Here is a 57671-nt window from a genome sequence, read left to right as displayed (position 1 = left end):
GTTTGCAGCTACCTGCGGCGTTGAGGGGCATCTGATACGCTTTTTTATTCAGTATCTGCCCCTGTATCGAAACACCCTCAGCCCTGACAATACTTCCACTCCCGACACGCCCGTGGAGCCCGACAGGAACCGTCCTGGCGGCCCGTTCATTTCGGAGGCCTCATGGCTAAGATGGCATTTTTCCTGTTCGGCTTTCTTGCGCTGACTATTGCGATTGGTCTGCTTGCCACCATCTCGCCGGTGTAGGGCTCACGCGCCAGCGTGTTAACGAAACGTGACCATCTCAAAGTCCGCCGAGGTACCCGCCGCCTGCCTTGCCAATTCACTGATGGCTATCGTGCGTACCTGCGCCCCTTCGTTCCAGGGGTTGGTGTAGCTCAACAGGCCCGTCGCCGGGTTGATCTGGATAATCGCGAAGGCGTGCCCGTCCCCCCTGGACCAATCCCCATTGCGCGCCGGCTTGCCGCCAAACACCACAGCCGCCTGGCTGCCCACGGCGCTGGCATTTTTCAGCAGGAAGTCGGTGATGCCCTGAGGTGTGTTTTCGGCATCGGCCAGCCGCAGGTGGTCACCGTATTGGCCTGCCAGCAATTCCATGACTTTATTGGTGGGCAATGAGCCTTTGGCCGGGTCAAGCTTGAAGTACTGGAACATCGCCCCGACCACGGCAGCGGCAGGTGGATCGCCCTTGCCGTATTGATCCAGGTCGCCAGCCTGCAGGTGGTAGACCGTCACCGGGTCGCCCGGCAGGCTGACATTGAAACTGCCATCGGCATTGGCCGTCACGCCCCTGCGCAATATCTCGGCGCCCGTACGCGTATTGGCGAACGCCCTGACCACCGAGATACCGACACAATCACCTTCGCTGGTCTGGTTCAGATGGGTGCCGAGCGGTTGCCCGATCGGGGTCCCGGCCAGCGAAGGCTTCCACGCCCCCGCATCAATGACACTGCCCTTGGCGTCACGGCGCAACGCATTGATGCTGCCTTCGGCGCTGTAGCTGCCGTCATTCAGGGATGCGACGATGTTCCTCACATCGGTGCTCAGGTTCGCCCGCGCGCCGCCGTCGCGCTTCAGTGCCTCCTGGAAGGCCTGTGCTGCAGCGGTAATGCGTTGGCGCACGGCATCGTCCGGGCGGGTGCCGCGACTTTGGTCAAGCGCCTGGAGCAATTGATGGTACGTACTTTCGATGGCGCGAATGCCGACCTGGGGAGCAGCAAAGGCTGGACCGACAGACGCCATGGCGAGGACAGACGTGATCAGTGTAAACCGCAGGTACTTGTGCAGACGCCCAGAGGTTTGGAGGGTCACGGGGGCTTCTCGGATAAGGAAGTGTGAAAGCGATACGTCGAACCACCATCCCGTTCAATCGCTTCGTGCCGCAACGTCCCGTAGCAGGCCTGGAAACAGCGGCGAGCATGCACAGGCCGGCAAAAAGCGTCAATAGCGGCCTGTGGCTATGCACGAAGCTGGTTCAGCCGGCAAAAAGCATGGGATACAACGACAGCACCAGCAGCCCTGCCATCGACCAGTTGAACACCCGCAACCAGCGCGGCTCACGCAGCACGTTACGCAAACCGCTGCCACAACCGGCCCATACGCAAACGCTGGGCAGGTTCACCAGGGCGAACACCGCGGCAATCAACAGCACATTGGTGACATAACCTTCCGCTGGCGTGTAGGTGGTGATCGCGCCCAATGCCATCACCCAGGCCTTGGGGTTGACCCACTGGAAGGCTGCCGCCCCAAGAAACGTCATGGGTTTGCGCTGGGCATCGGGCTCATCGGAGATCGCGCCGGCGTTGGCGATCTTCCAGGCCAGGTACAACAAATAGGCCGCCCCCACATAACGCAACACGGTGTACGCCCACGGTAACGCCTTGAAGACTTCACCCAATCCCAAGCCGACGGCGATCACCAACAGCATGAAGCCAATGCTGATACCCAGCGCATGAGGAATCGAGCGACGAAACCCGAAGTTCACCCCGGACGCGAGCAACATGGTGTTGTTGGGGCCAGGAGTGATTGAAGAAACAAAGGCAAACAGCGCAAACGCTGACAACAGGCTTGAAGACATGAACATGGGACGGCATCCGAACGAAGAACAGTGCCCACGACAGTAGAGCGTTGTGCCCGCCTGCGCCCCGTACAGCTGCGAGCGGATGCGGGCATACACTTCGTCAGCCCAGCGAGGCCAGGAACGCCCGATAACGCGCCGCCGTTTGCTCGGGCCGCTCGACCATTGGCAGGTGCCCTACGGCATCCCAGCATTCAAGTTGCGCGTGCGCGATGCCGCCGGTCCATGTAGTTGCACTGGCAATTGGCACCATCCGGTCTTCCCGCCCCCACAGCAACAGTGTCGGGACGTGAATGTCCTTGAGCCAGGGTTCCAGCCGCGGGCTGGCGGAGAAATCCGCGAAGATTTCTGCCAGTTCCGAACGCCGGTCGATATAGGCCTGCGCCTCAGCAGCCAGCAGCACCTGGGGTATCCACGGTGGCGAAGCCATGGTCATCGAAAAAAACCGATCGAACTGCGCCCGTGAATGAATCAGGAACGGGTTGTCCCCCTGGTTGACCAGCTCTTCCACTTCATTGGGCTGGGGCAACAGCACGCCGACCGGGCCGATCAGCGCCAGCGACACCACGCGGCCGGGGTAATGCGTGGCCAGCCAGGTCGCGACATAAGCGCCCATCGAACTGCCGACCACGTGCACCGTGTCGATGCCGCAGGCATCCAGCAACTCGATCAAGCGCCCCGCCTGGGCTGCGATGCTGTAGTCGGCGCCCTGCTCGAAGCGGTTCTTACCGTGCCCGGCAAGGTCGGGAATGACGACTCGATAGTCTGCCGTAAAGTGCCGGGCGAAGCCGAACCACACGCCTTTGTCCGCACTGAAGCCGTGAATCAACAACAGCGGCGGCGCGTGGCCGGCCGTGCCGCCTTGATAGGTGGCGAGGGTCATATGCTTGATGGCCACCGGCACCTCCTTCAGGCGAGCGCGCACCGCCTCCACCTTCGCAATGATCGTAAACAGCAGCCCTCCGACACGTGGGTACGTCCACCATACCCAAACAGCAATCACTCCCAGCAAGGCGATTATCACGAGCATCAAGGTTTCTCCGCAGACAAAAACGACGTACTGGATTCTGGATTCGGGGCTAAAGCGGGAACTACAGGTTCCCACGTTATTGAGCCTTGCATCGCCCTGCCTCATTGCTCAGGATAGCGATCTTCATCTCAACACCGGCAAAAGGCTACTGCATGAAGCTGTTGCGTAAATGGCGTGAACATCAAGCGCGCAAGGCATTGCGTGCACTCCCCCAACTTGAGCGTGCTACGCAAAAGTTGCGCAATCGCTACCCCAAGTACACGTTTGGCGTGGGCACATACGGTGACTTGAAGGTTCACGACTGGAACGAAGGCACCACATTGCGCGTAGGCGCTTATACGTCGATCGCCGGCAACGTCGAGGTGTTCCTGGGCGGCCACCACCGTACCGACTGGTTGAGTTGCTACCCCTTCCCCGCCAAGATCGAAGAAGTCGCGCATATTACCGATTTCGGCGGCAGCAAAGGTGACGTGATCATCGGTAATGATTGCTGGATAAGCTCACAGGCGATCATTCTTTCGGGCGTCACCATTGGTGATGGCGCAGTGGTAGCCGCAGGTTCCGTGGTGACCAAGGACGTCGCGCCTTACGCCATTGTGGGCGGCAACCCGGCCAAGCCGATCCGCTGGCGGTTCGACGAGCCTACCCGCTTGATACTTGAGCAGGCGGCCTGGTGGAACTGGCCAGTCGCCGAGGTGCGCCAAGTGGCGCACCTGCTGTGCAGCACGGACATAACGCCCTTTGTCGACTACCTGAAACAGCGTGCCATCGAGGCGCAATAACCATGACGCTCCATGAAGAAAACCCATCGACAGTCAATCTACGTCACCGCCCTGGAGGGTTCTGGCGCTGGCTGCCCATTGGGCTCTTGATGGGATGTATCGTCATAACGTCGTTGATGCTATTGGCAGCCCAGCCGCCCGAATGGATGTTTGTGGCACTCAACGTTGGCTGGGCAATCGTCGCGCTGACACTACTGGTAAAGCTATCGGGTATGTGCCGCGACAATTGAGACAACGGCTCAAAACGTCAGCGTGACAGCAATCGTGTCGGTGTAGGTACCGGCGGGCAACCCTGGCTTACCTGGCGATTTGCCGTAAATATTCACCGCCTGCGCAACCCCGGTACTGGCGGTGAGGTTGATAGTGCCGTTATTGGCCAGAATCTGCGTGTGGGCGGCGTCGGTGTAGATGTCATACGGGGCAAAGTGGCCAGCGCCATCTGCCAGCGCCCGCGTGCCACCGGTGGATTTACCATCATTGACGCCAGACGTGACCGTCAGTATCGGCGAAGTACCCGCCGAACACTGGATAGACAACGGCGCTCCCCCGCCCCCCAGCACCTGTGCGTCAGCCTCCGTGTACAGGGAGTTGGCGGTGCCAAAATTCAACGCGCCAAAATTCAAGCCTGTGGAACCTCCCACACCATTCACCAGGCAACTGTTGGTCAGTATCAGCGAGGCGCTGATTTGGCCAGTGACAGTGGTCGCCGCCTGGGCGCTGCACACCCAAGCCAGTGTGACCAAAGGCACAATGACTTTTGAGATAAGTCCATGCATGACGCGCTCCTTATGACTTGCCAACTGCGTAGAAGGTTAGTCAGTCAGGAGGAAACTGCCAGTCAGGCGAGAAATAGCGGAGGGCTTTCCTTTAAAAAAAGCGGGAGGGACTGAAGTCAGCCGATGCTCGCTTATGCACAAAAAAGGCTTTCAACTTCGCCGGAGTCTTAAGGGCCTGCAAGGCAAATCGATTTGCCTTGGGGGACGCTTCCTAGAGAATCTTTCGGCCTTGCGCCCCGTGACGTTCCCTCGGTACCAGCCCCAACCCCGGCCCCTGCCGAACGAACAAATCTTCCAACAACCCAACACGCCCTCCGTGTCGCTCGGTGATCAGTATCCTTTTCTCCGGTCGAAAAAGAGCCCGCATCTTGGCGGGCTCATCTGATCAAGGGTACTTATCAGCGTCTGAGGCTTCGTACACGCTCGATTAATTTCCAGGCTTTGGAGGAGACGATGCTGTCATAAAGCGAACTCAACTCTGCGAGGTGCACGCGAACATTTTTCAGTTCAGATAGAAGCTGCTCGTTTTTTGCGGTGAGCAATGCTACCGCTTTGTCCTGCGCGGACGTATCTGGCAGTGACAAAACCGGCGCCGAAACAGCGCTAGCCACCTGCTCCAATGGCACGACTGGAGAAGGAAATTCTTTGAAGTGGGCAGATCTGAATGCGAACAGCGGCACCAGGTCGCACCTTATAAAAAAGGCGTTCACATGCGATGAGACGTCGTAGATGTAACCCAACTCGGCAACCTTTGAACGGATCTCATAGAGGTCCAAGTGCCCAACTTCAATACAAAGCACTCCAGGCAGCACCGCGCAACCCTGCATTCCGGCGATTACGGACAGCTCGTGACCTTCTACATCGAGTACCAGCAGGTCAACATGCTCGATTCCGTTCCTGGAAATGAACTCAGGCCACGTCAGCAGGTTGACCTCGACATCAATAAATTTGCAGCCCCCCTCTTCAAGTATTGAGAGATGCTTTTGCGTATGCGCGAGTGATCCATTTGTGCAGTCGACGCCAAAATCAGGATGATCGACAGCATGGAAAGTGGCAGTTCCGACCTTGCTGGAAAGGGCGAAATTCAGATTTGTTGAATCTGGTCGGTTTACCAGCAACTTTTCGTAGACCCAAGGCACAGGCTCAATGTTAAAACCTTTCCAGCCGAGTGTTTCCTCAAAAAATTTGCATGAATTCTCGGTCAATCCGTCGAAAGCACCACACTCTACAAAAATCCCCCTTATTCCTTCATCCCGAAAATACCTTTCGTAAATGAATCGATCAACTTGAGGCTGAAACTGTCCGTAGAATTTGTGCATATCACGACCGCAACCAAGGCTAGAATCGAACCAAGGATACTACTCCTGCGTTGTGCTCACGGTACACCCTCGATCTACAGAAACGCGGTCCGCGGCGAATGGGGCCAGGCCGCTATTTCCGACAGGCAATAAAAAACCCTGCCTGAGCAGGGTTTTCTATTTCAGTTTTAACGGTTGTTTTAACGAAGTGTCATGCGGGGCAGAGTTGGCGAACCATAAAACTTCAGCTCGCCATCTTCCCACCACGTTGCGAAGTTCGCACCGATGTCGCCAGGGACGGGAGCTTGAGTTGTATCGATCGCAAACGGTGCGCCTTGGCTAGAAACTTCGGGAAGCGAAAGGAAGCCGGTAATCACGCAGCCCTTGGGCGCCGCTCCAGGCGCCGCATTGCGGCGCTCAAGAACAACAGAGCCGTAAGCAGTCGAGCCTGTTTGCAGCACAAACACATTTTTTACACGGACGTAATTCACGTCAGTGATCAACACTGCGGCGTCGCCACAATCGCCATAGACGCCGTCAATATCGACGTCATAGCTACCCACGCCGAAAATATCAACGCATTGACCCGTCACGTTGTCTCCAACGTTGTCGACGAACTTATTGTTGCCGTAGGACGTTACCAGCTCATAGCAGTCCTCAGGAGCCCCATCTGTCCAGCACTCTTTCACTAGAAGCCCAGAAGTCTCCCAGAACTCACAGACCTCATTACCTGCCGAGTTAGAGCCATCAATCTTTTGGAAGAAGCACTGCAAAACCGTGATATTGCTGGTCCGGCGCCATTCAAACAGACGCCGATTAGCCACGTTTCCTTCGAACGAGCAGTTCTCAAAAATACAGTTGTCCGCGCCATTGCCGTACGCGGCGGTTTTAGTGACCCCTGGCGTATAGGTAAAGCGCACGTTTTTGAAATGACTATTGCGAATCATATTAGGGAGCTGGCTGCCGATGTTGCCACCAGGCTTCAGGTAATTGAGGTCACCGATCCCAACATTGCACCCACTAATAATCGTATCGCGAACATTCGTGTAATCGATGGTCCAGCCATTGCCAACGTGCCAATGGAAGTGGCTCGACATGAACGAGCAACGATAGATTTCGACTTCGAAAGCGCCTGAACCATAGGCAAAAAACACGCCGTTTGTAGGTGTATTTTTTGCAGTGCCCCGGACGATACAATCAGTAAGCTTGACCTTTTTGGAGAGCTGACCAGCACCAACGAAACAGTAGTTGGAAAGACCTGAAATCTCGGAAGAAACCATTTCCAAGGTACCGGAACTGATGTTGGCCATCACCTCGTCAGCAGTGCCGCTGCCGCCTGCAATTTTGCAGCGTTCATACACAATAGGAGTGCCGAACGCGACAAAATTTATCGCTGCAGAGCCGTTCGTGACACCGGAGGCCTGCACGTTGAAAAAGCGAACGTAATAAGTCGCCGCCGGGTCGTTGAAGACGAAGGCCGGTTTCCCGCTCGCAAACGTAATGGATTTATTCTTGATTACATAAGGGTCGGCCTGGGTGCCGGTCCCGCTTGCCGCCAGAGCCGAGGCGGATGCCTGAGAAGTGATTGAAATAACAGGCGATGGCGTACGAGGATCAGTAGTCACCCCCACCTTTGTCGGATCTGCAGGGCCCAAGGTTACCCAAGGCTGGCAGCCCGCATTTCTACGAATTGATTCGGCTTTAAACATTGCCTGCATGCGCACAAGTTCAGCGAGAGGAGCTGATCCGATGGGTGTACTGATCTGCGTATCAGCGGGTAGCGGATCAACCGAAGATAGTTCCAGGCTAAGAGCTTCGGAGGATTCGGTTTGGGTAGTAGGGATTTCGGTTATGTCGTTCATTTTACTTTCCTTGGTTATGAAAGGTCCGATCACATCGGGCCAGCGGTCTTCCGTGTTTACATATGCAGCGAGACAAACCATACCTCACAACAACTGTATATGCATACAGTTTTTTTTAAAAAGGGTCGCTCTTTCCCATCGGGCAGGGAATGGAGGACCATCGAAAGGTTAATCGCGCCGGGGTTGCCGCGGCGAGCGCCTTGGTGTAGGTACGGGTCAGACCAGCATTTCCGTGTATTGAGTCGCCACGAAAACGAGCCGAGGCCTACCACCTAATACAGCTTCGCCTGACACATGAATCGTAGGGGCTGCGGAAAGAATTTCGAAAGTTGCGGACTCGATCCTCAAATCGCAGGTAATAAAAAACCCCGTAGACGTTAATCTACGGGGTTTCTCGGAGTGGAGGCCGAGGTCGGAATCGAACCGGCGTAGGCGGATTTGCAATCCACGAAAAAAACGCTATAAATCAATAACTTAAAACAAATACTTTTCCGCACTTGTAATGTGTCAAAACGGCTGAAGACCTTTGTTTGCGTAACGTTCATTTTTCATTGCGGAACTGATTTTTGATCCAGCCTTGGTTGGCCAGCATCGTCGCAGTCGTTGCACAAAACTGCCCCCCCCCCCCGCGAAAGACGACAGGCAGCTTTCGGCCAGAAGCAGCCGCTCGCAATCGGTAGTTTCCATACCGCAGCCGTCAGCCGTCGATCAATCTCGTGGAATCTGACCGCTCAAATAGCCAATGCTCGAAAGAAACACGCTGGTATCTCGATTAGAGCGCAGGCGAACGACGCGGCATGTTGATGGCGCTGTCGCCACCAGCTGCTGCATATTCACTCGCGCTGTTTTTTTCGTCCGCCACATAAATCTCAAAAACTCTGGCAGATTCGCCAGCAGTTCGGGGCAGTTGTCCGGCAAATCGGGCCGAGAGCTGCCGCGCTGGAGCAGCGTTCTTAGCAGCACGCGCCAAAATCGAAGCGTCGCCGAACGATCAATCCATATCAAAAGATCTGCGCGCGCTACCCGATTCTCCCAAGTAACGGAATGGCCGCCTTCGAATATCCAGCGGTCACGAGCCTCGACCTCGGAACAAAGGCGCGTTTTCTCGTCTCGGCTTCGTTCAACCCACCCTGGCTGCCAGTGGATAGTGTCTATATGAACGACAGGTAAGCCCGTGCGCAGACCAAGCTCCCGCGCTAAAGTGCTTTTGCCCGACCCAGGTTGACCAATAATCATCACCCGCTGCATCTAAGCTCCTTCTCGCCATACGCGCTATTTTTTGGGGGGCGGCGATTTTACGTCAACCTCCTACGCCGTCAACAGGCAGCAAGCCAAGACTTGATTGTCGCGACGGTCCGCTTTGGGTCGAAAGCAATCTATTATTGTCGCAGCCGCCATCCCCACCGCATCCGATGATGGATTGGACGTAGCCTTCCCCAAACTCCCCGCAGGCTCTACAAACCGCTGGGACGAAGCCAGAGAGAAAGCAGCTATCAAGGTGTGTATTCCAGTGATAGTGACCATCCATTCCAGTGGTTGTGAGCCACCCATTCCAGTGATAGTGAGCCACCGCGCTGGTGATTCTGAGCCACCAGAACTCTGCCTACTTGTAGCGGCTCGCGCTTGAAAATATGCAGCCCGCACTCATCAGACTTTCTGGCACGTTAAGTGCGTCAACGCTGCTTTGTGGCGATTGCATCTGAAGTAGCCTCCATTGTGATCACTCCCTGAAATCTTTTGCATTCTTAGCCTGCCGCCTTTGGGAAATGTCCTATTTACTCTCGAAGTTTATGTGTGCAGCCTTTGGCGCATTATTTTGAGCGTCCGCCCGTGGACGCGGAGCTTTGACTGGACTGATCTGCAAGAATTAACCGGGGAAGTATGGATATGACAACGCCCATTCAATGGCAAGAACAGATCGCGCAAGTCTGCACCCACATTGGTATACAACAGGTTGATCTACTGCTCGACCAAGCAGGATGGGGCAACCGTGCCGTGCCTGCCTTGGAGATATTGACGCCAAAAGTCCCCTGGTTCTCGCTGTTCACCGGCACGCCAGAGCAAAACCTGCTGGATCAGGCCCCTCTATTGATGCGCCTGGACTTGACGCAGTGGCGACATATGGCCTGGCTGGAACAGTTGGTGGAGCACGCCACCGATGGCCGCCTAATGGTGGTGATCTCGTCATTGCCCTTTGAAGTTTTGAGTAAAGCCCTGCAAGGGTTTTCGCAATTGGCCTGGGGTGGACAAACAGGTTTGTTACGGTATTACGACTCACGCATCTTTCCCCTCCTCATGTCCTCGATCCTCACCGATCAGCAGCGCGCAGAGTTTATGCAAGTCGCCAGTTATTGGGGCTGGCTTGATCGGGATAACCAGCCGCAGTGGCTACAGGGCACGGGCCTGACGCATCAGAGCAACATTCAGGTCAGCCCTTTCGTCGAGTTGAACGATCAGCAATTTGACCAGATCGGCTGTATCAGCGATGCGCAGCAACTACTGAGTGATAAAAGCTTTGATTTCTTGGGCAAGAGCCGAGAGCAGCGCTTCGCATTGTTCTACTCACTCGCTGTGCAAGCCAGCCAGGAAAACCACTTCGGTGATTTGGCCAAGTATGTGAAACAGAACTTAAGTGGAACCGTTGAGCCTGTATAGCCACCCTCTATGCGGTCATGACAATCAGCAAGGAAGTTGCTAACGATGCAATCGATAATGAGAAAATCCATACAGCAAGGTTTGTTTATCTTGTTGGGATTAGCGTTGTTCGGATGCTCTTCAGCCAACAACGAAATGGCTGGGGGAAACCTGCAAGCCGTCAATCATACCGTGCACGGTATTAACTGGATGTCGGTCAATGGCTACCGGGCGGACGGTGGTGGTGGTGCGTCATGCTGCATCATCATGCCGACTAAATGGCGTCCTGGCCTGAAGGCCAATATTGAATGGGAGATCGATCCCGAGCCATCTGCAAAAATGCCCTCTGTAACATCAAATGAGTTCAGGGAGGTTTATGCAAGACATGCAGCCAACTACCAGCGCCACAGCACCACCGTGGAGATTCCAGAGTGGCCTGGAACGGAGTCTTGTGACCTAAAAGTTCATTTCTTGACTTGTAATCGGGTCAAGGTTACCACGGCATGTGCAATGCCTGGTCAACCCAATTATCCGATCAATGAACCTGTGCAAATGAAGGAGCCAGCGGTATGTCCGAAGTGAACAGCAACTCAAAAGATAAAGCTTGGGGGCCGCCAGTTTTTCCTGCTGCGGGGCGTTTTCCGACTAAAGCTTCGGATGTGACAGATAACTACAATAAACAAAGCGCTGAACAAAACTCCTTTCAGCAGGAACGTGACGACCAAGGGCGTCGCACGCAGCGTTTTACCTGTTGCCATAGCCTGCATATCAGCCTGTTTTTCGATGGCACCAACAATAACGAGAAGAGCGACACCCAAGACGGTCATCCCACTAATATCGCCAAGCTGTTTCATGCCTCACTACGAGGTACCGAGGCGAATGGGCAGGGTTATTTTTCGTATTACATGCCCGGTGTCGGCACGCCATTCCCCGAAATTGGCGAAATGGATTACAGCGATGGCGGGCTGCAATTTGCTACTGGGGGTGAAGGCCGGATCAACTGGGCGTTGGTTTCGTTGGCCGATGCCTTGCATATGGCCCTGACCCAGCCGAAAACTCCATTGTCTCAGGCACGTCGGGCCGAAGCAGTCGAGGCCATGAGCACCTTAAAGGCCCCGATGATGAGTGCCTTGGGCGAAGGCAATCGACGGCGAATCATGAAAGAGCTGCTGGCCCCCTTACAGGATCGTAAGGACAAGGCCCAGCCTAAAGTGCTGTCGGTCAAACTGTACGTGTACGGCTTCTCTCGTGGAGCGGCAGAGGCTCGCACGTTCGTTACCTGGTTGAGTCAGTTGTTCGACACCCCTGAAGGGGCCGAACTGCCAAAACAAGAACTGCTGGGCTTGCCTGTCAGCGTCGAATTTCTCGGTGTGCTGGACACGGTGGCCTCGGTGGGTATCGCCCATGTGGCCCCGTTCTTTGCAGGGCATATGGACTGGGCCGATGACACCCAGTTGCTACCCGACGCCCGGCGCTTTCCGAACTTGGTCAAGTGTTGCCGGCACTTTGTCGCGGGATTTGAGCAGCGCTCATGCTTTCCGCTGGATTCGATCCGTAACGAGAACGGCCAGTATCCGACCAATACCTATGAGGTGGTGTACCCCGGTGTGCACTCCGATGTGGGCGGCGGCTACCCGCAAAATGACCAGGGCAAGGCCCGTGAAGGTACCCATGAGCTGGTGTCGCAGATTGTCTTGCACGACCTGTATGCCGCTGCTTTTGCGGCGGGTGCACCGCTGCAAGTGCCTGAAGAGGTACTGCCGGACACATTTAATAATAGCTCGGAGAGGTTGTGGCGAAAAATGGGGCCTGGGACTTCCTCGGAGTTTGTGGTCAGTCAGCAACTGATTGAGCGCTTCAACGCCTGGCGCCTTAAAACCCTACCGGGTGTTGCGGCTGACAAATCTGTCGAGAACTCGGCCTATGAGCCGCTACGACTGAACACTACCGTAGAAGACACCTTGGCCGATCAACTCGGCTGGATCACCGGTTGGCGCATTGGTCGTTACGTCAATGACCCTCAAGGTGATAACGACAGCTACAAGCGTCAGCCGTTCTTCACCGGGGCCAACGAAGTCACCGCCTACGACGAGGGTGTACAGCGAAAGGATTATGAGTCCAAACAACAGGAGGCGGTAAAGGATCGGTTGAAGAACCGCGAGGCGGCCATGAACTATCCCGGCCCACGGATCTATGAACCACAAATCGACAAAACCCAACTTAAACAGGCCGCCGAGGAATTCAAGTCCGACTACACCGGCCAGAAGCGCGAGCAGACCAGTTGGCAAGGCACGGTGACCGATGTGGTGTTACGTGACGCGGTCTTCCTGCTTAACGAGAATGACGAGTCCAAGGACCATGACGCCCTCAAGACGGCAGGCGATCAGCGCAGTAAGCAACTGTTTCGTGATGCTCAAGGTACGTCCAGTGCAGACCCTGACATGGCCCTGCTGGTGGCGTTGTTCGATGACCAGATACACGACTCGCGGGCCTGGTTCATGCACGACAAGTTGAAGTCGAGGGAGTTGTGGGCCGGTTATTTCTTTTACCGCATGACCTATTTCGGTAACGACAACAGCCGCGATCTATCTCCGGTTGTAGTCGCCGGTCGCATATTGGGCGTGGCGATGATTGCCGGGGCTACGGTGTATGGCATCAAGCGCCGTGGCGTATTGGGTGGTGTCGGCGGACTGGCTGCGGGCATTGGGGCGGCGACTATCGGCTACCAGGTGATCGATAAAGCCAGTGGCATGGCGCTGCCGTTCCTGCCGGGCGCGGAACAACTCCTGCAACCGACCAGCCATGCTGGCCAAGTCGCGGCGGAGCAGAAGCGTCAGATTGACCAGGATGACTTTGCCCAGCGAATGGAACGAACCACCGCCATGCTTCGTCAGGCCGGCAGCTTGTTCGAGCCGGGGGTGACCGCTTAGGCCGCGAAAATTAAATCACTCTTGTCGATTGCTTTATAACCTCAGTTCCTACTTCAACTGACGGTTTTGGTGATCGACCCGCACCTTCTCGCTTCCCGCCCCATTCCGCCCGCAACTGTTCTCGGCTAGCCAGCCAGCCTTCCGCCCGTATCAGCATTGGCCAGAGCAGTTGAGGGTGTTCCAACAGATGCTGATTGAGCAGACGGCAGACGCTGTAGGCCTTGGGTGGCAAGCCTTCAGGGCTGTGTAGCTGATCAAGTAAAATGCGGATTGCATTGTCATCAGTGACTTCCTGCTGTCGTTCTGCGAGCAGTTGCCAGACCTACGGGCGTCGGTTCGATAACCACTGCGCAATGTTCTGCGCGGGGAGCAATATCGGCGTCGTGAACAAGCTTTCATGGTGCTCAATCGTCTCTGTCGTCAGAAGGCGATTGACCTCAAGATCAAACCGCTTTTTCTGCCGCATGCCAGCTTTATAGCGAGCTGCCGCCCCCTTTGCCCCCTCCCTCCCATCGTCCTGAAAAGGCGAGTTGGGCGCATGGTGGGCACACAGTTTTCGACCGGGTAACGGGTGCCGCCAGCATAACGTGCAGTACTCCATTGGATCGATTTTATGAGCGGACTTGAGTCGTAGCCCCTGCACGGGAATGTCCAAGCGCTGGCATATCGCGAGGAACTCGGTGACCTCAATAACCGTAGGGAACTCGAACTCTCTTGGCTGACGCCTTGTATGCGCGTGGATGAGCTTGACCGCGTACATCACTTCAACCAGAGGATCCTCGTTAGAAGTGACGCAAAAACCCAACGTAACACAGATGAAAAAAATGCCATCCCAGGTTGCCGCACGGTGCACCTTTAACTCCTGCCAATGTTCAGGCGGAATCAGCGGTTGAAGGTACTGATGGATCAGGCGTAGTGCCAGCGCCGGCGTAACGGCCATGTCGGCTGTGTGCAGCTTGATCGCCCAAAGCGCAACCGAAACGTCTTCTCGGGAAAATGCATTGATGTCTTCATCGCTGAGGTAGAGCGGCAAATCAAGTGTCCAATCTGGGCAGTAGTTAAGTTTCCTGCAATTACCTAACATTCGCCATCGGGATATTGGCGCGTAGGCAAGAGGTTAGCAGTGGAAACGATGACGCTCGGTGAGGTGAGTCTTATTCTAAAGATTACAGAACACACGGCACGAAATCGGCTGAGCATGGGATTACCTATGCCTCCGTCATTTCGCGTTGGCCGTCGTCGTTTGTTTCTTACGCAAGAGGTTGAGCGCTGGCTCGCACAGCAAGCGGGTGTCGACCTTCTTATGGACCGCACACGTTAAACCTGCATGCGTAGGCCGCACCCGGCGACATCGATAACGGAGGGTAAATATCGCAGAACGTGCCGATTAAAAAACCAAACACTGGATGCACAAAAGGCCCGGAGCAGCAACTCCGAGCCCTTTGATAGATGAAGCAGGCCATACAGCGCCTACGATTCTCAGCGTCCCTCTATCGGCTGTCAAGGCCGAGGGGCAGGTATTGCCTGCCATTCAGACGTACGACCGGAGTTTTAATGAGAATCAGGATTGAGCCACGCCTGCTGCGGGAAGCTGTGCGTTTGCATTACGGCGCTCACCTTTCAGCACGGGAAATGGCGAGCTGTACCGGGCTTTCACGTAACGGTTTAAACCGCTTGCGTCAGCACTTGGAGAAAGTCGAGTTTGATCTGACCCATCTTGATTCGATGAGTGACGACCAGCTCTATCAGAGCCTGGGGTTGAAATCTTTCAGAGGGTTTCGCCTGAAAGCCAGCCCGGATTGGAACTGGGTGCATGTCGAACTGCGCAACCCCAGCGTTACCTTGGAGCTGCTTTGGCGTGAGTGGCGGGCCACAGAGCCAGACGGCATTGCCTATTCCCAGTTTACCGCAAGCTATCGAGCGTTTTTGCGGCAGCGACCACTGGTGATGCGCCAGTTGCACCTGCCTGGGGACAAGCTGTTCCTCGGCTATGCAGGACAGACAATGCCCATTTTCCTGGCTGATCGAGCCGAAGCGCAGTATGCGCAAATATTTGTCGGTGTCTTGGGCTACTCCGGCTATACATTTGCGTGCGCGGTTTGGAGTCAGCGAGTCAGTGACTGGCTGCAATGCCATGTGGAGGCATTCAATTTTTTCGGCGGTGTATCCCGGTTGCTGGTTCCGGACAACCTAAAGGCCGCGGTTATCAAGCATGGCCGCGATGAGGTGCAGCTTAATCTCACCTATCAGCAGCTTGCCCATCACTATCAGACCACGATCTTGCCAGCGCGCCCACGCAAGCCGAAGGATAAGGCCAAGGCTGAAACAGGGGTGAAACTAATTCAACGCTGGCTGTTGGCAGCGTTACGGCACCGACGGTTTTTCAGCCTGGAAGAACTCAATCAAGCCATTGCCAGCCTGCTCCCGGAGTTCAACCAGCGCCCATTCAAGCGACAGCCCAGCAGTAGTCGGCAGAATCTTTTTGTAGCCACCGAGGCATCAGCACTTCTTCCGCTACCAGTACACCCATACGAACATGCGGATTGGCGCTTCAAAGTGCGGGTACGCAGTGATTACCTGGTCGAATACGACGGTCATCACTACTCCGTCCCCAACCGGTTGGTGCAACAGCACGTGGATCTACGGGCAACTGCGCAGGTGATTGAGGTCTTCCATAACCACCTGCGTGTCAGTAGTCATCCGCGCCAAGCCACTCCCGGCATCAGCGTGCATGCCGAACATCGGCCGCTGAACCACCAGTACTACATCGACAGCGAGCCTGCGGCCCTTCTGCAATGGGGGGAAGGGGTTGGCCCGTCGGTACTTCAACACCTGCGTTATCACCTGACCGAGCGGGCCGATGTTGCTAACGGCCACAAAGCGGCAAGCGCCTTACGACGCGAGGCACGCGTTCATGGTGAAAGCCGCTTGGAGGAAGCCTGTGCGTATGCCTTGAGCATCAAGACCTTTGCCCTGAAAAGCCTGCAATCCATCTTGCGCGAACAACCGGATAAACGCCCCAGCTTGAATGCCCAACCCGCCTCGACGCCCTCCCATGAAAACCTCCGTGGCGCTCAGTATTTTGCCGATGAAAAGGACCGTTCGACATGCTAAACCAACCAACCCTAAACAAACTTCAGCACCTCCAGTTACCCGGCATGGCCAAGGCGTATCGAGAACAACTGGAGCAACCGAGCAAACAGCAACTGTCCTTCGATGACAGGCTAGGATTGATGGTTGATCATGAACTCAATGATCGCGAGAACCGCAAGCTGCAACGGCTGCTAAAGCAGGCAAAACTGCGCTATGCCGCACACCTCGAAGATGTGGACTTGCGCAGCAGTCGAGGGCTGGACGCACAGGTGATCGCGGGGTTGACCAGCTGCGACTGGATATCCCGACAGCAAAACTTGCTGGTGACCGGGGCTACAGGGACAGGCAAGAGCTGGTTGGCTTGCGCCTTTGGAAGTCAGGCGTGCAGACAAGGCTTTTCGGTCATCTACAAAAGCGCCTCGAAGCTCTACGAAGAGTTGCAGACTGCGATAGGCGATGGCTCGTTGCCAAAATATCGCACGATGTTGAGCAAAGCGCGTCTGTTGATTCTCGATGACTTTGGTCTTGCGCCCGTGGAGCCAGTAGTGGGTTACACGCTGCTGGACATTGTCGATAGTCGCATGCAAACCGGCTCATTGATTATCACCAGCCAATTTCCGACAGAACACTGGCACAGCCTATTCGTAGACGCGACATTGGCGGAGGCTATTTTGGATCGGATCGTGCATCGATCGCATCGGATCCTCCTAAAAGGCGAATCGTTGCGTAAACAAGCGATGAAGTAATAACTCACTGGCAGAGGGGGCATTACCCCTTCTGTTTTTTGGGGGCCGCTGGGTCAGTGATCAGCATGTGCTGAGTTGCAGCATTGAGTGGCTCATAACCACCAGCGCGGTGGCTCACAATCGCTGGAATGGGTGGCTCACAACCACTGGAAACAAATGTCACAACCACCAGCGCCCACAATCAAGGCCGGTGCTGACGGCGACTCAAGCCCTAGCAGTTCTGATCCGCCAGTTCCAGTTCAAGGACATCCGACCGAAGGCCGCCAGCGAAATCGCATTGACACACGCCAGCCGCCTGCTTGGCCACAGTACCGAAGAGATGACTAAGAAGGTGTATCGTCGAGTAGGTGAGATAGTCAAGCCAACTAAATAAGAAAATTGTGCCAGGCAACTTGGCAACTACTACAAAAAAACCGGAAGATATCGCGTTAAAACGCACTCAACACAACACCAATAGTTACCTCGATGACGGCAATAAAAAGTCAAACTAACCCGTAGACGTCCGCGACATACTTACCTAAAGCTTCGCGCGAGAGACGCAGAAGTTTCCGCACATCGTAAATAGAGTCTTCAAAATGAAACTCAACCCAATCATAGCTCCTACTTACTACAATTGCGCCTACTGCATCTCTAATAGATGCTGTTGGCATTGAGCTGGTGACAAAAACGGGTGCACCGTTCCCGATGGGTACACCGTTTATTCGGCAGCCATGGAAGGTAACTTCACTATTGCCGTAAATTCGTATTGCATTACCTATCCTGACCGTGCTGGATGGGGAATCCTTCCTTATTTGAGGCTTCAACCTATCGTGCTTATTGAAATTCGTGTAGGAGCACAAATCGGAAAGCCACGTATTATCACAAACATGAGGTTGAATTGAAAGTACAACCGAAAGCAAATCTGGTCTTTGCTCGGCCAAACCAGGCATATTTTTAGCTAAACTCTTAGAAAACTTTTCCTCATCGGCACCGTAAGGGAAATAGGGTGTGTTTTTTTCTTGGTATAGCTTTCCCATATATCCTGTGCCGAATACTCAAGAATACTCCTAAGATGCTCCATGGTCGACTTTACAAGAGGCTTCAGAACATCCTTTTGTAGCTCATCAGAACAGGCAGAGTCATATCTCTCATCTATCCTTTCGAAATTGGAATCACACTCGCTAAATAAAGCTTGAATGTCAGAGTAACGATTCATAAGTAGCTTTTATCCAGTTAGGGAAGGTTAGATACCTCTTGAAAGGTAGCATCATGCCACCTAAGTATTCAACGACGATATCTCGGCAAAAAATTGTGCTCAAGATCCCTCCTGAACGTTTCCGGGCGGGATGAAATCGGCCATCGAATGAGACTGGATTGCGGAAGGCATCCCAAAAGTTGCGGAAGGGATTGAATCGCAGGCAATAAAAAACCCCGTAGATCATTGATCTACGGGGCTTTAAGAGTGGAGGCCGAGGTCGGAATCGAACCGGCGTAGGCGGATTTGCAATCCGCTGCATAACCATTTTGCTACTCGGCCTCAAACGATCAATGCCTTACAACCGACATTCACCGCATATAAACTTGAGTGGGCTCTGTGAAGCTACCTCTACTCTATCTCATTGAAAACATTGAAGTTTTTAATGCTTCAGTGCGTTCGATGGGCGCAATTATGTACTCATTTGCCGGGGCTTGCAACCCCTTGATTTCAAAAAATATTCTCTCAAGGGGCCGGGTTTGCCGGTTGGGTACCCTACCGTCCTGCCTCGTCCTTGTCACGGATAACCTGCAATTGGTACTGCGGGTCGGCCTTGATCTGCTGCTCGGTAAATGGCAACGCGCTGAGTTTTTTCTCGGAGAACGCCTGGGTCTGGTCCTTGAAGTATTTGGAAGCCGGGTCGCTGGATAACGAGAATGCCAGCACGCCCTGGGCATGCGGGCCATTTTCATCGAACGTGACGATTTGCAAGTAGCTGCTGCCGCTGATTACCTCGCGCTTGCCATCGGCCATCGGTACGCTTTGCATGGCGTTGTACACGCCCAACTCTTGGGGCCCGCCGTGGATCGGCGTTTGGCCCGAGACCTGGATATCACCCCAGCGGCTATCGGCCGTCAGGCCGCGCTTGGCCACGTCGGCAGCTGATTCAAGCATCGCTTCATGCAGCGCCTTGGCCACATCTGCCCGTTCAACTGCCAGCCCACTAGGCGTGGTCAGCGGTTGCGACGGGTCGAAAGCCAGCTTCCATGCATCCGGCGCTTGCGCCAGTTGCTGCGCCAAATTGATGAAGTGCAGCAGGCCCACGCCGCTGTCGAGGTTGGCGCGCTGGTCCCAGCTTTTCAGGCTGTCGCACACCGGTTTCACGGCGGCGTCGGCGCCCGCGCAATATTTCAGCAGGTCCGGCATTACTTGGCTGGCGAGGTACACCTGGTTGTCCATGACCATGTCCTGCAAGTCGGCGACGCTGATCGGTTGCTTGTCGAGTTCCTGCAGGCGCTGTAAGGCGAACCGGGCACGCGGGCCCAAACCGATGTTCTCCTGGCTGATCACCGGCGAGAACCCGGTCAGCGGCGCCTTGGGGTTGACCAGCCACGCCGAGTCATTGGAGTGCTGTACGTAATCGGTGCGTTGCAGTTGCGGTAACTGGTCGGCGGGGAAAATCCCGGCCTGGGCGGCACGCGGGTCCACGTCCCAGGCACAGGCGCTGCGGGAGCCGTCGAGCATAATGAACTGCAGGCCCACCCGCGGATCGCTGCACTGCGCGAGTTTTTTCGCGCTGACGTTCGGCACCACCGACAGGTTCATATACAGGCTTTGGCCCTGGTCATCCGCCGCCAGGGTGTTGACCCACGGGATACCTTGCAGGGTGTGCACCGAGGTTTGCAGCTGGTTGAGATCCGCCGCGCGGTTCATCGCATACCACTGTTGCAGCACCCGGTCGTTACCCAGGTTGGCGTCCCGCAGGCTGAAGGCGTATTTGTTGTCCCAGTCCAGCTTGCCCGGCCATTGCACTACGGGCCCGAATTGTGAGCTATAGACCGTACGGGTCTGCTCCTGGAGGCTGTTGCTGGCGGTTTTTACCTGCACTTTGATGCTGGTTTTTTCCATGGCCACGGATTTGCCGTCCAGCATATAGCGGGTCGGGTCCTTCGGGTCGAGTGTCAGGCGGTACAGCGTGAAGTGCTTGGACGTATCAACGGTGTGCGTCCAGGCCACGTGTTGGTTGAAACCGATATTGATCACCGGCAGGCCCGGCAACGCGGCGCCCATTACGTCGAGCTGGCCGGGAATGGTCAGGTGCATTTCGTAGAAACGCATGCCGCCCACCCACGGAAAATGCGGGTTGGCCAACAACATGCCGCGCCCGTTGAATGACCGGTCACGCCCCACCGCCACCGCGTTGCTGCCGCGGTCCAGGGCAAACCGTTGCTGACTGGCAGCGGCGACATCAAACGCCTTGGCATCCACCTGGGCAACAACATTGGGCGGCCTGGCGCCCACCAATGCCTCGGCAAACTGCCCGACGCCACCTTCCACCAACAACCGGCGCGTCAGCTTGACCAAGTCCTCGGCAGTAATCGGCCGTACCCAGGCCGCCTGGCACTGCGCCGGCAAGCCTTGGGCGGTACGCTCCTTGAGGTAGCGATTGTAGCCGGCGACATACCCTTCAATGCGCTGCTGCAGCGGCGCAGGTTGCGCCTTCCAGAACGCTGCCACGGCTTCGGGGGTGTTCAGCCAGGTAAAGAACACATCGTTGGCCAGGTTGTTACGCCCCTCCAGTGTCGCCTGCTCGGGGCCAAAGTATCTGGCGCGCTCGCCATTGACCGTCACCACCTCATTGGCCAGCAGGCACAGGTTGTCCTGGGCGTAGGCGTACCCGATGCCGTAACCCAGCCCGCGTTCATCGCTGGCCCGGATATGCGGGACACCAAAACTGGTACGCCGGATCTCGGCCGTGGCCTGTTGGTCCTGCACCCGCGCCGAGGCCGAAAGACTCAAGCCAAGTAACACCCCGGCCACACACACTCTGGACAACCCGTTGGAAATAATCACGCAGACTCCGCAGCCGAATTAAACACCGTAGCGAGACACAGCTTCGCCAACACCTCAGTTAAGACGTAAAACCGGGGAATAATTTAGCCGCCGCAGACGTTTATTCGGACATGCCGGTATGTCTCCAGGATGTTACCGACAAAATTTCTACATCCCGCACTTCATGATTTCGGCTGCTCGTACGTCTTATTAACCAAGAGCGCCATCATTTTCCTGATCAGGCTCTGATAAGGAGTTTTTGCATGTACAACCCGCAACTGCCCACGGAAGGACACTCATCCATGCATGACGGCGGTTTTACCACCGGCGACCAGGCATTCGGCAAGGTGCCGGAGCATGGCAACCAGCGCATTCGTCATTTGCTCAAGTGTTTTGGCCTGCGCACCAGCCTGATCCGGCTGAAGGTCATTGATGCGCTGCTCACCGCCGCCGACCATCAGCGCACCCTCGGCGTGCGGGGCGTACACAGCCACTTGCTGGAGTTGGGTATCCCGTTGTCGTTTCTCAGCGTGCGCGAAGTGCTCAAGCGCCTCTGCGCCGAAGGCGTTATCACCCTCAATGCCGACAAAAGCTACAGCCTGCACGAGCAGGCTGCCAAAGTCCTCGAAGGCCGGGCCTGACTCAGAGGTTGGGCTTGACCTTGCGACGCATCACACCGTTGATCACCACCACGGTCACTGCCACGGCGATGGCGATGTACTGGAAGGTCTTTTCGCTGATGACCCCATTGTTTTGCAGGTAGGACAGGCCAAACATCGTCCCCAGCACCAACAGGGAGATCAGAATCGAGTATTTCAAGCGTTGCTTTTGAGTCATGACAGATTCCTGAAGCTGAAAATTGTATCCACTTTGTATCGGCTACCACACCAAGCACATACCCATTGACGGGGATGGAATGGGGTCGGCGGGGTCTCATGTTACAGGCGATGAAAAACTTTGGCTTGTCCAACGCCTGATTGAACCTGTGAGTACCCTAGAGGATTTGGAAATGCTTCGTCGAATCACACTGCTGATTCCCTTGCTGATCATGTTGAGCATGAGCGGCTGCATTATTTTCCCCCACGGCGGCGGCGGTTGGCATGACCATCGCTACTACGACGGCGGACCGGGGTATTACCATCGCTGATCACGCTGCATAAACAACAAACCCGACAGCACGTCGGGTTTGTTGTGAAAGGCCAGGCCTAACTGTTGGCGCCGTGCACCCAGCGCTGATGCAACCAGCGTGCGAACGCATCCAGGGCAAAACCCAGCAAGCCGATCAGCAGCACCATCGCCATCAACTCCGAGTAGGCCAGGCGGTCACGGGTGTCGAGGATGTAATAACCCAGCCCTGCACTCACCCCGAGCATCTCGCATGGCACCAGCACGATCCACAGGATCCCGATGGCCAGGCGCACGCCAGTCAGCACGTGCCCCATCACCCCGGGAATGATCACCCGGCGCAAGGTTTCCCAGCGTGTCGCACTCAGGCTCTTGCTCAGTTGCAGCCAGCGCGGGTCGAGCTGACGTACCCCCGCCGCGGTATTCAGCAAAATCGGCCAAACCGCCGCGAACGCCAGCAGGAAGTAGATCGGCTGGTCGCCCACGCCCATCACCATCACCACGATGGGCATCCACGACAGTGGCGAGACCATCCGCAGAAACTGGAACGCCGGCGTGGTCGCCGCCTCCAGCTTGCGTGAGCTGCCCACCAGCAAGCCCAACGGCACGCCAATCAGCAACGCCAGAAACAGGCCCACGAAGATCCGCTTGAGGCTCACGGCGACGTTCAGGTACAGCTCGCTGCGCCCCAGCAACTCCCACAGGCTGGTAAGGGTGGCGGGCAGCGAAAACCGCGCAGACAAGCCGTCCGCACTGCCAAAGACCTTCACCCCCAACCACCAGAGCAACAACAAGCCGGCCAGCCCGCTCAAGCCGAGCATCCAGCCGGGCAACGCCAAGGTTCTGCCGTTGTTCAAACGCCAATCTCCTCGTTTCGCTCGAAGCCTTCCGGCAAGCCGAAGGTCTTCATGCCGCCCACCGCCGCGATCGCGTTGCGCACGAAGCGGTCGTCTACCAGGTCTTTGGCGACGAAGGCGGGGTCCAGCTCGGCGAGGAACTTCTTGTCGCCCTCGATCAGCGTGTCTTTCAGGCGGCGCACCAGCTCTTCGGTGTAGCTGGGGAATGGGTACGGCTGGAAGTCGATGCGGTGTTCGTCCCAGTTGGCGTGCTGGATAGCGCCGTCGGCGAGGTAGGCCGCGCGGTCGCTGGCAGCCGGTGCCAGGACTTTACGCAGCACCGGTTCGGCATGCGGCGTATAGCGGTTCTCGCCGTCCTTGGACAGCAGTTTTACCGCCTCTTCACGGTTGTCGCGGGTCCAGACCTGGGCCTTGACGATCGCATTCACCACCTTCTGCGACCATTCCGGGCGGTTGGTCAGGTCGTGCTCGTGCATGAACACCACACAGCACGCGTGGTTGCGCCACACGTCGCCGGTAAAGCGTTGCACGCGGCCCACGTTGAGGTTTTCGGCCAGGGCGTTGAACGGCTCGGCCACGATGTAGCCGTCAATGCGCTTGCTGGCCAGGGCCGGCGGCATGTCCGAGGGCGGCAGCACGATCAGGTTGACCTCATTGGCAGCAATCGCGCTGCCGGCGGCACGGGCCACTGGCGTCAGGCCGTTGTCGCGGAACAACTGCTGCACCACCACGTTGTGAATCGAGTACCAGAACGGAATCGCCACCGACTTGCCGCCCAATTGCTTCACATCGGTAATGCCCGGCGACACGGTCAAACCCGAGCCGCCCACATGGTTCCAGGCCACGATCTTGGCCGGCACCTGGCTGCCATACCGCGCCCATACGGTCATCGGCGACAGCAGGTGAATCACGTTGACCTGGCCGGAAATAAACGCCTCGATCACCTGCGCCCAACTGCGCAACAGCACCGGGCGCTCGGCCTTGATGCCTTCGGCTTCGAACAGGCCATTGTTGTGGGCTACCAGCAACGGCGTGGCGTCGGTGATCGGCAAGTAGCCGATGCGTACCGGTGCGTCCGGCTCACTGGCCGCCCGGGCCTGCAAGCTGTTGAGCAGTGGCAAGGCCCCGGCGGCACTGAGCACGGCCGAGAGTTTGAGAAAATCACGGCGCGAGTGAGTGAGGTCATCCAGACACATGGCAAGGCTCCAGCAGTTCAGGGGGTTGGGGTTCAGTGCGGCTCGCCCGCCGTAGGGTTTTGAGAATTTCGATGCGCAGGGTGCCGATGGCTTCCACTTGTTCTTCCCGCGGCTGCGGCAGGTCGATCCGCCATTCGCCGAGGGTCCGCGCCGGGCGGTTACCCAGTAGCAGAATCCGGTCAGACAACAACAGCGCTTCGTCGATGTCGTGGGTGATCAACACTGCCGCCGAGCCTTGCTCGCGGTTGACCTTGAGCAGCAGGCGCTGCATGTCGGCACGGGTCACTTCATCCAGGGCGCCGAAGGGTTCGTCCAGCAGCAACACCTGGGGCTGGCGCGCCAGGCATCGGGCCAGTGCGGTGCGCTGGGCCATACCGCCGGAGAGCGCCGCCGGGAATTGCTGGCGAGCGTGTTCCAGGCCGACGGCGTGGATAGCGTGGTCGACCCGCTGGCGGCGTTCTTCAGGGCTGAGGTGCGGTTGACGGGCAAAGTCCAGGCCGAAGGCGACGTTCTTTTCCAGGCTCAACCACGGCAACAGGCTGGGGTCCTGGAAGGCCACCGCCACCCGTGGGTGCGGGCCATTCAACGGCTCGCCGAGCAAGCTGATGCTGCCGCCCTGGGGCGCCTGCAAACCGGCGAGCACCCGCAGCAGGCTGGACTTGCCAACGCCGCTGGGGCCCAGGATAGACACCACTTCGCCGGGTTGCAGTTGCAGGTCAAAACCTTCCAGCACCGAATGGCCCGCGTAGCCCAGGCAAATTCCCTGGGCGTGCAATACCGCCTGGCTCATAGATTGGCCTGACGGTTCAGCTCGGTGCGCAACTGCACCAGGCTCGGCGTGACGATGGGCACAAACGCCGACTCGCGCCAGCGCCGCGCAAAGCCGCTGCCATGGGCGGTCAGGTAAGCCTTGCCGCCGCTCGCTTGCAGTTCAAGCTGCACCGCGCTGGCGGCGATTTCCGCCAGTGCGATGCGCAAGCGAAACAGCGGCACCGGTTCGGTGCCGAAGCGCCCGGACAGCAGGCCTTTCTTGAGGTCGTTCACCGCCTGTTCAAGCGACATACGCAACACTTCCAACTCTTCACGTAACACGGTGCGGCTGGAGCCCAGGTGGTTGGCCACCTCGGCCAGCGAACGCCGGGCGAGGCCGATGGACATGCCGCACTGCAAACCGAGAAACGCCGGACGTACGGCCGGCAGGAACTTGCGTGCATCCTCATGCAGCAGCCAGTCGCGGCTCAGTTCCACCGCTTCAAAGCCCAGGGCCGCGGTGTTGCTCGATTGCAGGCCCAACAGCTCCAGGTCACGGGAGCGTTGCAGGCCGCTCACAGAGTCGGGAATCGCCAAAATAAACGGCGCGTCGCCCGCGACATGCTCGATGGCGGCTGCCACCACAAACCCGTTCTTGCGCAGGTTGGTCACCCAGTGCAGGCGGCCATTGAGGTTCCAGCCGTCATCGGTCGGCTCGGCGCTGATTTGCAGCGACTCGATCCCCGACAAAAACTTCATCGCATTGGACAGCCCAGTCGCTCCGGCCAGCTTGCCACTCAGCAAGTCCGGCAGCAGTTGTTCGCGCAAACGCTGGTTGGGGCTTTGCAACAGGTACTCGATAAACGAACGTTGGCCCCAGCACACAAACGCCGAGGCCAGGGAATGGCTGGCCACGTCAGCGATGGCTTCCACCGCACCGGTCACATCGCCGCCCAGGCCACCGAGGTCCTTGGGCACACCGATACGTAATACATTGGCCTCTGCCAGCCGTGGCAGCACTTCCTGCGGATCGCAACTGCCCACATCCAGGGCCTGCGCTTGAACATCGAGCCAGCGGCTCAAGATTGGGTCAAGCATTCATGTTTCTCCTTGTTACAGCCTGTTGACCATCGCGAACGCTTGCGCGCCTTCAGCTTGCCGGTTTTTCCCAACGGTATTGCGCCAGCTCCGGGTTCAACGGGGTGCGGGCAAACACGTTGGCGAAGTTGCACAGGGTGGCCAGACTCACGCCCAGGATAACCTCCAGCGCGTGACCGTCGGTGTAGCCGGCCTCTCGGAACGCGGTGTAGCCGGCGTCGCTGACATCCCCCCGGGTGGCGATCACTTCGCGCGTGAACGCGGCGAGTGTCTCATACCGCGCGTTGGGCAATTCACCGCGCTGGCGCAGGGCGTCGATTACGTCTTCCGGCAGCTTGGCCTTGTTGCGCGCTACGGCAGTGTGCCCGGCGACGCAGAAATCGCAACCGTGGTTGGTGGCCGCAATCAATTGCACCACTTCGCGGTCGGCCAGGCTCAGGTCAGCCTTGGCGTTCAGGCCAGACACCGTAATGTAGGTTTCCAGTGCCGCCGGAGCATTGGCCAGCACCGCCAACAGGTTGGGGATGAACCCGGAACCTTTCAGGGCATTTTCCAGAAAGGGCTTGGCCGCTTCAGGCGCGGTTTGCAGGGTTAGCATCGGTACGCGGGACATGGAGTGGTCTCCTCATGGATTCGTGTACCCAGTCTGTTGGTTATAAAAAATCCGCTCAATAGTCTAAAGTAGCGATTACTTGCTCTAGAGTCTTTCCGTTAGATGAATTCGTCCAGTTCCCTTGTCGATTGGTTATTAGATAGCCTCGAACTCAACACCAGCCTGTTCCATGTCGGGCGGTATTGTGGCGACTGGCGCGCCAGCACCCACGGGTTGGCCAGCGCGAGTTTCCATCTGGTGGTGCAGGGGCAATGCTGGCTGCACATTGACGACGATCCATCACCCCATGCACTGAACAATGGCGATGCGGTGTTCCTGCTGCGCGACCTGGCCTATCGCCTGTCCGGCGACGCCACCGCCGCCGGCGCCCAGGAATGCCCGCGCAAGCCGATGCTGCCCCTGGACAACCAGGCGAATGACGGCGTGGGCCTGGTGTGCGGGTTCTTTCGTTTCCAGTCCGGGCTGTCGGCGATGATTGTCGACACCCTGCCCGCCTGGATCATTCTGCGGGCCGGCGACCCTTCGCTGAACGCTGCGCGCAACCTGTTCGAATTGATCCTGCAGGAGTGCGAGCGCACACCGGCGCCCTCGCCCGCGCTGCTGGAGCGCCTGTGCCACTTGCTGTTTCTGTATGTGCTGCGCCAGCAGGTGCTGGACAACGCCGACCTCGGCGGCCTCGCAGCGCTGGCTCGGCAACCGGCATTTGCCAAACTGCTGGAACAATTGATCGCACACCCGGCAGATCCCTGGACCCTGCAAAGCATGGCCGCCTGCACCGGCTTGTCGCGTTCGGCGTTCTTCAAGCGCTTTAATGAACTGTGCGGCCAGTCGCCAGGGCAAGTGCTGCTGATGATGCGCGTGCGCCACGCCTGCCAGTTGTTCAAGCAAGACCAGACGGTAGCGGACGTATCCCTCGCCGTGGGGTATCAATCGGTGGCGGCGTTTACCCGGGCGTTCCATAAAGTCACCGGCTTTCAGCCCGGTGCCTATCGCAAGGCTCAAGGCTGACGCTGCAACCCGTTGCCCGGCCGGGCGCAAAGCTCCACCAGCCAATCGACAAATACCCGCACCCGTTGCGACAGCTGGCGGTGTGGCGGGTACAGCGCGGTCAGTGGCAACCCGGGCGGTCGCAGGTCTGCCAGCACCTCCACCAGTGTTCCCGCGTCCAGTTGGCGAACAGCGTGGTAGTAAGGCGTTTGCACCAACCCATAACCCGCTTCACAGGCCGCCAGGTAACCGTCCGCGCTATTGACCGCCACTTGCTTGGGCAGGTCGACCAACCGTATGTCCTTGCCGATCTGGAATTCCAGGCCATACCGTTTACCGCTGGTGCTGGAGAAATATTCGACCACTTGATGGCCGGCCAGGTCATCCAGCGTCGACGGCATGCCGAACTGCTGCAGGTAACCGGGGCTGGCGCAGGTCACCTGATCCATCAACGCCAGCGGCCTGGCCACCAGTGACTCGTCCAGCGCCAGGCCACCGCGCAACACGCAATCCACACCTTCACGGATCAGGTCCACCGGGCGGTCGTTGAGGCCGATTTCCAGGTCGATCTGCGGGTAGCGCGTGGTGAACTCGGGCAGCGCCGGGATCACCAGGAAACGCCCGATGCCCGACGGCATATCAATACGCAACGTGCCGCGCGGGTTGCGTCGGCTGGTGGAGAACACCGCCTCGGTTTCTTCAAGGTCGGCCAACAGGCTCACGCAGCGCTGATAGTAGGCCGAACCGTCCAGGGTCGGGCTGACCTGGCGCGTGGTGCGCTGCAACAACTGCACGCCCAGGTGCGCCTCCAACTGCTTGATCAGGATCGTTACCGAGGCACGCGGCAGTTGCAGGCTGTCGGCCGCTTTGGCAAAACCGCCCAGTTCGACGATCCGCACGAACACACGCATGGCGTTAAAACGGTCCACAGGCCGGCTTCCTTGATGGATTATTTAGAATTTCATAATAGTGATAGTGGTTTTAGCCGGTTTATCCAGGTTTTGTCGAGGATAACAATGGACCTCTTCCCCATACAGGAGCTGGACCCATGCACACACGTCAACTCGGCAAAAACGGCCCCCAGGTTTCCGCCATCGGCCTCGGCTGCATGGGCATGACCGATTTCTACACCACCGGCACCGACACCGCTGAAGCGATCAATACCCTGCACCGTGCCCTGGAGCTGGGGATCAACCTGCTGGACACCGCCGACATGTACGGCCCCCACACCAACGAAGAGCTGATCGGCAAAGCCATCGTTGGCAAGCGCGACCAGGTCTTTCTTGCCAGTAAATTCGGCATCGTGCGTGACCCGTCAAACCCGACGATACGCGGGGTAAATGGCCGGCCGGAGTACATCCGCGCGTCCATCGACGGCACGTTGCAGCGGCTCGGCGTGGAAACTCTGGACCTGTATTACCAGCACCGTATCGACCCTGACGTAGCGATTGAAGAAACCGTTGGCGCCATGGCCGAGTTGGTCAAGCAAGGCAAGGTGCGTTACTTGGGCTTGAGTGAAGCGTCGGCCGCCACGCTGGAGCGCGCGCACAAGGTGCATCCGATCAGCGCCCTGCAAAGCGAGTACTCGCTATGGAGCCGCGACCAGGAAGACAACGGCTGCCTCGCGGCCTGCCAGCGCCTGGGCATTGCATTTGTGCCTTACAGCCCCCTGGGCCGGGGCTTCCTGACCGGCGCACTGAAAAGCCCGGACGATTTCGCGGCGGATGACTACCGCCGGTCCAGCCCGCGCTTTCAGGGTGAGAACTTTGCAAAGAACCTGTTGCTGGTGGAACAGGTGCAGGCACTGGCCGCCGACAAGGGCGTGACGGCTGGGCAGTTGGCGTTGGCGTGGGTGTTGGCGCAAGGCGATTACTTGATCCCGATTCCGGGGACCAAGCAACGCAAGTACCTGGAAGAGAACGTCGCGGCACTCGAGGTCAAGTTAAGCCCGGCCGAGTTGGCGACACTGGAGGCGATCTTCCCGGCCAATGCGACGGCAGGCCTGCGTTATCCGGAAGCTGTTATGCAGATGCTGGATAAATAGGCGCACCCACAACTTCTTGCACCATGGTACCTAAAGCTCGTCCTTCCCAAGCCGATAGCCCGTCGAAGCTCTAACAAAGCCGCGTCGATAATAAACGCTTCGTAAGGACGACCCCATGCCCTCATTGCGCTCTATCCAAGCCCGTTACACCGTGTTTCTGGTGCTGTTCGTCCTGTTGTTATTGGTCTTGACGGTCGTGGGCATCGGACAGTTGGTGGCGCCCACACTGCGCCATACCGAGGAGCAGGTGGTGCTCAATCGCATTGCCGAAGTCGCCGGGCAGATCCAGGGCGAACTGAACAAGGTGCAGGCCCAGCAACGCAGCATCACCCAAACCATTCCCCTGCTCGACAGCGACGCCATCGACAAGGTGCTGCCAGGCCTGGTGGACCAGTACGGCGAACTGAAAGTGTTCGGCGGCGGCATCTGGCCGCTGCCCAACCAGCGCACACCGGGGCGTAACAAGCACAGCACCTTCTGGCACCGTGATGCCTCGGGCAAGCTGGCAGTGAATACCTTCTGGAACAGTGACGCAGCCCCCAACTACTACGACCAGAGCTGGTACAAGGGCGGCCTCGCCTCGCCCCGCGGCCAATGCGCCTGGGCCGCCGCCTACAAGGACGACGCCAGCCAGGAGCCACGCACCAACTGCGCCATGGCGATCCAGCGCGACGGCGCGGCCTACGGCGTCGCCACCATCGACGTGACCCTGGGTTTCTTCAACGACCTGGTGGCCAGCAAGGAAAAAGACCTTGGCGGGCAAATGCTGATCGTCGAAGGCGACGGCAAGATCATCAGCAACAGTACCCGCATCAGCGGCCCGATTGTGTTGAAGAACATCAGCGAGCTGGCCGGCACGTCGGCCTTTGCCGCCCAGGTCAGCGCCGGGCTGGCCCATCGCGACCAAAGCCTGCAACGCAGTGAGTTCGACAACCAGGGCGTGGCCAGCACCTTCTTCATGCGCCCGATCGAAGGCACGCCGTGGTTCCTCGCGACCGCGCTGCCGACCTCGCTGATCACCGCCCAGCGCGATGACGTGCTCGGCACGCTGGCGATGCTGCAAATCCCGATGATTTTGCTGTTGGTGCTGTTGCAGGTGTATGCCATCCGCCAGTTGGTACACCGGATGACCGCGCTGAAGACCAACATCGACGCGCTGTCCAACGGCGACGCCGACCTGACCCGGCGCATCACCATCCGCGCCGAGGATGAGCTGGGCGCGATTGGCCATTCAGTCAACCGCTTTATCGTCTACCTGCAAAACATGATCGGTGAAGTGACCCTGGCCACCGGCGCCATGTCGTCAAGCCTGGCACAGTTGCAGCAGACATCGGCCCAGACCAACCAGATTCTGGTGCGCCACGCCTCGGAAACCGACCAGACCGTAACCGCCATCACCGAGATGAGTTCCACCGCCGACACCGTCGCGGAAAACGCCGCCGAAACCGCCGCGTTCACCCAGCGTGCCAACGAGCACGCTGACCGTTCGCGAGTGGTGGTGGGCGAAGCTTCCCGCAGCGTCAGCGCGTTGATCGGTGAAGTCTCCAGCGCCACCCACACCGTGGAAAACATGCGCCAGGACGCCGAGCGCATCACCGAAACCCTCGGGGTGATCGGTGCCATCGCCGGCCAGACCAACCTGCTGGCGCTCAATGCGGCCATCGAAGCCGCCCGGGCCGGCGAACAGGGACGGGGTTTTGCGGTGGTGGCCGACGAAGTGCGCGCCCTCGCCGCCCGTACTCAGGCCAGCACATCGCAGATCAACGAAATGCTCGCGCGCCTGACCACCGGCGTGAGTTCCTCGGTGACGGCCATGGAAGCCACTCAAGCCAGTTGCCAGTCTGCGGCCGATGCCACGGCCCGGGTGAACACCGGGTTGGACGAAATGGCCGGCTCCGTCAGCCACATCAACAACCTCAGCACCCAGATCGCCACCGCCGCCGAACAGCAAAGCGCAGTGACCGAGGAAATCAACCGCAGCATGGTGCACATCCGTCACATGGTCGAAGAGCTGGTGCAAAGCGGCCACGCCACCGAACACAACACCCAGAGCCTGCTGGATGCGAATGGCCGGGTAATTGCTTTGATGGGCCGCTTCAAGGTGCGTTGAAAAAAATAGCCCGGACGCTCCCGTGCAATGCGCGGGAGCCCGGCTATTCTGACAGTTCGTTGTGCTTAGTCCCGCCACACAGGAGGTGTGTCATGCACGCAGTTGAGCACCCGATCCGCACTCAACACATTTGTCAGGAACGCTATATCCAGGCCTCGATCGAGTCAGTTTACGATTACGTCACCCAACCGGATCGCTGGCATGAATGGCATCCGACATCCCTGGGCGCCGACACCGGCATCACCGGCTCATTACCCAGCGGCCACCGTTTTACCGAAACCATCGATCTGCTGGGTGTGCGTGTTCCCATGAGCTATCGGGTGCAGGTTGCGCTGCGGCCGAGGGAGTTCAAGACCGCGTTCACTTCGCTGGCCGTCGACGGCTGTATCCACTATCTGCTGCAGGCCAAAGGTTCTGGCACCCTGTTCAAACGCATCCTGACCTATGAAACCGAACTGCAACTGACCACCCTGCATGAGCGCATGATCGAGCTGTCCAACCAGGCTCTCGACCAGCTCAAGCAGCGCCTGGAATCCCCGCCTGCCTGACAAAACCGTCATCTGCCCCTCAGTTTTCCGACAGCTCCAGGCCGTTATTCTGGCGCTGTCGGTTTTTCGTAAAACCTCGTAACACTCCCGGGAAACCCTCGTGTAAAAAGCAGGGAGAATGCCCGGCTGTTGCCCTTTATCTGACGAGATGATGATGAAAACCACCCTGCGACTGGCCGCGCTGTCGGCCCTGCTCATGAGCACCCTGGCCCAGGCCGCCGAGCTGATCCCGATTGATGTGCACCGCGATGCCAACTGTGGTTGCTGCAAGAAGTGGATTGCCCACCTGGAAAGCAACGGGTTCAAGGTCAACGACCATGTGGAACCCAACATGAGCGAGGTCAAGCAGCGCCTGGGCGTGGCGCCGCGCCTGGCGTCTTGCCATACCGGCGTGATCGACGGCAAGTTCGTCGAAGGCCATGTACCGGCCGACCAGGTGCTGGCCCTGCGAAAACGCGACGACTTGCTGGGCATTGCGGCGCCGGGCATGCCGCTCGGCTCGCCGGGCATGGAGATGGACGGCAGCAGCGATGCCTATCAGGTGATCGGCCTGACCCGTGAAGGCAAAGAGGTGGTGGTGGCCGACTACCCGGCACGCTGATTGATGCTCGCCGGTTACCTCGGGCTGTTTTTCGCCGCCTTCGGCGCCGCCACGCTGTTGCCGATGCAATCGGAAGCGGTGCTGGTGGGGTTGTTGATCAGCGGGCATTACAGCCTGTGGCTGCTGCTCACGGTTGCAACCGTTGGCAACGTCGTGGGCTCGGTGGTCAACTGGCTACTGGGGCGTTCGGTTGAGCGTTTCAAGGACCGGCGCTGGTTTCCGGTCAGCCAGAAGCATCTGCAGAAGGCCCGCCTCCACTATCAACGCTGGGGGCATTGGTCGCTGTTGCTCAGTTGGGTGCCGATCATTGGTGATCCGCTGACCTTGGTGGCTGGCGTGATGCGCGAGCCTTTCTGGCGCTTTCTGTTGCTGGTGTCCCTGGCCAAAGGTGCGCGCTACGGGGTATTGGTCATGCTTACCCTGCACTGGATTTAATCTCCCGTTAATCCCCTCGCCACAGCATCCGGGCACTGTTCCCGGAGCCTACCCCATGTCCAAAATCCGCTCATTCTGCGTCGCCGGCCTGCTGCTCGGCAGCGCCCTTCCCGCCTTCGCCGCCACTGAGGGCCCGACCTACGGCCCGGAACTGCAAGGTTTCAAATACCCTTACCCGGTGGAGCACTTCACCTTCCAGTCCCAGGGTAAATCCCTGCAAATGGGCTACATGGACGTGCCGCCCAAAGGCAAAGCCAACGGGCGCAGTATTGTGTTGATGCACGGCAAGAACTTCTGCGGCGCCACCTGGGAGGGTTCGATCAAGGCCCTGAGCGACGCTGGCTACCGGGTGATCGCCCCCGACCAGATCGGGTTTTGCACCTCCAGCAAGCCGGACAATTACCAGTACAGTTTCCAGCAACTGGCGATCAATACCCACCAACTGCTGGAAAAACTCGGCATCCAAAAGGCCACCCTCCTCGGCCACTCCACCGGCGGCATGCTTGCCACGCGCTATGCCCTGCTGTATCCCGCGCAGACCGAACAGCTGGCACTGGTGAACCCCATCGGCCTGGAAGACTGGAAGGCCATCGGCGTGCCTTATCGCAGCGTTGACCAATGGTACGAGCGCGAACTGAAACTGACCGCTGAAGGCATCCGCAAGTACGAACTCGACACTTACTACGTTGGCCGCTGGAAGCCTGAGTACGAGCGCTGGGTGGATATGCTCGCCGGTATGAATAAAGGCCCCGGCCACACCCAGGTGGCGTGGAACTCGGCGTTGATTTACGACATGATCTTCACCCAGCCGGTGTACTACGAGTTCAAGGACCTGCAAATGCCCACCCTGCTGCTGATCGGCACGGCCGACACCACCGCAATAGGCAAAGACCTGGCACCGCCTGCGGTCAAGGCGAAAATAGGCAACTACGCGGTGTTGGGCAGGCAAGTGGCCAAGCTGATCCCCCATGCAACCCTGGTGGAATTCCCGGGCCTGGGCCATGCGCCACAAATGGAAGAACCGGCACAGTTTCACAAGGCGCTGTTGCAAGGGCTGAACGCCCTTTAATCCAACCTTTACGAGGCACGCGTGCATGTCGGTACAGATCGCAGTGATTGATGATTGGCAGAATGTGGCCAGTGGCGTGGTGGACTGGTCGGTCCTGGCGTCGGTCGGCCAGGTGCACTTCCTCCACGATTACCCGGCGGACACCGCTACATTGATCCAGCGTTTGCAGGGTTTTGAGGTGATCTGCGTGATGCGCGAGCGCACCCCGTTCGACCAGGCACTGCTGCAAGGCTTGCCCAAGCTCAAGTTGCTGGTGACCGGTGGCATGCGCAACGCCGCCATCGACATTTGCGCGGCCAAGGCGCTGGGCATTCAAGTGTGCGGCACCGACAGTTACAAGCACGCGGCCCCGGAACTGACTTGGGCGCTGATCATGGCCTCTACCCGCAACCTGCTGGCCGAAGCCAATTCCCTGCGCAGCGGTGGTTGGCAGGTGGGCCTGGGCGGCGACCTGCATGGCAAGACCCTGGGGATTCTCGGGCTGGGCAGCATAGGCCAGAAAATCGCCAAATATGGCCAGGTGTTTGGCATGCGCGTGATTGCCTGGAGCGAAAACCTCACGCCGGAACGCGCCGCCGAAACCGGCGTGACCTGGGTCAGCAAGCGCGAGCTGTTTGAGCAGGCGGATGTGCTGTCAATTCACCTGGTACTCAGCGACCGCAGCCGCGGGCTGGTAGACGCCGAGGCGCTGGGCTGGATGAAGCCTACTGCGCACCTGGTGAATACGGCACGTGGGCCGATTGTCGACGAGGCGGCCCTGATTGACGCCTTGGCCAATGGTCGGCTGGCGGGCGCTGCACTGGATGTGTACGCCCAGGAGCCATTGCCTGCCGGGCATGCGTTCCGGCAGTTGCCGAATGTATTGGCCACCCCTCATGTGGGGTACGTCAGCGAGCAGAACTACCGCCAGTTCTACCAGCAAATGATCGAAGATATTCAGTCATGGGCCAAAGGAGCGCCCCTTCGCGCACTAAGCTAGTGCACACATCCCACCTCCCGTAGCAGCTGTCGAGCGCCAGCGAGGCTGCGTAGGGCGCACTGCCGATCTTGAACCGGAGCGCGTCCGACGCAGCCTCGCTGGCGCTCGACAGCTGCTACGGCGCTCATGAAAAAAATTTTGTCCTACAAAAATCTCCTACAGACCGCACAGGCTCTGGGATCTGTCCTAGACTCATGACCGATGGGTCCGATCCAAAACAAAAACCCCGCAAAAAATCGAAACTTTCCAACTCTGCCGTAGGTCAGGTTTAAGGTAAGGCGAGCGCTGACGGTTCACACCGAATGCCCGTCCATCACTCTATTTAAGACTCCAGCACAACTGGCATAAGGCTTGCCAGTCTGTGTAGCGCTTGTGCGCCTGGCCGCAGGATGCGGTCAACCTTTGCTGATTGCCAGATGCCATCAGCCGACCAACACATGGGAGAGAACTATGATCAGTGCCGCTGTAGATACTCAGGGAGAGCGTTTTAGTCAGCCGGTTGGCGGGCCGACCTCACTGGCCGACCTTACCAACACGCTGCGGCCCGTTCAGAGTCAGAATCCCAACCGCAAGAAAGTGCTGTTTGTGACCTCCGAGCTGGCAGACCTGGTGAAAACCGGCGGCCTGGGCGACGTGTCTGCCGCCCTGCCCCGCGCCATGGCGCACCTGCACGATGTGCGCGTGCTGATTCCTGGCTACCCGCAGGTGTTGGAAAGCGACAACCCCATTCATATCATCGGTGAGCTGGGCGGCCATGCTGCGTTGCCACCGTGCAAGATCGGGCGCATGGACCTCAAGGACGGCCTGGTCATCTATGTGCTGATCTGCCCCGAACTGTATGAGCGTGAAGGCACGCCTTACGGCGCCAACAACGGCCGCGACTGGCCCGATAACCATATCCGCTTCGCCCGCCTGGGCCTGGCCGCCGCCGATATTGCCGCCAACCTTGCGCAAATCCACTGGTGCCCGGACCTGGTGCACGCCCATGACTGGCCAGCTGGCCTGGCGCCGGCCTATATGCACTGGCGTGGGTCACGCACCCCGACGCTGTTCACTATTCATAACCTGGCCTATCAGGGCGTGGTCAGCCTGGCCTCGTGCCCGGAACTGGGGATTCCCGAACACGCCTTGCAACAAGAAGGCATGGAGTTCTACGGCAAGCTGTCGTTCCTTAAGGCCGGCATGGCGTATTCCAGCCACATCACCACCGTCAGTGCCACCTACGCCCAGGAAATCACCACCCCCGAATTCGGCTGCGGCCTGGACGGCTTTCTCGCCAGCAAAACCCAGCAAGGCCTACTCAGCGGCATTCCCAATGGCATCGATGAAAGCTGGGAATCGTCCACCGACCCGCACCTGACCCACCCTTTCAACATCGGCGACTGGGAAGGCAAGGCGTTGAACGCCGACCATGTGCGTAACCTGTTCGGCCTGGATGCTTCCACCGGCCCGTTGTTCGCTGTGGTTTCGCGCCTGGTCTACCAAAAAGGCCTGGACCTGACTGAAGCGGTCGCCGGCTTTATTGTCGAAAACGGCGGCCAAATCGCGATCATCGGGCGCGGCGAGCCGGAAGAAGAGCAAGCCATGCGCGCCCTGGCCCTGCGTTTTCCCGGCCAGGTTGGCGTACGCATCGGCTTCAACGAGACCGACGCCCGGCGTATGTTCGCCGGCAGCGACTTCCTGCTGATGCCGTCCCGCTATGAACCCTGCGGCCTGAGCCAGATGTACGCCCAGCGCTTCGGCTCATTGCCGGTTGCGCGCAACACCGGGGGCTTGGCCGACACCATCGAGGATGGCGTCACTGGCTTCCTGTTCAACGAATCCACCGTCGAAAGCTACGAAGCGGCCCTGAGCCGTGCGTTCAAGGTCTTCGCCTTCCCGGGCTTGCTCAACGCCATGCGTTGCCGAGCCATGGCGGCACCGTTCAACTGGTGCAAGGCAGTGGAACCCTATGCCGAACTTTATGAACAGCTGGTAGCGAAATCGCTGGGAAGATCGGGGAAACAGTAAAAAGAGGTCTTCATAGATGCCGTCAAGGACTCTGGAAACCTGGCCCCACGGCGCGATCATGCTGGATGCGGAACACACCCGTTTCGCCTTGTGGGCGCCAGACGCGTTTTATGTCAGCGTTGAATTTGAGGAAGGTAAATCGGTAGCGATGCTGCCCCAGGCCGATGGTTGGTTTGTGGTGCAGTTGCAGTGCCCGCCGGGCACCCGCTACCGCTACAACATCGACGGTGAACAGGACGTTCCCGACCCGGCTTCCCGGGCACAGGCCACGGATGTTCACGGTTTCAGCGTGGTGGTCGACCCGCTGGCCTATCAGTGGCGTCACAGCCACTGGCAAGGCCGGCCTTGGCACGAAGCCGTGATCTACGAGCTGCATGTGGGCGTGCTGGGGGGCTACGCCGAGGTCGAGAAACAACTGCCGCGCCTTGCAGAGCTGGGTGTCACCGCCATTGAGCTGATGCCCATCGCGCAGTTCCCCGGTGAACGCAACTGGGGCTACGACGGGGTTCTGCCCTACGCTCCCCAATCCTCCTACGGTTCGCCCGAGCAGCTTAAACAGCTGATCGACAGCGCGCACCATTATGGCCTCGCGGTGATCCTCGATGTGGTCTACAACCACTTCGGCCCCGACGGCAACTACCTCGGCACCTACGCCAAGGGCTTCTTTCGCGAAGATGTGCACACGCCCTGGGGCGCCGGCATCGACTTCGATCGCCGTGAAGTCCGGGATTTCTTCATCGACAATGCGTTGATGTGGCTGCTGGAATACCGCTTCGACGGCCTGCGCCTGGACGCCGTGCACGCGATCAACGACCCTGGGTTCCTTGAAGAGTTGGCCGCGCGCGTGCGCCAGCAAGTTGACCAGGTGCGCCACGTGTGGCTGGTGCTGGAAAACGAATTCAACCAGGCCAGCCTGCTGGAACGCAGTTTCGATGCACAGTGGAACGATGACGGCCACAACGCCCTGCACGTGCTGCTGACCGGCGAAACCGACGCCTATTACACCGACTTCGCCGAAGACCCCACCGCCAAACTCGCCCGCTGCCTGAGTGAAGGCTTTATCTACCAGGGCCACACCACGCGCCATGGCCACTCGCGCGGCGAGCCCAGCGGCCACTTGCCGCCCAGCGCATTCGTGCTGTTTTTGCAAAACCACGACCAGATCGGCAACCGTGCCCTGGGCGAGCGCCTGCATCAGTTGTGTTCGCCGCAGGCCTTGAGCGCCGCAACGACCCTGTTGTTGATGTCGCCGATGATCCCACTGATATTCATGGGTGACGAAGTCAACGCCGAGGAACCGTTTCTGTTCTTCACCGACCACCACGGTGAACTGGCCGAGGCAGTACGCGAAGGCCGGCGCAACGAGTTTGCCGACTTTGCCGCCTTCAGCGACCCCGAACGCCGCGAGCGCATTCCCGACCCCAACTCGCTGCAAACCTTCCGCCGCTCGGCACCCGCCCTCGCCGACTGTGGCGACTCGCAGCTTTATCGCCACCTGCTGGGCCTGCGCCACCAGCATATCGTGCCGCACCTACCGGGCAGCGTAGCCCTGGGTGCGCAAGTGCTGGCGGCGGGCGCGGTCACGGCGCGCTGGCGCCTGGGCAACGGCAGCCTGTTGCAGATCGACCTCAACCTGAGCGCCGATTCTCTGAACTACCCGGCCGCCGAGCACCTCCTATTTGTGACGCAGGCCAGTGGAGCCGAACAACTCGCTCCGTTCAGCGCCCGCGTCAGCCTGACCTATTCCCCTGTTGGAGAGCACCCTTGAGCGACGCGCAATTGGAAATACTCGCCAGCCGAGCGGGCCTGGCCGTCGATTGGATCGACGCTAACGGCCGCCCGCAACATGTCAAACCCGACGCACTGCGCGCCGTGCTCAAAGGCCTGGGCCACCCGGCCGACACCGATGCCGCCATCGAAGCCAGCCTGCTGGACCTCGAACGCGTGCAGCAAGACAAGCACCTGCCACCGCTGATGACCGTCGACAGCGGCGCCGGCCTGGACCTGGCGCGCTACTTCGCCCCCGGCACGCCGTGCCAGGTTCATCTTGAAGACGCGAGCGTACTGGACCTGAAGCTGGACGATGACGCCGTGTTGGCCGGATCAATCCCGGTCGGCTACCAGCAGGTACACATTGCCGACCAGCATTTTACCCTGGCCGTGGCACCGACCCACTGCTACACCGTCGCTGAGGCGGTTGACACCCAAACCGCCCGCGCCTGGGGCCTCAGCGCCCAACTGTATGCCCTGCGGCGCGACGGCGACGGTGGTTTTGGCGACACCCAGGCCTTGGAACAACTGGCCCGCGCCGCCGCCGAACGCGGCGCCGATGCCCTGGCCATCAGCCCGATGCACGCGATGTTCAGCGCCGACACCGAGCGCTACAGCCCGTATTCGCCGTCCAGCCGCCTGTTCCTCAACAGTTTGTACGCGTCCCCCGGCTGCATCCTCGGCGAACGTGCGGTGCAAAGCGCTATCGAAGCCAGCGGCCTGGCAAACGAACTGAATGACCTTGAACAACAAACCCTGATCGACTGGCCGGCCGCCGCCAAAGCCAAGCAACGCCTGTTGCGTACCCTGTATGAAGACTTCCGCCAGGGCGACCACCCGCAACACGCCGACTTCCTGAGTTTCCGCCAGGCCGGCGGCGAAGCCTTGGAAAACCACTGCCGTTTCGAAGCCGTGCAGGCCGAGCGTGCGGCCAGTGGCGAGAGCCTCGACTGGCGCCACTGGCCCGAGGATTGGCACAGCCCGCAAAGCCCGGCACTCGTGCAATTTGCCGAAGCCAATCGGGAAGAAATCGGCTTCTACGCCTTCAGCCAATGGCTGATCGCCCGTTGCCTGGAACGCGCGCAACAAGCGGCGCGCGGCAGCGGCATGGGCGTTGGCCTGATCGCCGACCTCGCCGTGGGCGCCGACGGCGGCGGCAGCCAGGCCTGGAGCCGCCAGGACGAACTGTTGGCAGAACTCACCGTGGGTGCGCCGCCCGACATTCTCAACCGCGCAGGCCAAGGCTGGGGCATCTCCGCCTTTTCCCCCGAAGGCCTCAAACGCAATGGCTTTCGCGCCTTTATCGAAATGCTGCGGGCCAACTTCGCGCATGCCGGCGGCTTGCGCATCGACCATGTGATGGGCCTGCAACGCCTGTGGGTGATCCCGATGGACGCCTCACCGCGTGAAGGCGCCTACCTGTATTACCCGGTGGATGACCTGCTGCGCCTGCTGGCGCTGGAATCGAGCCGCCACCAGGCGATCGTCCTCGGCGAAGACCTCGGTACCGTGCCCGACGGCCTGCGGGAAAAACTCATCGCCCGCTCGATCCTCGGCATGCGCGTGCTGCTGTTCGAGCAAGACCACGACGGCCAGTTCAAGCCGATCCTGGATTGGCCGGACAACGCGCTGGCCACCACCAGCACCCACGACCTGCCGACCCTCAACGGCTGGTGGCACAGCCGTGACATCGACTGGAATATCCAGCTCGGGCTGATCGATGCGCCCACCGTCGAGCAATGGAGCGAGCACCGCCTGCGGGAACGCCAGGCGCTGCGCCAGGCCTTGAGCCAGGACCCGCAGAACTTCACCGACGAAATCCGCAACGAAACCGACCACGTCATCGATGCCAGCGTGCGCTACCTGGGCCATACCCGTGCGCCATTAGTATTGCTGCCGCTGGAAGATGCGCTGGGCGTTGAAGAACAGGCCAACCTGCCCGGCACTACCGACACCCACCCAAACTGGCGGCGTCGCCTGACGGGCGATGCAACGACCCTGCTCGATGATGAAAACGCCGCCCGTCGCCTTGAGCTGCTGGCCGTGGCGCGCCTCCAGGCTCACGAGCGTGACCGATGAAGGCACTGACCCTGCGCGCCACCCAGCGCCTGCAATTTCACAAAGGCTTTACCCTCGACGACGCGGTGCCGCTGGTGCCGTACTTCGCCGAACTGGGCATCAGCCACCTCTACGCCTCGCCGCTGTTGAGCGCCCGCGCCGGCTCGATGCACGGCTATGACGTGGTCGACCCCACCAGCGTCAACCCCGAGCTGGGGGGCGAGCCTGCCCTGCGCCGGTTGGTCGCGGCCCTGCGCGAACACGAGATGGGGCTGATCCTGGATATCGTCTCCAACCACATGGCCGTTGGCGGTGCCGATAATCCCTGGTGGCTGGACCTGTTGGAGTGGGGCCGGTTGAGTCCCTACAGCGAGTTCTTCGACATTCAATGGCACTCGCCAGACCCGCTGCTCAAGGGCCAGTTGCTGATGCCGTTCCTCGGCAGCGATTACGGCGAAGCCCTGCAATCTGGCGCGCTGGCGCTGCGCTTTGACCCGCAACACGCCAGCTTCTACGTCGAGCATTACGAACATCGCTTCCCGATTTGCCCACGGGAATACGGTGAGCTGGTGCCTATCAAGGCCCTGGCCGACCGTTTCAGCAGCCTGGCCTACCAGCCGGACGCCTACCTCCAGGCCACCATGCTGAAACAGGAGCTGATCGAGGCCGCCCGCGATCCCGAAACCCTCAAGGCCATCGAAGATAACCTGAGCCTCTACGACGCGCGCCAGCCTGAAGGGTTTGCCCGGCTGCACAATCTGCTGGAACAACAAAGCTATCGCCTGGCCAGCTGGCGCACGGCGGCAGACGATATCAACTGGCGGCGGTTCTTCGACGTCAACGAGCTGGGCGGCCTGCGGGTGGAACGCAGCGCGGTGTTCGAGGCCACCCATGGCAAGATCTTCCAGTTGATCAGCGAAGGCCTGATTGACGGCCTGCGCATCGACCATATCGACGGCCTCGCCGACCCGCGCGGTTACTGCCGCAAGTTGCGCCGCCGCGTGGACTCCCTGGCGGGCGGGCGGCACTTGCCGATCTTCGTCGAGAAGATCCTCGGCGAAGGCGAAACCTTGCGCGAAGACTGGCGCGTAGACGGCACCACCGGCTACGAATTCATGAACCAGCTGTCGCTGCTGCAACATGATCCGGCAGGTTTCGAACCGCTGGCCGCGTTATGGAGCCGCCACACCGAGCGCCCGTCTGCGTTTATCGAAGAAGCCTGGCTGGCGCGCCAGCAAATCCTCAACGGCTCCCTGGCCGGCGACTTTGAAAGCGTGGCCCAGGCGCTGCTGCAGGTGGCCCGGGACGATGTAATGAGCCGTGACCTGACCCTGGGCGCCATTCGCCGCGCGTTGCAGGAGCTGATCGTGCACTTCCCGGTATACCGCACCTACATCAGCGCCCGAGGCCGCAGCGAACTGGACGATGTATTTTTCCTGCAAGCCCTGGCTGGTGCCCGCAGCACCTTGAGCGAAGGCGACTGGCCGGTGCTCGACTACCTGGAAAAATGGCTCGGTGGCCAACCCTGGCGCGACCGCCCGTTAGGCCGCAAACGCAAAATGCTCAAGCACGCCTGCGTGCGCTTCCAGCAACTGACTTCACCGGCGGCGGCCAAGGCGGTGGAAGACACCGCGTTCTATCGCTCGGGGGTGTTGCTCTCGCGCAATGACGTAGGCTTCAGCACCGAACAATTCAGTGCGCCGCTGGAGGACTTCCATGCGGTCAACCAGCAGCGCCTGCGCACCTTTCCCGACAACCTGCTGGCCACCGCCACCCACGACCACAAGCGCGGCGAAGACACCCGGGCGCGCCTGGCCGTGCTCAGCGAATGCGCCGACTGGTACGCCGAACAGGTGGAGCAATGGCGCACCCTCGCCGCCCGCCTGCGCAGCGATGCCGACACTCCATCCGCGGGCGACGAGTTGATCCTCTATCAGGTGCTGTTGGGCAGTTGGCCGCTGGACCTGCATCGCGACGATGCCAAGGGCCTGGCGGGCTATCACCAGCGCCTCTGGCAGTGGCAACAAAAAGCCCTGCGCGAAGCCAAGCTGCACAGCAGTTGGAGCGCGCCCAACGAACTGTATGAACAAGGTGTGGAAGCATTCCTGTCACGGCTGCTGCTGGAAGATTCAGGCCAGGCGCTGCGCAACGCCATCGGCGAGGCTGCCCAAGCCATCGCCCCGGCTGGCGCGCTCAATGGGCTGGCGCAATCCTTGCTTCGCCTCACCGTGCCGGGCGTGCCGGACCTGTATCAGGGCGATGAGTTCTGGGACTTCACGCTGGTAGACCCTGATAACCGCCGGCCGGTGGACTTTCACGCCCGCGAACAGGGGCTGCACACGCCGGCGGATATCGGCGAGCTGATGTTCAACTGGCATGACGGGCGCATCAAACAAGCGCTGATCGGCCAGGTGCTGGCGCTGCGCAAACTGCATCCGCACCTGTTTCGCCAAGGCACTTACGAACCTCTGGAGGTGGTGGGTGAACACGCCGGGCGAGTGGTCGCCTTCTACCGCGAACACGAGGGCAAACAGTTGCTGGTGGTGGTGCCGCGCTGGCCTCACCCGTTGCTTGAAAACGGGGTATACCCGCTGATCAACGCGCAGATTTGGGGCGATACGCGGGTCAAATTACCGTTCGCCGCTCCAACCCGAAATTGGAAGGGACTTTTCCGAACAGGCGCAGTCACACCAAACAAGGAGCTCATGATCAGCGCTGCCCTGGGGGATTTCCCGGTCAATGTCTTTATCAATCCTGATGATCAAGAAAGCTGAAATTTTCTGTGAGGAGCATTGCGATGAGTACTGAAGACAAACGCATACGCGAACTGGCGCATCAGATCTGGGAGTCTGAAGGGAAACCCCACGGCGAGGACGCGCGACACTGGGAGATGGCGCGCAAACTGGCGGAAGCCGAGGCGCTGACGCCTTCCAAGCCAAAGGCTGCCGCCAAGCCCAAAGCCGCGCCGAAACCCAAGGGCGCAGCAGCGCCGGCCAAGCCTGTTGCCGACAAAAAACCCAAGGCGCCGCGCAAGCCCGCCAGCTGACAAAGGCCCCTTGTGGGAGCGGGCTTGCCCGCGATGGTGGCGGCACATTCAACATCGATGTCGCCAGGTACTCCGCCATCGCAGGCAAGCCAGCTCCCACAGGGGAAACCGCATCCAATTCAAGATTTTCATCTGGCTTCACGCCGGCATAGCCCCGTTCGGCCCGGAAAAACCCTTTGCAGGAGCACCTCAATGAGCAAACCCAACAAGCCCAAATCGACGCCGGAAAACGAGCCGTCGCGGATTCGTGAAGGTTTGCCCTTCCCCCTCGGCGCGACCTGGGACGGTCTTGGGGTCAACTTTGCGCTGTTCTCGGCCAACGCCACCAAAGTCGAACTATGCATTTTCGACGACAGCGGTGAAGTCGAACTGGAACGTATCGAGCTGCCCGAATACACCGACGAGACCTTTCACGGCTATTTGCCCGACGCCCACCCGGGGCTGATTTACGGCTATCGCGTGTACGGTCCTTATGACCCCGCCAACGGTCATCGCTTCAACCACAACAAATTGCTGATCGACCCCTACGCCAAACAGCTGGTGGGCGAACTCAAATGGTCCGAGGCACTGTTTGGCTACACCATCGGGCACCCCGACGCCGACCTCAGTTTCGACGAACGCGACAGCGCGCCCTTCGTGCCCAAATGCAAGGTCATCGACCCGGCTCACACCTGGGGCAACGACCAGCCGGTGCGCACGCCGTGGGATCGCACAATCATTTATGAAACCCACTTGCGCGGCATCACCATGCGCCACCCTTCGGTGCCGGAAGAAGTGCGGGGCACCTGCGCCGGGCTGATGGTCGACGATGTGCTCAAGCACATTCGCCAACTGGGCGTATCGTCGGTGGAACTGCTGCCGGTACACGCCTTCGTCAACGACCAGCACCTGCTGCAAAAAGGCATGACCAACTACTGGGGCTACAACAGCATCGCCTTCTTTGCCCCCGACCCTCGCTACCTGGCCAGCGGCAAGATCGCCGAGTTCAAGGAGATGGTCGCGCACCTGCATGAAGCCAAGCTGGAAGTGATTCTGGACGTGGTCTACAACCACACCGCCGAAGGCAACGAGCAAGGCCCGACCCTGTCCATGCGCGGCATCGACAACGCCTCGTACTACCGCCTCATGCCCGACGACAAGCGCTTCTACATCAACGATTCCGGCACCGGCAACACCCTCGACCTGAGCCATCCGTGCGTGCTGCAAATGGTCACCGACTCGTTGCGCTACTGGGCCACCGAAATGCACGTCGACGGGTTCCGCTTCGACCTGGCAACCATTCTCGGCCGCTACCGCGACGGTTTCGACGAGCGTCACAGCTTCCTCGTGGCCTGCCGCCAGGACCCGGTACTGCGCCAGGTGAAAATGATTGCCGAGCCCTGGGACTGCGGCCCCGGTGGCTATCAGGTCGGTGGTTTCCCGCCGGGCTGGGTGGAATGGAACGACCGTTTTCGCGACACCGTGCGCTCGTTCTGGAAAGGCGACGACGGCCAGTTGGCGGATTTTGCCGGGCGCATGACCGCCTCCGGCGAGATGTTCAACCAGCGCGGTCGCAGGCCCTACAGCTCGGTGAACTTCATCACCGCCCACGACGGTTTCACCCTGCACGACCTGGTGTCGTACAACGACAAGCACAACGAAGCCAATGACGAGAACAACCAGGACGGCAGCAACAACAACCTGTCCTGGAACCACGGTGTCGAAGGCCCCACCGACGACCCGGAAATCAACGCATTGCGCTTGCGCCAGATGCGCAATTTCTTCGCCACCCTGTTGCTCGCCCAAGGCACCCCGATGCTGGTGGCCGGCGACGAGTTCGCCCGCACCCAGCACGGCAATAACAACGCCTACTGCCAGGACAGCGAGATCGGCTGGATCAACTGGGATCTGGACGAAGACGGCAAGGCCCTGCTCAAGTTCGTCAAGCGCTTGATCAAGCTGCGCCTGGCCTACCCGATCCTGCGGCGCGGACGCTTCCTGGTGGGCGACTACAACGAAGACATCGGCGTCAAGGACGTCACCTGGCTTGCGCCAAGCGGTGATGAAATGACCATCGAGCAATGGCAAGACAGCCACGGGCGCTGCCTGGGCATGTTGATGGATGGCCGCGCCCAGGAAACCGGGATTCGCCGCCCGGGGGCCGATGCCACGTTATTGCTGGTGGTCAACGCTCACCACGACATGGTCAATTTCCGCCTGCCACCAGTGCCGGATGGCGGCTTCTGGACCTGCATGCTCGACACCAACCAGCCGTCGGTGCGAGGCCAGGAGCGCTTCGATTTCGATCACGAGTACGCCGTCACCGGGCGCTCGTTATTGTTGTTTGAATTGCAGCATGAGGACGAGGTGTGAAATGGCTCTGCATGGATTTCTTCGCGGCTACCGGGAATACCCGGACACCCGGGCCCTTGGCGCTGCGCTGAGGGCACTGGTGGAGGAAGGCCTGGACCAACTGCCCCTGCCGGGCAGCGGGCAGACCCTGGAACGCTTCAGCCGGCTGGCACAAGTGGCCGGCCATGATCTGCGGTTGTGCAAGTTATACGAAGGCCACACCGACGCATTGGCGATTATCGCCGAACTCGACAGCCCCTTGCCGCCAGTGGGCAGCACGTGGGGTATGTGGGCGGCCGAGCCGCCAACGGCCAGGGTGCGGATTCGCCGCGACGGCCAGCGCTTGCGGCTGGAGGGTCGCAAGGCCTGGTGCTCGGGCGCCGCGGTGGTCAGCCACGGGTTGCTCACTGCATGGGATGAAGAGGAGCGCCAGCAACTGGTTGCAGTGGCTATGCATCAGCCTGGAGTGACCGTCACCGATGACGGTTGGGCGGCGGTTGGCATGGCGGCCACAGGCAGCGTTGAGGTGCAGTTCAGCGACGCGATTGGCCTGGCCATCGGCGGGCCGGGGGACTACCTGGCACGCCCGGGTTTCTGGCAGGGCGGCATCGGTATCGCAGCGTGCTGGTACGGTGCGGCCCAACGCCTGGCCGAACCCTTGCGCGAGCAGTGCGGCAAACGCCCGGAACCCCACGCACTGGCCCATTTGGGCAGCGTCGACAGCACCTTGCACAGTGCGGCCTGCGTGCTGCGTGACAGCGCCACGCACATCGACCGGCACCCCAAGGCGAATGCCCAATTGCTCGCGCAACAGGTTCGCGCCTGCATCGAGGAAACAGTCGACCAGGTGATCCATCACGTCGGGCGAGCATTAGGCGCGGGCCCGTATTGCAAAGACCCGCACTTTGCGCAGCTGATGGCCGACTTGCCGGTGTACCTGCGGCAAAGTCACGCCGAACGCGACCTGGCCGCCCTCGGTCAACACGTCGCCGATGAGCGCCCAGGGAGGTGGGAACTGTGAAAGCCAATCCGATTGTTGGCCAGGGCACGCCGTTGCACCTGTGGCAAAGCTCGTCGCGACTGGCCGAGTTGCCTTGCGTGAGCATTGCCGAGCTGGTGCCCGAGGGCAGCCGTGCGGTGATCATTGCGCCCCACCCGGACGATGAAGTGCTGGGATGCGGTGGCCTGCTGCAAGGCCTCGCCGCCCTTGACCGCCCAATGTTGCTGATCTCTGTCACCGATGGCAGCGCCAGCCACCCGGGTTCCCGCCGCTGGCCGGTGGAACGCTTGAGCGTCGTGCGCCCGCAGGAATCGGCGCAAGCCCTGCATCGCCTGGGGTTGCCGCTGCACAGCCTTAAATGGCTGAGGGCCGGGTTCCGCGACAGCCAGGTAGCTGCCGGGGAAGAAGAACTGGCTCGGTTCATAGAACGCTACCTCAAGCCAGGTGACGTGGTCTTTACTACGTGGCGCGAAGACGGCCATTGCGACCATGAGGCCGTGGGCCGTGCCAGCGCCAAGGCTGCCCGGGCTGCGGGCGCCACCTTGCTGGAGCTGCCTGTGTGGACCTGGCACTGGGCAACCCCCGAAGACAGCCAGGTGCCTTGGGCGCGTGCGCGCAAAATCCTCCTGTCACCCGAAGTGGTCGCCCGCAAGCGCCACGCCATCCACGCGTTCGCCAGCCAACTGGAAGGCGACCCGCAGATCGGCCTGCCGCCGGTGCTCGCCCCGTATGTGCTGGAGCGCCTGCTGCAACCTTTTGAAGTGGTGTTTGTATGAGCGTCGCCACGCCTTACTTCGACCAGCTGTTTGCGGGTAACGACGACCCCTGGGCCTTTCGCCAACGCTGGTACGAGCAGCGCAAGCGTGCCCTGACCCTGGCGCTGCTGACCCGGCCACGTTACGCATCGATCTTTGAACCCGGCTGCGCCAATGGTGAACTGAGCTTCGAGCTGGCCGCACGCTGCGACCGCCTGCTGTGCTGTGACACGGCGCAGGCGGCGGTTTGCCTGGCGCAGACACGGCTACGCGATTTCAGCCATGCCACGGTGCAGCAGAGCCGCCTGCCGGAGCAGTGGCCCAACGAGAGCTTCGAGCTGATTGTACTCAGCGAGCTGTGCTACTACCTGGACCCGAACGACTTCGACCAACTGATCGATCGCGCCCTCGCCTCCCTGACGCCGGGCGGGCAGCTCCTCGCCTGCCATTGGCGCCCGCCCATCGAAGGCTGCCCGCAAACGGCAGAAATGGTGCACGCACGCCTCGACCAGCGCCTGGGCATGGCGCATCTGGCGCACCACCACGAAAGTGATTTTTTACTGGACCTGTGGAGCCTCGATGGCGCCACGGTCGCGACCCAGGAGGGACTGCGATGATTGGCATCCTGATACCCGTGCATAACGAAGAGTCATTGCTGCCTGACTGCCTGAAAGCGGCGATGGTCGCGGCGAGCCATCCGGGGCTGCTGGGGGAGGAGGTACAGATTCTGACGGTGCTCGACAGTTGCAGTGATCGCAGCGCATTGATCGCCCGGGAGTACCAGGTACACAGCCTGGAAGTGCAGGTGCGCAACGTGGGGCACGTGCGCGGCGTGGGCGCACGGCACTTGCTCAACAATGGCGCCCGCTGGATTTCCTGCACCGACGCCGACAGCCGCGTCGCCCCCGATTGGCTGGTAGCGCAGCTGGCACTGGGGGTGGATGCGGTGTGCGGCACGGTGACGGTCGATGCCTGGAGCGAGGGTTTCGACCCGGCAGCGCAAATCCGCTATCACCAGGCCTACGAGGCGCGGGACGGGCACCGGCATATTCATGGCGCCAACCTGGGTATCAGCGCCAGTGCTTATGTGCGGGCCGGTGGGTTCGAGCCGTTGCCGTGTCATGAGGATGTGGAACTGGTGCGTCAACTGGAACGCTGCGGGGCTTCGATTGCCTGGAGCCATTCGCCCCAAGTGATCACCAGCGCACGTCTGGATTGCCGCGCCCAAGGCGGTTTTGGTGACTATCTGAAGAGCCTGATGCAGGCCTCCTGAAAAAATTGCGACATCCGGCTGTGTAAAAGCGACGATTCGTAACTATCATCAATATTCCTTGCACGGCAATCCAGGGTTGGAATGCCGTTGCGCTGCGAGTGTCCGTACAGGCCGCTCGTGTACCAACAAGAGCCGTCCCGTCAACGGGGTACGGCCTGCATCACCGATGAACAAGGACGTGACACTCATGAAGCCTGCACCGTTAATCGACACCCGCCGGGGCCCCGCGCAAATCTGGAACAGCGCCCCGCAACTCGCGCAAATCCCCGCCATTAATCCCGCAACCCTGGTGCCCGAAGGCAGCCGCGTGGTGATCATCGCCCCGCATCCCGGCGACGAAGTGATCGCCTGTGGCGGGTTGCTGCAATTGTTCAGCACCCTTGAATACTCCCTGCAACTGATCTCCATCACCGACGGCAGCGCCAGCCATCCCGGCTCGACCGTGTGGCCGGCCAAGCGCCTGAGCGTGGTGCGCCCCCAGGAAAGTGTCGAAGCCCTGCGCCGCCTGGGCGTGCCCCTGCACAGCCTGAAATGGATTCGCGGCGGCTTTGCCGACAACGCCCTGGCCGCGCGGGAACAGCAGATGAGCCAGTTCATTGCACGTTACCTGCAACCTGGCGATGTGGTGTTTACCACTTGGCGCAACGACGGCAAGGCCGACCACGACGCCGTGGGCCGCGCCGCCGCCAAAGCCTGCGGGCTCAAAGGCGTGCACCTGCATGAGTTGCCGATCTGGGCGTGGCACTGGCCTGTACGGGAGACCGCCGCAATTCCCTGGCAGCGCGCACGCCGGGTACGGCTCGACACCTGGAGCGTTGCCCGCAAGCTGCATGCAGCGCACGCCTATGCCAGCCAATTGGCGGGCGACCCGGAAATCGGCCTGGCGCCGCTATTGGCGCAGGTACTGCTGGAGCGGATGCGCGAACCCTATGAGATTGTGTTTCTGTAGCGACCTGCCTACTCGTCTGTACCTGTTACTTTTCACAGTAGCGACGCTTTCAACGCGGCGCTAAGGTGAGTGAGTGCGCTTGGCGCAAAGGCGTCCAGCGAGGGCAGATCATGACCGCACGGTTTGCAACCCTGATGCACTTGGGTGTCATATCTTCGGCCTTGCTGGCGGGATGGCCGCTGGTTGCATTCGCTGACTGCGTGCTGACCCCCACCGCCGGCGATGACACGTTCACCTGCGCCAGCGCCAGCAGCCCGGGCGTCGTCGACACTGCCGGCAACAACACACTGCTGTTTCCCTCCCTCGGCACGGGCGTGATCAATGGCGACGTGACGTTCGGGCCCGGCCGCGACCTGGTAACCATGAGCTCGGGCACCATCGAGGGCACGGTGAACATGGGGGACGGCGCCAATATCTTCCAACTGTTCGGCGCCACGGTGACTGGCAACATCCTCCAGGGCACCGGCAACGGCATCATCCAGATCAGCCAGGGCAGCGCCGGGGCGGTGATCCAGGGGCTGGGCAACAATAATTTTTCCATGAGCGGCGGCACCATCGCCTCCGAGACCCAGGGCGATGGCGACAACGAGGCGAACCTGAGTACCGGCCATATCATCGGCAACATGACCGCCGGGGATGGCAACAACAGCCTCACCGTGTCCAATGGCAGCGTTGGCGGCAAGATCAACGTTGGCAACGGCGACAACCGGATACTCATCAAGGGTGGCGATATTGCCCAGGGGATCTTTACCGGCAATGGCAACAATGAATTCACCTGGAACACCGCCGGGCTGATCCACGGCCCGATTGTGACCGGCAGCGGTTCCGACCGAGCGTTCCTCGACAACCTGACGCAAACCACCTTGTCATCCACGCCCCTGCTGGATGGCGGCCTGGGCAACGACGCTCTGACGTTCGACAACACCAAATCCGCCACGCCGCAGCGCTACGTCAACTGGGAAACCGTGACCCTCAACAATGGCTCGGTATTCACCCTGGGCAGCGGCACGTTCACCCTCGGCGACGCCGGTACCCGCACCGGGACCATGGACATCAACGTCGGTACGCTGCTGGTCACCCAGGGCAGCATCAGCCCGTTTACCGCCGGCCAGCTCGTCACCGTGAACAACGCAGGCCTGATCGACATGACTAACACCAGCGCCACCGACAGCCTCACCCTCCACGGCAACTACATCGGCAACAACGCACGCCTGGCCTTGCAAAGCGTGCTGGCCGGCGACGGTTCACCCAGCGACAAGCTGATCGTCAGTCAGGGCACGATCCTGGGCAGCACGGCCATCACCATCACCAACCTTGGCGGTGCCGGCGGCCAGACTGTGCAGAACGGCATCCAGGTGGTGCAGGCCATCAATGGCGCCACCGGCAGTGACCTGGCCTTTTCCCTGCCGAACGGTTCGGTCTCGGCCGGGGCCTTCGAGTACTACCTGTACAAGGGCGGCGTCACGCCGGGCACCGCGCAAAACTGGTACTTGCGCTCATCCGTTGAAGCACCGCCATTGCCCAACCCCGAAGGCCCGCCCTCCGGGATTTTCCCGCCGACGCCCCCAGACCCCGCGAACCCGCCCGTGGGAATCTTGCCGCCGGTGCCCGCCGACGGCACCCCTGACCTGCCGGGCATCTTCCCGGGCGAAGCCCCTATTCCGATCTACCGCCCGGAAGTGGCGGACTACTCGGTGTTATTCCCCGCCGTGCAGCAAATGGTCCAGGGCATGTTGAGCACGTATCACGAGCGCATGGGCGACCAGAGCCAGCCGCCACAGAACGGCGCGATACCGGCGGGCTGGGCCCGGGTATTTGGCAGCAGCACGCGCCAGTCGTTTTCCGGCACCGTCAGCCCGAGCCTGGACAGTTCGCTGTCGGGCTTCCAGGTGGGCACGGATCTCTACGCCTGGACCTCGGACAATGGCCTGACCCAACAAGTGGGGTTCTTTGTCGGTCATAGCCGCTTGAGCGGGAATGTGGAGGGGTTTTCCGGCGGTTTCCAGAACACCGACACCGGTAACATCACCTTGCGCGCCGACAGCCTGGGCACCTACTGGACCCTGATCGACGCCAACCGCGCCTACCTGGACCTGGTGTTGATGGGCACCCGGTTCGACGGCCACGACGAATCCAGCCGGGGCGTAAAATTGCAGACCAAGGGGCACAACGTCGCGGGCTCCGCGGAGGTCGGCATGCCTTTCACGGTTTCCGAGCATTGGGAGGTGGAGCCCCAGGCCCAGGTGATCATCGACCGCAGCTGGCTGGACAGCCAGAACGATGGCATGTCGGCGATCTCGTTCAAGGCCGACACCCGCGTCACCACTCGCCTCGGGGTTCGCGTGCGGGGCGACTACAAGGTCGGCAGGATGCCGCTACAGCCTTATGTGCGGGCCAATGTGTGGCATGCCGGTGCCGGGACCGACACCGTCACCTTCAATGCGTCGACGGACATCAACACCGACCAGCAATCCACCACGCTCGACCTGAGCACCGGGGCGGCGCTGCAGGTTTCGACTGCGGTGAAGGTGTATGGCGAGCTGGGATACAGCCGGAATCTGGCCAGCAACCCGCTTAACGGGCGGGAAGGCACGATTGGCGTGAAGGTTGATTTCTAGGCCACAGCACCCTCCAACTGTGGGAGCCGGGCTTGCCCGCGATGCCGGCACTTGGGTCTTTCAGCTAGACCGAAGTGATGCTATCGCAGGCAAGCCAGCTCCCACATTTGATCTTCATCCTCTGTAAGTCAGCCTTCCGGTCGCAGGATCAGCACACCCAGCGGCGGCAGGTTCAACGACAGCGACAACGGTTGCCCATGTTTGGGCTCCTCTACCGTAAACGCCCCGCCACCGTTGCCGAAGTTGGAGCCGGCGTAGGTGTCGGCGTCGCTGTTGATCACTTCGCTCCAGCGCCCGGCAAACGGTACGCCAACCTGGTACGCCTCCCTCGGCACCGGCGTGAAGTTGGCCACCACCAGCACCGGCCGACCGTCCTTGCTCCAACGCAACCAGGCGTAGACGCTGTTGATTGCGTCATCCCCAATCAGCCACTGGAAGCCCTGGGGTGCGTCGTCCTGGTCGTGCAGTGCCGGCTCTTCGCGGTACAGCCGGTTAAGGTCGCCCACCAGTTTCTGCACGCCCCGGTGTTCGGGGTATTGCAGCAGGTACCAGTCCAGTTGCTGGTCGTGGTTCCATTCGCGCCATTGGCCGAATTCACAGCCCATGAACAGCAGCTTCTTGCCCGGGTGCATCCACATGAAGCTCAGGTACGCGCGCAGGTTGGCAAACTTCTGCCAGCGGTCACCGGGCATCTTGTCGATCAGCGAGTGTTTGCCATGCACCACTTCATCGTGGGAAATCGGCAGGATAAAACGCTCGGACCAGGCATACACCAGGCCGAAACTCAGCTCGTTGTGATGATGAGCGCGGTACACCGGGTCTTGCTGGATGTAGTGCAGCGAATCGTGCATCCAGCCCATGTTCCATTTGTAGTTGAAACCCAGGCCGCCCTGTTGGGTCGGCTGGCTCACGCCGGGCCACGCTGTGGATTCCTCGGCGATCACCAGCGCGCCGGGGGCTTCCAGGGCCACCACGTCGTTGAGGTGGCGCAGGAAGTCGATGGCTTCGAGGTTTTCACGCCCGCCGTGGCGGTTCGGCACCCATTCGCCGGCCTTGCGCGAATAGTCGCGATACAGCATCGATGCCACGGCATCCACCCGCAGGCCGTCGATATGAAAATGCTTGAGCCAGTGCAACGCCGAGGCCAGCATGAAGCCATGGACTTCGGTGCGGCCGAGGTTGTAGATCAGGGTGTCCCAATCCTGGTGGAAGCCTTCCAGTGGGTTGGCGTATTCATACAGCGCGGTGCCGTCGAATTGCGCCAGGCCGTGGGTGTCGGTGGGGAAATGCGCCGGCACCCAATCGAGGATCACGCCGATGTCGGCCTGGTGGCAGGCGTTGACGAAAAACGCAAAATCATCCGGCGAGCCGAAACGCGCCGTCGGGGCAAATTGCGACAATGCCTGATAACCCCAGGAGCCACCAAACGGGTGCTCCATGATCGGCATCAGTTCGATATGGGTGAAGCCTAACTGCTGCACATACGGAATCAACCGCTCAACCAGCTCGCGCCAACTGTACTGGCGGGATACTTCGCCGACTTCGTCCAGCTCGCACTGCCAGGAACCGGCATGCAGCTCGTAGATCGACAAGGGCGCGCTGGTCTTTTGGCGCTCGCTGCGCGACTGCATCCAGTCGTGGTCCTGCCAGTCAACCTGCAAAGGCGACGCGACCTTGGACGCGGTGTCCGGCGGCATCTGCGTGGCCAGGGCCATGGGGTCGGCCTTGAGCGGCAGGATCCCGTGAGCGCCGAGGATTTCATACTTGTAAGCCGCGCCCGGTTGCAGGCGCGGGATAAAGATTTCCCAGACCCCGGACGGATGGCGCAGGCGCATCGGATGACGGCGCCCGTCCCAGATATTGAAGTCACCCACCACCGATACGCGGCGGGCATTCGGCGCCCATACCGCAAAGCGCACACCCTGGATGCCGTCGACGCTGGTCACTTGTGCGCCCAGGCAACTGCTCAAGTCGCGGTGGTTACCTTCGGCAAACAGGTACAAATCCATCTCACCCAACAGCAGTTGGCTGAAACTGTAAGGATCTTCGGTGACCTGTTCGCCCCCGGCCCACTGGACCTTCAGCAGGTACGCCTGGCGACTGCCGAAATGCCCGACAAACAAGCCCGGGACCTGCGTCGCATCGAGGTTGCCGATGTGCTCGCCACTGTCGCGGGCAAGCACCTGGACACTCAAGGCTTCGGGCAGGAAAGCACGGATGAACTGACCGCCCTCCTCGTCATCATGAGGCCCGAGGATCGAGAACGGGTCATGGTGTTCGGCCCGTACCAGGGCTTCGATATCCGCAGGGTTGGGCATCACACTCAATTTTTCCTGCAGCGGTTCTTTGCTTGTAAAACTCATGACGTCTCCCCACCGCGTGCAGTTTTCGATAATGGTTTCAACCCACTGAGCAGCCCGTGCAAACCTTGCAACGGCACTGGCAACCAGCTCGGGCGATTCTCTGCTTCGTAGGCCACTTCGTACGCGGCCTTCTCCAGGCTGAACAACACCAGCGCTGCGTCCTGGCCCTTGGCATCCTGCCAGTCATGGCCCAGTGTAGTCGTGGCCGCGTGATAGGCCTGGGTAAATGCCTGTTTCGCCTCGTGCAAGTAGCGATCCGCGACCCGCTGGCGTGACGCATTGGCTTCAGCTGACTGGTCCACGCCCTGCACATTCACCGCCATGGCTGCCGCGTAATCAAACGACCGTAGCACCCCACTCACATCCTTGTACGGGCTGTGTTTGCCGCGACGTTCATGCAGCGGTCGCGCCGGCTCACCCTCGAAGTCAATCAGGTAGGCATCGCCCTTCACCACTAGCACCTGGCCCAGGTGCAGGTCGCCATGCACGCGAATGCGCAACCCGCCCACCGTGGCTTTCGCCAGGTCCTGAACGTAAGTGCCAATGGCCTTTTTCTGTTCCAGTAAAGCACTGACCAGCGCCTGATCGGCAGGGTTCAACTTGGTTTGATGCTGTTTAAGCAGCTGCAAGGCGCGGTCGATTTGTGCGCCCACGTGCTTGGCCCAGCCTTGGCTGTCTTTGACGGAGGTGGCTTCGGGCTTGAAGGCCTTGTCGGTCGTGGATGCTGCCAGCACCTGGTGCATTTCACCGAGACGCTGGCCAAGCAAGCCGGCAAAATCCGCCAGTTCGCCCAGGGCGTTGTAATGCTGCTCCTGCTCGGACATGGCTTCGGCCAGTTCGTCGCGAATCGCCCGTTCCAGGTTGTTCTGGGTCCAACTCCAGGCATCGCCCTGGTTGTTCAGGTAACCCTGGGCAATCATCAGCAGGTTGTCCTGCCCGTCGGCATCGCGGCGAATCACCGAGCCCAGCAGTGGCGAGATATGCGCGTAGCCGGCTTCGGTCAGATAGGCGCCCATTTCCAGCTCCGGGTGCACCCCGGCGCTGACTTTACGGATCAGCTTGAGCACCAGGCTGCCGCCCACCACCACCGAACTGTTGGACTGCTCGGCAGCGAGGTAGCGCACTTCGGACTCATCGTTCAATTGCAGCCTGGCCAATTGGGCCGTGGGCACAAAGCGAATCTCGCCATCGGTGGAGTTGAGTACGGTGTTGGCCTGCAGGCCCTGGATCACGCCCCGAATATAGGCGTCGAGGCTGAAGGCATCGGTGACCAGGCCCACCTGCCGCACGCGCCGCACACGGGCGAGTGCCAGTTGTTGCGGCAAGGCACTGGTGAACTGGTCTTCGCCGAGGAAGCCGAACGGCAGCTGATAACGGCTGACCTGCCCGGCACTGGTCACTTCAATTTCACTGAGCAGCACCGGATGCTGCGGGTCGCCAAAGCGCACGCCGTAGGCGATGTGCACGCCATCGATCGCCGTATCTTTGCTGGCAAACCAGCGGCGTTTGGGCAGCCAGGCCGGCAAGGCGGTTTGTTCCAGGGTGGTGCGGCACGGTGCTTCGAGCAGTTCTTCCATGCGTTTCTTCAGCACCAGGGTGGTGAAGTCCGGGATGCTTTGCGCAGGTTCCACGTGCCAGCTTGGCATCTGGTTTTCGGCCGCGAGCACGAACCAGTAGAAGCCATACGGTGCCAGGGTCAGCAGGAAATTCAGCTGGCCAATCGGCGGGAAGGCGTTTCCACCCAGCATTTCCACCGGAACCATGCCGGCGAACGCCGAGAGGTCCAACTCGGCCGCCTGGGCGCTGCGGGATACGTTGGCCACGCACAGGATGATTTCAGTCTTGCCGTCGG

The 57671-nt window shown here is 60.0% G+C and carries 49 protein-coding genes, 1 tRNA gene and 1 pseudogene (1 of these 51 only partly in view); 31 read left to right on the top strand and 20 right to left on the bottom strand.

Annotated elements, in window-relative coordinates; genetic code table 11:
- Positions 1 to 264 precede the first annotated feature (264 nt).
- The 3 genes from ACZRN6_RS25290 to ACZRN6_RS25280 all read right to left on the bottom strand — a co-directional run bounded on the left by ACZRN6_RS25290 (position 265) and on the right by ACZRN6_RS25280 (position 3107).
- Entirely contained in the window at positions 265 to 1311 is a 1047-nt protein-coding gene (locus ACZRN6_RS25290; protein WP_464009143.1) for a hypothetical protein, read from the bottom strand.
- Between the two features lie 163 nt (positions 1312 to 1474).
- Complete coding sequence (locus ACZRN6_RS25285; protein WP_322144946.1) at positions 1475 to 2083, bottom strand: LysE family translocator; 609 nt, start codon at positions 2081 to 2083, stop codon at positions 1475 to 1477.
- A gap of 97 nt (positions 2084 to 2180) precedes the next feature.
- Complete coding sequence (locus ACZRN6_RS25280) at positions 2181 to 3107, bottom strand: alpha/beta fold hydrolase (RefSeq protein ID WP_322144945.1); 927 nt, start codon at positions 3105 to 3107, stop codon at positions 2181 to 2183.
- Between the two features lie 152 nt (positions 3108 to 3259).
- Here ACZRN6_RS25280 and ACZRN6_RS25275 point away from each other — a divergent pair, with 152 nt between their 5' ends.
- Together ACZRN6_RS25275 and ACZRN6_RS25270 are read left to right on the top strand one after the other, a co-directional pair.
- Positions 3260 to 3889, top strand: a complete 630-nt coding sequence (locus ACZRN6_RS25275; protein WP_322144944.1) for a CatB-related O-acetyltransferase — start codon at positions 3260 to 3262, stop codon at positions 3887 to 3889.
- A gap of 2 nt (positions 3890 to 3891) precedes the next feature.
- A complete protein-coding gene (locus ACZRN6_RS25270) occupies positions 3892 to 4119 on the top strand; it encodes a hypothetical protein (RefSeq protein ID WP_322144943.1) in 228 nt (75 codons plus the stop codon).
- A 9-nt stretch (positions 4120 to 4128) separates the two neighbouring features.
- Here ACZRN6_RS25270 and ACZRN6_RS25265 read toward each other — a convergent pair whose 3' ends face one another.
- The 4 genes from ACZRN6_RS25265 to ACZRN6_RS25250 all read right to left on the bottom strand — a co-directional run bounded on the left by ACZRN6_RS25265 (position 4129) and on the right by ACZRN6_RS25250 (position 9073).
- Positions 4129 to 4665 (bottom strand): Csu type fimbrial protein, encoded by a 537-nt coding sequence (locus tag ACZRN6_RS25265; protein ID WP_322144942.1) that lies wholly within the window; start codon positions 4663 to 4665, stop codon positions 4129 to 4131.
- 398 nt (positions 4666 to 5063) lie between these two features.
- Positions 5064 to 5984 (bottom strand): FkbM family methyltransferase, encoded by a 921-nt coding sequence (locus ACZRN6_RS25260; protein WP_322144941.1) that lies wholly within the window; start codon positions 5982 to 5984, stop codon positions 5064 to 5066.
- Between the two features lie 179 nt (positions 5985 to 6163).
- The gene (locus ACZRN6_RS25255; RefSeq protein ID WP_464009142.1) at positions 6164 to 7825 is read right to left on the bottom strand and encodes a hypothetical protein; all 1662 of its coding nucleotides are present in this window, start codon (positions 7823 to 7825) and stop codon (positions 6164 to 6166) included.
- Positions 7826 to 8533: 708 nt separating this feature from the next.
- Positions 8534 to 9073, bottom strand: a complete 540-nt coding sequence (locus ACZRN6_RS25250) for a P-loop NTPase family protein (protein WP_464009141.1) — start codon at positions 9071 to 9073, stop codon at positions 8534 to 8536.
- 639 nt (positions 9074 to 9712) lie between these two features.
- On the opposite strand from ACZRN6_RS25250, the gene ACZRN6_RS25245 reads away from it, so the two are divergent.
- The 3 genes from ACZRN6_RS25245 to ACZRN6_RS25235 are packed head-to-tail and all read left to right on the top strand — an operon-like array spanning position 9713 to position 13389.
- The gene (locus tag ACZRN6_RS25245; protein ID WP_464009140.1) at positions 9713 to 10480 is read left to right on the top strand and encodes a DUF4123 domain-containing protein; all 768 of its coding nucleotides are present in this window, start codon (positions 9713 to 9715) and stop codon (positions 10478 to 10480) included.
- A 45-nt stretch (positions 10481 to 10525) separates the two neighbouring features.
- Positions 10526 to 11041, top strand: coding sequence for a DUF3304 domain-containing protein (locus ACZRN6_RS25240; RefSeq protein ID WP_464009139.1), 516 nt, complete (start codon positions 10526 to 10528; stop codon positions 11039 to 11041).
- Complete coding sequence (locus ACZRN6_RS25235) at positions 11029 to 13389, top strand: T6SS phospholipase effector Tle1-like catalytic domain-containing protein (RefSeq protein WP_464009138.1); 2361 nt, start codon at positions 11029 to 11031, stop codon at positions 13387 to 13389. Before ACZRN6_RS25240 ends, ACZRN6_RS25235 begins: the two co-directional genes overlap by 13 nt.
- Before the next feature lie 322 nt (positions 13390 to 13711).
- Here ACZRN6_RS25235 and ACZRN6_RS25230 read toward each other — a convergent pair whose 3' ends face one another.
- Complete coding sequence (locus ACZRN6_RS25230) at positions 13712 to 14422, bottom strand: hypothetical protein (RefSeq protein ID WP_464009137.1); 711 nt, start codon at positions 14420 to 14422, stop codon at positions 13712 to 13714.
- Between the two features lie 99 nt (positions 14423 to 14521).
- On the opposite strand from ACZRN6_RS25230, the gene ACZRN6_RS25225 reads away from it, so the two are divergent.
- From ACZRN6_RS25225 to ACZRN6_RS25210, 4 genes and pseudogenes are all read left to right on the top strand, one after another.
- Positions 14522 to 14710 (top strand): helix-turn-helix domain-containing protein, encoded by a 189-nt coding sequence (locus ACZRN6_RS25225; protein WP_169894406.1) that lies wholly within the window; start codon positions 14522 to 14524, stop codon positions 14708 to 14710.
- Positions 14711 to 14943: 233 nt separating this feature from the next.
- A complete protein-coding gene (gene istA, locus ACZRN6_RS25220; protein ID WP_464009136.1) occupies positions 14944 to 16503 on the top strand; it encodes an IS21 family transposase in 1560 nt (519 codons plus the stop codon).
- On the top strand, positions 16497 to 17228 hold the full coding sequence (gene istB, locus ACZRN6_RS25215; RefSeq protein ID WP_464009135.1) for an IS21-like element helper ATPase IstB: 732 nt from the start codon (positions 16497 to 16499) through the stop codon (positions 17226 to 17228). The genes istA and istB overlap by 7 nt, the downstream gene beginning before the upstream one ends.
- 208 nt (positions 17229 to 17436) lie before the next feature.
- Positions 17437 to 17601, top strand: a pseudogene (locus tag ACZRN6_RS25210) (tyrosine-type recombinase/integrase); the annotation flags it as partial.
- A gap of 109 nt (positions 17602 to 17710) precedes the next feature.
- Here the strand turns inward: ACZRN6_RS25210 and ACZRN6_RS25205 are convergent.
- From ACZRN6_RS25205 to pvdQ, 3 genes are all read right to left on the bottom strand, one after another.
- Complete coding sequence (locus ACZRN6_RS25205) at positions 17711 to 18244, bottom strand: hypothetical protein (RefSeq protein ID WP_464009134.1); 534 nt, start codon at positions 18242 to 18244, stop codon at positions 17711 to 17713.
- A 426-nt stretch (positions 18245 to 18670) separates the two neighbouring features.
- Positions 18671 to 18744 (bottom strand) — tRNA-Cys (locus ACZRN6_RS25200).
- A 213-nt stretch (positions 18745 to 18957) separates the two neighbouring features.
- The gene (gene pvdQ / locus ACZRN6_RS25195; protein WP_464009133.1) at positions 18958 to 21255 is read right to left on the bottom strand and encodes a bifunctional acylase PvdQ; all 2298 of its coding nucleotides are present in this window, start codon (positions 21253 to 21255) and stop codon (positions 18958 to 18960) included.
- Between the two features lie 242 nt (positions 21256 to 21497).
- Between pvdQ and ACZRN6_RS25190 the strand changes: the two genes are divergently transcribed.
- Positions 21498 to 21875: a fe2+ zn2+ uptake regulation protein gene (locus ACZRN6_RS25190; RefSeq protein WP_322144939.1), complete on the top strand. Its 378-nt coding sequence runs from the start codon at positions 21498 to 21500 to the stop codon at positions 21873 to 21875.
- 1 nt (position 21876) lies between these two features.
- On the opposite strand, the gene ACZRN6_RS25185 is transcribed toward ACZRN6_RS25190, so the two are convergent.
- Positions 21877 to 22071 carry a hypothetical protein gene (locus ACZRN6_RS25185; protein WP_003207574.1) on the bottom strand — a complete coding sequence of 65 codons (195 nt, stop codon included), beginning with the start codon at positions 22069 to 22071 and terminating at the stop codon, positions 21877 to 21879.
- Between the two features lie 172 nt (positions 22072 to 22243).
- Here ACZRN6_RS25185 and ACZRN6_RS25180 point away from each other — a divergent pair, with 172 nt between their 5' ends.
- Entirely contained in the window at positions 22244 to 22381 is a 138-nt protein-coding gene (locus tag ACZRN6_RS25180) for a hypothetical protein (protein ID WP_010171564.1), read from the top strand.
- 58 nt (positions 22382 to 22439) lie between these two features.
- On the opposite strand, the gene ACZRN6_RS25175 is transcribed toward ACZRN6_RS25180, so the two are convergent.
- From ACZRN6_RS25175 to ACZRN6_RS25155, 5 genes are read right to left on the bottom strand one after another with little or no spacing between them, the layout of a single operon-like run.
- Positions 22440 to 23180: an ABC transporter permease gene (locus ACZRN6_RS25175; RefSeq protein ID WP_322148679.1), complete on the bottom strand. Its 741-nt coding sequence runs from the start codon at positions 23178 to 23180 to the stop codon at positions 22440 to 22442.
- A gap of 32 nt (positions 23181 to 23212) precedes the next feature.
- The gene (locus ACZRN6_RS25170) at positions 23213 to 24412 is read right to left on the bottom strand and encodes an ABC transporter substrate-binding protein (RefSeq protein ID WP_464009132.1); all 1200 of its coding nucleotides are present in this window, start codon (positions 24410 to 24412) and stop codon (positions 23213 to 23215) included.
- Positions 24399 to 25202 (bottom strand): ABC transporter ATP-binding protein, encoded by an 804-nt coding sequence (locus tag ACZRN6_RS25165; protein WP_464009131.1) that lies wholly within the window; start codon positions 25200 to 25202, stop codon positions 24399 to 24401. Before ACZRN6_RS25165 ends, ACZRN6_RS25170 begins: the two co-directional genes overlap by 14 nt.
- On the bottom strand, positions 25199 to 26260 hold the full coding sequence (locus ACZRN6_RS25160; RefSeq protein WP_464009130.1) for an acyl-CoA dehydrogenase family protein: 1062 nt from the start codon (positions 26258 to 26260) through the stop codon (positions 25199 to 25201). The genes ACZRN6_RS25165 and ACZRN6_RS25160 overlap by 4 nt, the downstream gene beginning before the upstream one ends.
- A gap of 52 nt (positions 26261 to 26312) precedes the next feature.
- Positions 26313 to 26873 (bottom strand): carboxymuconolactone decarboxylase family protein, encoded by a 561-nt coding sequence (locus tag ACZRN6_RS25155; protein WP_322144935.1) that lies wholly within the window; start codon positions 26871 to 26873, stop codon positions 26313 to 26315.
- 102 nt (positions 26874 to 26975) lie between these two features.
- Between ACZRN6_RS25155 and ACZRN6_RS25150 the strand changes: the two genes are divergently transcribed.
- Positions 26976 to 27881: a cupin domain-containing protein gene (locus tag ACZRN6_RS25150; RefSeq protein ID WP_464009129.1), complete on the top strand. Its 906-nt coding sequence runs from the start codon at positions 26976 to 26978 to the stop codon at positions 27879 to 27881.
- Here the strand turns inward: ACZRN6_RS25150 and ACZRN6_RS25145 are convergent.
- Positions 27872 to 28789, bottom strand: coding sequence for a LysR family transcriptional regulator (locus ACZRN6_RS25145; protein WP_464009128.1), 918 nt, complete (start codon positions 28787 to 28789; stop codon positions 27872 to 27874). The genes ACZRN6_RS25150 and ACZRN6_RS25145 overlap by 10 nt on opposite strands.
- Positions 28790 to 28908: 119 nt before the next feature.
- Here ACZRN6_RS25145 and ACZRN6_RS25140 point away from each other — a divergent pair, with 119 nt between their 5' ends.
- From ACZRN6_RS25140 to ACZRN6_RS25050, 19 genes are all read left to right on the top strand, one after another.
- Complete coding sequence (locus ACZRN6_RS25140) at positions 28909 to 29904, top strand: aldo/keto reductase (RefSeq protein ID WP_322144932.1); 996 nt, start codon at positions 28909 to 28911, stop codon at positions 29902 to 29904.
- A 115-nt stretch (positions 29905 to 30019) separates the two neighbouring features.
- A complete protein-coding gene (locus ACZRN6_RS25135) occupies positions 30020 to 32014 on the top strand; it encodes a methyl-accepting chemotaxis protein (RefSeq protein ID WP_464009127.1) in 1995 nt (664 codons plus the stop codon).
- A gap of 92 nt (positions 32015 to 32106) precedes the next feature.
- Positions 32107 to 32562 carry an SRPBCC family protein gene (locus tag ACZRN6_RS25130; protein ID WP_322144930.1) on the top strand — a complete coding sequence of 152 codons (456 nt, stop codon included), beginning with the start codon at positions 32107 to 32109 and terminating at the stop codon, positions 32560 to 32562.
- A gap of 154 nt (positions 32563 to 32716) precedes the next feature.
- Complete coding sequence (locus ACZRN6_RS25125) at positions 32717 to 33163, top strand: DUF411 domain-containing protein (RefSeq protein ID WP_322144929.1); 447 nt, start codon at positions 32717 to 32719, stop codon at positions 33161 to 33163.
- Between the two features lie 3 nt (positions 33164 to 33166).
- On the top strand, positions 33167 to 33598 hold the full coding sequence (locus ACZRN6_RS25120; RefSeq protein WP_464009126.1) for a YqaA family protein: 432 nt from the start codon (positions 33167 to 33169) through the stop codon (positions 33596 to 33598).
- A 55-nt stretch (positions 33599 to 33653) separates the two neighbouring features.
- Positions 33654 to 34667, top strand: a complete 1014-nt coding sequence (locus tag ACZRN6_RS25115; RefSeq protein ID WP_464009125.1) for an alpha/beta fold hydrolase — start codon at positions 33654 to 33656, stop codon at positions 34665 to 34667.
- 25 nt (positions 34668 to 34692) lie between these two features.
- Positions 34693 to 35646: a D-2-hydroxyacid dehydrogenase family protein gene (locus ACZRN6_RS25110; RefSeq protein ID WP_464009124.1), complete on the top strand. Its 954-nt coding sequence runs from the start codon at positions 34693 to 34695 to the stop codon at positions 35644 to 35646.
- A gap of 450 nt (positions 35647 to 36096) precedes the next feature.
- On the top strand, positions 36097 to 37656 hold the full coding sequence (gene glgA / locus ACZRN6_RS25105) for a glycogen synthase GlgA (RefSeq protein WP_464009123.1): 1560 nt from the start codon (positions 36097 to 36099) through the stop codon (positions 37654 to 37656).
- A 16-nt stretch (positions 37657 to 37672) separates the two neighbouring features.
- Positions 37673 to 39424: a malto-oligosyltrehalose trehalohydrolase gene (gene treZ / locus ACZRN6_RS25100; RefSeq protein ID WP_464009122.1), complete on the top strand. Its 1752-nt coding sequence runs from the start codon at positions 37673 to 37675 to the stop codon at positions 39422 to 39424.
- Positions 39421 to 41505: a 4-alpha-glucanotransferase gene (gene malQ / locus ACZRN6_RS25095; RefSeq protein WP_464009121.1), complete on the top strand. Its 2085-nt coding sequence runs from the start codon at positions 39421 to 39423 to the stop codon at positions 41503 to 41505. The genes treZ and malQ overlap by 4 nt, the downstream gene beginning before the upstream one ends.
- Entirely contained in the window at positions 41502 to 44258 is a 2757-nt protein-coding gene (locus tag ACZRN6_RS25090) for a malto-oligosyltrehalose synthase (protein WP_464009120.1), read from the top strand. Before malQ ends, ACZRN6_RS25090 begins: the two co-directional genes overlap by 4 nt.
- Before the next feature lie 23 nt (positions 44259 to 44281).
- Positions 44282 to 44530: a DUF2934 domain-containing protein gene (locus ACZRN6_RS25085; protein ID WP_464009119.1), complete on the top strand. Its 249-nt coding sequence runs from the start codon at positions 44282 to 44284 to the stop codon at positions 44528 to 44530.
- Positions 44531 to 44722: 192 nt separating this feature from the next.
- Complete coding sequence (glgX, locus tag ACZRN6_RS25080) at positions 44723 to 46882, top strand: glycogen debranching protein GlgX (protein WP_322144921.1); 2160 nt, start codon at positions 44723 to 44725, stop codon at positions 46880 to 46882.
- 1 nt (position 46883) lies between these two features.
- Positions 46884 to 47882 carry an acyl-CoA dehydrogenase gene (locus tag ACZRN6_RS25075; protein WP_464009118.1) on the top strand — a complete coding sequence of 333 codons (999 nt, stop codon included), beginning with the start codon at positions 46884 to 46886 and terminating at the stop codon, positions 47880 to 47882.
- Positions 47879 to 48637: a PIG-L deacetylase family protein gene (locus ACZRN6_RS25070; protein WP_464009117.1), complete on the top strand. Its 759-nt coding sequence runs from the start codon at positions 47879 to 47881 to the stop codon at positions 48635 to 48637. The genes ACZRN6_RS25075 and ACZRN6_RS25070 overlap by 4 nt, the downstream gene beginning before the upstream one ends.
- Positions 48634 to 49233, top strand: a complete 600-nt coding sequence (locus tag ACZRN6_RS25065) for an SAM-dependent methyltransferase (protein ID WP_464009116.1) — start codon at positions 48634 to 48636, stop codon at positions 49231 to 49233. The genes ACZRN6_RS25070 and ACZRN6_RS25065 overlap by 4 nt, the downstream gene beginning before the upstream one ends.
- A complete protein-coding gene (locus tag ACZRN6_RS25060; RefSeq protein WP_322144917.1) occupies positions 49230 to 49889 on the top strand; it encodes a glycosyltransferase family 2 protein in 660 nt (219 codons plus the stop codon). The genes ACZRN6_RS25065 and ACZRN6_RS25060 overlap by 4 nt, the downstream gene beginning before the upstream one ends.
- A gap of 187 nt (positions 49890 to 50076) precedes the next feature.
- On the top strand, positions 50077 to 50838 hold the full coding sequence (locus tag ACZRN6_RS25055; RefSeq protein WP_322144916.1) for a PIG-L deacetylase family protein: 762 nt from the start codon (positions 50077 to 50079) through the stop codon (positions 50836 to 50838).
- Positions 50839 to 50948: 110 nt separating this feature from the next.
- On the top strand, positions 50949 to 53456 hold the full coding sequence (locus ACZRN6_RS25050; protein ID WP_464009115.1) for an autotransporter family protein: 2508 nt from the start codon (positions 50949 to 50951) through the stop codon (positions 53454 to 53456).
- Between the two features lie 128 nt (positions 53457 to 53584).
- Here the strand turns inward: ACZRN6_RS25050 and glgB are convergent, their stop codons facing one another.
- Both glgB and treS read right to left on the bottom strand, forming a co-directional pair.
- Positions 53585 to 55819 (bottom strand): 1,4-alpha-glucan branching protein GlgB, encoded by a 2235-nt coding sequence (glgB, locus tag ACZRN6_RS25045; protein WP_464009114.1) that lies wholly within the window; start codon positions 55817 to 55819, stop codon positions 53585 to 53587.
- Positions 55816 to 57671 carry the 3' portion of a maltose alpha-D-glucosyltransferase gene (treS, locus tag ACZRN6_RS25040; RefSeq protein WP_464009113.1) on the bottom strand. The gene runs 1492 nt beyond the window's last position, so 1856 of the gene's 3348 nt are visible here — the last part of the coding sequence; its start codon lies off the right edge, out of view; its stop codon occupies positions 55816 to 55818. Before treS ends, glgB begins: the two co-directional genes overlap by 4 nt.

The sequence above is a fragment of the Pseudomonas sp. A125 genome, assembly GCF_055409485.1.
Note: the sequence above shows the minus strand (reverse complement) of the source record. Positions and strands in the feature narration are given on the sequence as shown.

Bases quoted from the DNA above. Each gene is read 5' to 3' on its own strand.
- ACZRN6_RS25285 (WP_322144946.1), bottom strand. From the start codon at position 2,083: ATGTTCATGTCTTCAAGCCTGTTGTCAGCGTTTGCGCTGTTTGCCTTT.
- ACZRN6_RS25280 (WP_322144945.1), bottom strand. From the start codon at position 3,107: ATGCTCGTGATAATCGCCTTGCTGGGAGTGATTGCTGTTTGGGTATGG.
- ACZRN6_RS25275 (WP_322144944.1), top strand. From the start codon at position 3,260: ATGAAGCTGTTGCGTAAATGGCGTGAACATCAAGCGCGCAAGGCATTG.
- ACZRN6_RS25270 (WP_322144943.1), top strand. From the start codon at position 3,892: ATGACGCTCCATGAAGAAAACCCATCGACAGTCAATCTACGTCACCGC.
- ACZRN6_RS25265 (WP_322144942.1), bottom strand. From the start codon at position 4,665: ATGCATGGACTTATCTCAAAAGTCATTGTGCCTTTGGTCACACTGGCT.
- ACZRN6_RS25260 (WP_322144941.1), bottom strand. From the start codon at position 5,984: ATGCACAAATTCTACGGACAGTTTCAGCCTCAAGTTGATCGATTCATT.
- ACZRN6_RS25255 (WP_464009142.1), bottom strand. From the start codon at position 7,825: ATGAACGACATAACCGAAATCCCTACTACCCAAACCGAATCCTCCGAA.
- ACZRN6_RS25250 (WP_464009141.1), bottom strand. From the start codon at position 9,073: ATGCAGCGGGTGATGATTATTGGTCAACCTGGGTCGGGCAAAAGCACT.
- ACZRN6_RS25245 (WP_464009140.1), top strand. From the start codon at position 9,713: ATGACAACGCCCATTCAATGGCAAGAACAGATCGCGCAAGTCTGCACC.
- ACZRN6_RS25240 (WP_464009139.1), top strand. From the start codon at position 10,526: ATGCAATCGATAATGAGAAAATCCATACAGCAAGGTTTGTTTATCTTG.
- ACZRN6_RS25235 (WP_464009138.1), top strand. From the start codon at position 11,029: ATGTCCGAAGTGAACAGCAACTCAAAAGATAAAGCTTGGGGGCCGCCA.
- ACZRN6_RS25225 (WP_169894406.1), top strand. From the start codon at position 14,522: ATGACGCTCGGTGAGGTGAGTCTTATTCTAAAGATTACAGAACACACG.
- istA (WP_464009136.1), top strand. From the start codon at position 14,944: ATGAGAATCAGGATTGAGCCACGCCTGCTGCGGGAAGCTGTGCGTTTG.
- istB (WP_464009135.1), top strand. From the start codon at position 16,497: ATGCTAAACCAACCAACCCTAAACAAACTTCAGCACCTCCAGTTACCC.
- ACZRN6_RS25205 (WP_464009134.1), bottom strand. From the start codon at position 18,244: ATGGGAAAGCTATACCAAGAAAAAAACACACCCTATTTCCCTTACGGT.
- ACZRN6_RS25190 (WP_322144939.1), top strand. From the start codon at position 21,498: ATGTACAACCCGCAACTGCCCACGGAAGGACACTCATCCATGCATGAC.
- ACZRN6_RS25185 (WP_003207574.1), bottom strand. From the start codon at position 22,071: ATGACTCAAAAGCAACGCTTGAAATACTCGATTCTGATCTCCCTGTTG.
- ACZRN6_RS25180 (WP_010171564.1), top strand. From the start codon at position 22,244: ATGCTTCGTCGAATCACACTGCTGATTCCCTTGCTGATCATGTTGAGC.
- ACZRN6_RS25175 (WP_322148679.1), bottom strand. From the start codon at position 23,180: ATGCTCGGCTTGAGCGGGCTGGCCGGCTTGTTGTTGCTCTGGTGGTTG.
- ACZRN6_RS25170 (WP_464009132.1), bottom strand. From the start codon at position 24,412: ATGTGTCTGGATGACCTCACTCACTCGCGCCGTGATTTTCTCAAACTC.
- ACZRN6_RS25165 (WP_464009131.1), bottom strand. From the start codon at position 25,202: ATGAGCCAGGCGGTATTGCACGCCCAGGGAATTTGCCTGGGCTACGCG.
- ACZRN6_RS25160 (WP_464009130.1), bottom strand. From the start codon at position 26,260: ATGCTTGACCCAATCTTGAGCCGCTGGCTCGATGTTCAAGCGCAGGCC.
- ACZRN6_RS25155 (WP_322144935.1), bottom strand. From the start codon at position 26,873: ATGTCCCGCGTACCGATGCTAACCCTGCAAACCGCGCCTGAAGCGGCC.
- ACZRN6_RS25150 (WP_464009129.1), top strand. From the start codon at position 26,976: ATGAATTCGTCCAGTTCCCTTGTCGATTGGTTATTAGATAGCCTCGAA.
- ACZRN6_RS25140 (WP_322144932.1), top strand. From the start codon at position 28,909: ATGCACACACGTCAACTCGGCAAAAACGGCCCCCAGGTTTCCGCCATC.
- ACZRN6_RS25135 (WP_464009127.1), top strand. From the start codon at position 30,020: ATGCCCTCATTGCGCTCTATCCAAGCCCGTTACACCGTGTTTCTGGTG.
- ACZRN6_RS25130 (WP_322144930.1), top strand. From the start codon at position 32,107: ATGCACGCAGTTGAGCACCCGATCCGCACTCAACACATTTGTCAGGAA.
- ACZRN6_RS25125 (WP_322144929.1), top strand. From the start codon at position 32,717: ATGAAAACCACCCTGCGACTGGCCGCGCTGTCGGCCCTGCTCATGAGC.
- ACZRN6_RS25120 (WP_464009126.1), top strand. From the start codon at position 33,167: ATGCTCGCCGGTTACCTCGGGCTGTTTTTCGCCGCCTTCGGCGCCGCC.
- ACZRN6_RS25115 (WP_464009125.1), top strand. From the start codon at position 33,654: ATGTCCAAAATCCGCTCATTCTGCGTCGCCGGCCTGCTGCTCGGCAGC.
- ACZRN6_RS25110 (WP_464009124.1), top strand. From the start codon at position 34,693: ATGTCGGTACAGATCGCAGTGATTGATGATTGGCAGAATGTGGCCAGT.
- glgA (WP_464009123.1), top strand. From the start codon at position 36,097: ATGATCAGTGCCGCTGTAGATACTCAGGGAGAGCGTTTTAGTCAGCCG.
- treZ (WP_464009122.1), top strand. From the start codon at position 37,673: ATGCCGTCAAGGACTCTGGAAACCTGGCCCCACGGCGCGATCATGCTG.
- ACZRN6_RS25090 (WP_464009120.1), top strand. From the start codon at position 41,502: ATGAAGGCACTGACCCTGCGCGCCACCCAGCGCCTGCAATTTCACAAA.
- ACZRN6_RS25085 (WP_464009119.1), top strand. From the start codon at position 44,282: ATGAGTACTGAAGACAAACGCATACGCGAACTGGCGCATCAGATCTGG.
- glgX (WP_322144921.1), top strand. From the start codon at position 44,723: ATGAGCAAACCCAACAAGCCCAAATCGACGCCGGAAAACGAGCCGTCG.
- ACZRN6_RS25075 (WP_464009118.1), top strand. From the start codon at position 46,884: ATGGCTCTGCATGGATTTCTTCGCGGCTACCGGGAATACCCGGACACC.
- ACZRN6_RS25065 (WP_464009116.1), top strand. From the start codon at position 48,634: ATGAGCGTCGCCACGCCTTACTTCGACCAGCTGTTTGCGGGTAACGAC.
- ACZRN6_RS25060 (WP_322144917.1), top strand. From the start codon at position 49,230: ATGATTGGCATCCTGATACCCGTGCATAACGAAGAGTCATTGCTGCCT.
- ACZRN6_RS25055 (WP_322144916.1), top strand. From the start codon at position 50,077: ATGAAGCCTGCACCGTTAATCGACACCCGCCGGGGCCCCGCGCAAATC.
- ACZRN6_RS25050 (WP_464009115.1), top strand. From the start codon at position 50,949: ATGACCGCACGGTTTGCAACCCTGATGCACTTGGGTGTCATATCTTCG.
- glgB (WP_464009114.1), bottom strand. From the start codon at position 55,819: ATGAGTTTTACAAGCAAAGAACCGCTGCAGGAAAAATTGAGTGTGATG.